The organism is Saccharothrix sp. CCNWYY140, from assembly GCF_037401995.1.
Lineage (GTDB): Bacteria > Actinomycetota > Actinomycetes > Mycobacteriales > Pseudonocardiaceae > Actinosynnema.
Window position 1 is genome coordinate 1 of the sequence record NZ_JBBEGC010000027.1, and the last position, 57,671, is coordinate 57,671.

Sequence of the window (57,671 nt, forward strand, 5' to 3'; positions counted from 1 at the left end):
GTAGCCCTTCGGGCAGGCCATACGGGGATGACACAAGCAAGAAGCCCAGGTAGAGGTGTGCCGTGCGGCAGCTTCGTGAAAAGCACGCCGTGCGGCAGCTTCGTGAAAAGCCGCCGTGCGGCGGCTTCGTGAGCCGCCGCACGGCGTGTGGCATTGTGTTTGCCTTGGTCAGGAGTTCATGGCCTCCCGGAGGGAACGGGGGCGCATGTCGGTCCACACCGAGTCCACGTGGGCCGAGCACTCGTCCAAGGTGCCGGTCTTCCCGTCGGCCACCCATCCCGCCGGGACGGGCTGGTGGGCGGGCCACAGGGAGTACTGGCCCTCGTCGTTGACCAGCACCTGGTAAGCGATGTCAGACCTCACGAGACAACCTCCTGATCAGCGTAGCGCCGCAAGGTGGGGCTCACCGTCACGAACGCGGTCACCAAAGCGATCCCGGCGGCACACACGACGACCGCGTGTGTGGGCGCCAGGAATTCCGTCAACACGCCGCCGAGCACGGGGCCTAGTACGCCCGCCAGCCCTACGGCCACTGCCAAGACCCCGCTGAGCCGGCCGCGCAGCTCGTCGGGGGTCAGCAGGAGTTGGTGGGTCGAGATCGTCGTGTTCGCCGTGGGTGCCAGGACCATCATCAGGGCGAACAACCCACCCAGCGCGTACCCGTCGGCAACCAGCAGGGAAACCGGTGTCAGCGCGGTCACCGCCCAGAAGACGCCGGCGATGGACACGTACGGTCCCAGGACGCGGTGCAGCTTGGGTGCCAGCAGCGAGCCGATCACGCCGCCTACGCCCAGCATCGCGGCCATCACGCCGATCACCGCGGGCGATACGCCACGGTGTTGGGCGAGCACGATCATGACCAAGTAGAAGGCACCGAAGAACAAGTTGAGCACCACCGCGCACATCGCCGTCACGCGGATCTCGCGCCTTTGCCACACCCATCGGAGGCCGGCCCGGATGTCAGCGAGGAAGTTGGTCTCGCTGACTGTCGGGGTGCGTGGAGGCACGCGCAGGAACAGCAAGGTCACGAAGGCCACGCAGTGGGTCAGCAGGTCCACCAGGAACGGCAGCCACCGGGTCACCGCGAACAGCGCGCCGCCCAACGCCGTCCCGGCCATCTGACCGAGGGACGTCCGGGCGGAGTTCATGGACACCGCGGTGGCCAGCTGCTCGTCGGGCACTAGCCGGGGCAGGCACGCGTCCTCCGCGGGCTCGAACAACGCCCGGCACACGCCCATCACGGCGGCGACGGCGGCCATGTGGGCCACCGAGGCCACGCCGTTGACCAAGGCCAGCACCAGCGAACCCAGCGCCACGGCCTGGGCGGCCTCGCAGGCCAGCATGATCCGCCGCCGGTCCCAACGGTCGACCAGCGCGCCCGCGGGCAGGCCGGCCAGCAGTTGGGCCGCCGCGTCCACGGCGAGCACCAGGCCGGACGCGGCGGGGGACCCGGTGACCGCCAGCACCAGCAGCGGGAAGGCGATCAGCGACGCCGAGAAGCCGACCTCGGCGAACGCCTGCCCGCTCCACAGCAGCGTGTAGTTCCGGTTGCGCGCCAGCGAGGTCGTCATCGGCAGTCCTCGGCGATCGCTCGGAGCGCCTCGGCGAAGTCCGCCGCCACGGCCCGGATCTCGGACTCCGGGTGCACCTCCGGGTGGAAGTACCAGGAGAAACCCAGCCGCCCGTCGCCGGCCTCGCCGACGACATCCACCAGGTGGTGCGCGGGGTCGGAGGGGTCGTGCTCGTGGCCGATGGAGGGCAGCACCGCCCGGTACAGGCCGCTCGACTCGTCCGACCCGGCGTCGAACTGGCCGAGGTAGTTGAACGCCACCGCGGGCGTCCCCGTCTCCGGCACCCGGCCGTGCTGGCGCAGCGCCCCGCACCCGATGCCACCGCCCGGCACGGCCCGCAGTTGCCGCCGCACCGCCTTGACCCGCGCCCGCCAGTCACCCTCGGGCACGTCCAGCACCACCGGGAACACGGTGGTGAACCACCCGACCGTGCGGGACAGGTCCACGCCGTCGAACAAGTCCTCACGGCCGTGCCCCTCCAGGTCCACGGCCACCCGCGACTCACCGGTCCACCGCCCCAGAGCGAACGCCAGCGCGGCCAGCAGCACGTCGTTGACCCGGGTCCGGTAGGCCACCGGCGCACCGCGCAGCAACGCCTCCGTGTCCTCGGGCGACAGCTCGACGGTGACGACGTCGACGGGGCCGCGGGGCTGTTCCGACGTCGGCAGGGGAGTGCTCCAGTGGTCGATCTCGGTGTCGAACCCGCCCTCGGCCACGTGGGCCGACAGCCGCCGCGCCCATTCCTGGAACGATGTCGTCTTGGCGCCCAGGTCACCGCCCGAGTAGGCGGTCTCCAGGTCGTCCAGCAGGATCCGCCACGACACTCCGTCGACCACCAGGTGGTGGGCCACCAGCAGCAACTCCGGCTCGTCGCCGGCGAACAGCACCGCCTTCAGCAACGGCCCGGTGTCCAGGGAGAAGCTCGCGTGCACGGTGTCCGCGTACGCCTCCCGATCGTCCACATCGGACACCACGGTGAGCACGTCCACGTCAGACATGGGCGCGTTCTCCTGCCGCCACTGGCCGTCGTGGTGGTACCGCATCCGCAGGGCGTCGTGGTGGGCCAGCAACGCTCCCAGCGCCGACCGCAGCCGCTCGACGTCCACCGCCGGGTCCAGCCGCACGAGGTGGGACTGGTTGAAGTGGTGCGGGCTGCGCCGACCCGAGTGCAGGAACCAGTGCTGCACGGGCGTGAGCGGCACGTCGCCGACCACCGCCTCCTGCGCACCGGCCGCCGCCTCGACCGTCACGACGGGCGCGAGCGCGGCGATGGCCTGGTGGGCGAACAGGTCCCGCGTGGTGAACCGCAGCCCGGCCTGCCGGGAGCGCGCCACCACCTGCATGCTCAGGATCGAGTCGCCGCCCAGCGCGAAGAAGTTGTCCGCCGTGCCCACCCGCGGCACGCCCAGGACGTCCGCCCACACCGCCACCAGCGCCTCCTCCACCGGGCCGGACGGCGGCACGTACTCCGCCGTGGCCAGGGTGGAGAAGTCCGGCTCGGGCAGCCGCGCCCGGTCCACCTTCCCGTTGGGGCTCACCGGCAGCTCGGCCACGGGCACGAACACCGAAGGCACCAGGTACTCCGGCAGCGTCTCGCCCAGGAACTCCCGCAGTTCCTCGACCGCGCCGACGACGTAGGCCACCAGCCGCTTGTGCCCGGCCCCGTCGGCCCGCGCCACCACCACGGCCTCCCGCACGTCCGGGTGCCGCAGCAACGCCGTCTCGACCTCGCCCAGCTCCACCCGGAACCCGCGGATCTTGACCTGCTCGTCCGCGCGCCCGACGAACTCCAGTTCGCCGCGCCGGTTCCAGCGCACGACGTCCCCGGTCCGGTACATCCGCGACCCGGGCGGGCCGAACGGGTCGGCCACGAACCGCGAGGCGGTCAGGCCGGGCCGGTCCAGGTAGCCGCGGGCCAGGCCGACGCCGGACACGTACAGCTCGCCCGGGACCCCGATCGGCACCGGCTGTCCCTCGGCGTCGAGCACGTGGACCCGCGTGCCGGGCAGCGGCCGACCGATCGGCGGCAGCCCGCCCGGCTCCAGCGGTCCGCTCCAACTGGTGACGACGGTGGACTCGGTGGGGCCGTAGGCGTTGACCATTCGCCGGCCCGGCGCCCATCGCGCGACCAGGTCGGCCGAGCACGCGTCGCCGCCGACCACCAGCGACCGGAACGTCGGCAGCGGCCGGTCCGGCACGGTCGCCAGCGCGACCGGCGGGATCAGGGCGTGGGTCACGCCGAACTCGTCGATGACGTCCGCGAGCTGGTCGCCCAGCAGCGGACCCGGCGGCGGCACGACCAGCGCCGCACCCGCCGGGAGCGCCATGCACAGCTCCAGCACGGAGGCGTCGAAGCTGGGCGAGGAGAACTCCAGCACCCGGTCGCCGGGCCGCACGTCCAGGTGCGCGATCTCGGCCGCCGAGAACGTCGAGATGCCCGCGTGCGTCACCACGACACCCTTGGGCCGCCCGGTCGAGCCGGAGGTGTAGATCACGTACGCCGGGTGCTCCGGCCGCACCTCCACCCCGGGGTCGTGGTCGGGGTGGCCGGACACGTCGACCGGACCGTCCAGCACCAGCAGCGGCCGGGCGTCGGAGAGCATGAACGCGATCCGCTCGGCCGGGTACTCCGGGTCCACCGGCAGGAACGCCGCGCCCGCCTTGAGCACCGCCAGCTCCGCCACGACCAGCTCCGCCGACCGGGGCAGCCGCACGGCGACGACGGACTCCGGCCCCGCCCCGGCCGCGATGAGGTGGTGCGCCAGCCGGTTGGCCGCCGCGTTCAGCTCGGCGTAGGTCAGGTCCGTCGCACCGGTCAGGGCCAGGGCGTCGGGCGTGCGGGCGACCTGCGCCTCGACCAGGCCGGCGAACGGCACGAACGGGCTCGCCGGGCTGCCGTCGCCGAACTCCGCGAGGCTCCGGCGCTCGTCGCCGGGCAGCGGAAGCGTCCACAGTGGACGATCGTCGGTGAGGTCGTCGAGCAGGGTCACCAGGTGCCCGGCGAGCCGCTCGACGGTGGAGGGGTCGAACAGGTCGGTGTTGTACTCGACCGACCCGCTCAGCGCGCCGCCGTCCTCCTCGGTGAACTCCACCGTCACGTCGAACCCGGTCGAGGTCACCGGCCGGCCCACGTCGGTGGCCTCCAGGCCGGCGAACCCGGTGGGGCGCGGCGCGTTCTGCAACGCCACCACCGCCTGGAAGATCGGCGTGCGGCTGGTGTCGCGGTCGGGCTGCACGGCGTCGACGACCCGCTCGAACGGCACGTCCTGGTGGGCGAACGCGGCCAGCACGGTCTCCCGCACCCGGCCCAGCAGGTCGGGGAAGGCCTCCCGGGGCTCGACGTGCGCCCGCAGGGCGAGGGTGTTGACGAAGAACCCGGCCACCCGCTCCAGTTCCGGCCGCTCCCGCCCGGCCGCGACCGTGCCCAGCGCGAAGTCCTGCTGGCCCGACCAGCGGTGGAACAGCACCTGGCAGGCTGCCACCAGCGCCATGAACAGGGTGCAGTCGTGCCGGCGGGCGATCGCCCGGAGCCGGTCGGCGATCTCGCGCGGCACCGCGAACTCCACCTGCGCGCCCGCCGTGGTCTGCACCGGCGGCCGGGGCCGGTCGGTGGGCAGCTCCAGCGCGGGCACACCGCGCAGCTGCTCGCGCCAGTGGTCCAGCTGGGCGTCCAGCGGCTGCTCGCGCTGCCAGGCCGCGAAGTCCACGTACCGCACCGGCAGGTCCGGCAGCTGTTCGCCCTGGTAGAGCGCGGCCAGGTCGGACACCAGCACCCCGCCGGACCACCCGTCGGTGATGATGTGGTGCAGGGTCAGGGCGAGAACGTGCTCGTCGGGCGCGACCCGGACCAGCGCCGGCCGGAACAGCGGGCCTGCGCCCAGATCGAACGGCTCCACCTCGGGCAGTTCGTCCAGCAGCGGCAGCTCGACCGCGTGCGGCGGGTGAACCACCTGCACCGGCAGGCCGTCCACCGCCGGGAACGTCGTGCGCAGCGACTCGTGCCGCGCCACCAGGGCGGTCAGCGCGCGCCGCAGGCGTTCGACGTCCAGCTCACCGCGCAGCCGCACGGCCAGCGGTGTCACGTACTCGGTGCCGCCGGGGGAGAACTGGTCGAGGAACCACAGCCGCTGCTGGGCGAACGACAGCGGGAAGCCACCGACCCGCTCGGCACCGGCCCGCTCGGCACCGGCCGGCGTGGAGTCGGCCGGCGTGGAGTCAGGCAGCGGGATCGCGGTGGCCCGGGGGATGGGCGTGAGGGCGTCACCGGACAGCGCCGCCGCGAGGCCGGCCACCGTGGCGTGGTCGAACAGGGCGCGCGGCGAGACGTCGAACCGCTCGCGCAGCCGCGCCGCCACCCGGATGCTGCTGATGGAGTCGCCGCCCAGCGCGAAGAAGTCGTCCTCCGCGCCGACCCGCGCCAGGCCCAGCACGTCCGCCCAGATGCCCGCGACCAGCCGTTCGGTGTCGGTGCGCGGCTTGACGTAGTCGTCGGCGACGGTCGCGTCCCGATCCGGCGCGGGCAGCGCGGCCCGGTCCAGCTTGCCGTTGTTGTTCAGCGGCAACCGGTCCAGCGCCACGTACGCCGCCGGCACCATGTGATCGGGCAGCGACCGGGCGGCGTGCTCGCGCAGCGCGGCGGCCGGGATCGGCTCGTCGGCGACCAGGTAGGCCACCAGCCGGTCCTCCCGCGCCACCACGGCGACCTGCCGCACCCCTGGGTACCCGGCGAGCACCGCCTCGACCTCGCCGGGCTCGACCCGGAACCCGCGCACCTTGACCTGCTGGTCGGCGCGACCCAGGTAGTCCAGCTTGCCGTCCACCCAGCGGGCCAGATCACCGGACCGGTACATGCGCGAGCCGGGCTCGCCGAACGGGTTGGCCACGAACCTCGACGCGGTCAGGCCGGGTCGGTCGAGGTAGCCGCGGGCCAGGCCCGGTCCGGCGACGTACATCTCGCCGACCACCCCGGGCGGCACGGGCTGGAGGTCCTCGTCCAGCACGTAGACGCGCAGGTCGGGGATCGGGACGCCGACCGTGCCGTCCGCCTCCGTGTAGGTGACGTGGACCGTGGTCTCGGTGATGCCGTACATGTTGATCAGCTCGCCGGTGCCCTGCCAGTCCGAGACCTTGCGCAGGTCCAGGGCCTCGCCGCCGAAGATGACGTACCGGGCGTCGGGCTGCTCGGGGATGAGCTGGTAGAACGCCGACGGCGTCTGGTTGAGCACCGTCACGCCTTCTTGCTCGATCAGCCGGGCGAAGTCGCGCGGCGACCGGGAGGTCTCGTGGGGCACGACGACGAGACGGCCGCCGTGCAGGAGCGGTCCCCAGAGTTCCCAGACGGAGAAGTCGAAGGCGTAGCTGTGGAACAGGGTCCAGACGTCGGTGTGGTCGAACCGGAACCAGTGGTCGGTGGCGGTGAACAGTCGGATCACGTTGCCGTGCGGGATGATCACGCCCTTGGGCTTGCCGGTCGAGCCGGACGTGTAGATCACGTACGCCGGGTTCTCCGGCCGTAGCGCGGTCTTCGGCGCCCGGGTCGGGTAGGAGGACAGGTCCGGCACCCGGTCGAGCACGGCCACCGGGCGTGCGTCCTCGACCATGCCCGCGATGCGCTCGGCCGGGTAGGCGGGGTCGATCGGCACGTAGGCCGCGCCCGCCTTGAGCACGCCGAGCACGGCGACGACCAGCTCCAGCGACCGGGGCAGCAGCAGCGCCACGAACTGCTCCGGTCCCGCGCCCTCGGCGATCAGGTGGTGCGCCAACCGGTTCGCGCGTTCGTCCAGCTCGCGGTAGGTCAGGGACGACCCGTCGAACGTCACCGCCACGGCGTCGGGCGTGCGTGCGGCCTGCGCGGCGAACACCTCCGGGATGGTCGTGGTGGGCGCGCTGTGCTCCGTGCCGTTCCACGCCACCAGGACCTGGTGCCGCTCGTCCTCCGACAGCCACGGCAGCTCGCCGATCCGGCGGGCCGGGTCGGCGCCCAGCGCGTCGAGCAGCCGGGACAGCCGGGCGCCCAGGACCTCGACGGTGGCCGCGTCGAACAGGCGCGGGTCGTAGGTCAGCTCGACGTGCAGCGACGAGTCCGCGTGTGCCCGCACGGTCAGCGGGAACGTCGTCGTGTCCAGCCCGTCCACCTCGCCGACCGCCGGCGCGTCACCGGACGGGGCCTGCACGGGGTAGTTCTCGAACGCCAGCAGGCTGTCGAACAGCCGCCCGCCGGCCAGCGCCTGCACCTGCGCCAGCGACACGAAGTCGTGCCGCCGCGACTCGATCTGCGCGTCCTGGAGGCGCCGCAGCCACGGCACGGTCTCCTCCAGCGGGTCCACGGACACGCGGGTCGGCACGGTGTTGATGAACATGCCGACCATGTCCTCCACGCCCGGCAGCTCCGCCGGCCGCCCGGACACGGTGGTGCCGAACACCACGTCCCGCTCACCCGAGGTCCGGGCCAGCAGCAGCGCCCACGCGCCCTGGACCAGCGTGTTCACCGTGAGGCCGTGCGCGCGGGCGACCGCGTCGAGCCGGTCGACCGGCAGGCCCAGCACCACCTGGGCGGAGGACTCGGCGCGGTGCGCGTCGGCGGGCGCGCGATCGTAGGGCAGGGGGGTGGGGGCGGTGCGGCCCGCGACGACGGCCCGCCAGTGCTCCTCGGCCGCCGCGTGGTCCTGCTCGCCCAGCCACTCCAGGTAGTCGCGGAACGGCCGCCGCGCGGTCGGCGCGTCACCGACGTACTCGGCGAGCACCTCGCCGAACACCTGGGACGTGCTCCACCCGTCCAGCAGCAGGTGGTGCGAGGTCCACAGCACGTCGACCTCGGTGTCGGACACCCGCCCGATCACCAGCCGCATCAGCGGGGCACGGGTGAGGTCGAGGCCGGCTTCGGCGTCCCGGGCCACCAGCTCGTCGGTCACCGGCGCGAACTCCACCGGCACGACGACATCGCGGTGCACGACCTGCACCGGCTCATCCACGCCCTCCCACACCACGCTGGTCCGCAGCACGGGGGTGCGGTCCACGACCCGTTGCCAGGCCTCGGCGAGCCTCCGGGGGGAGTCCACACCGGACAGTCGGACGCGGAGCTGGTTGAAGTAGGCCGAGCCGTCGTCCACCAGGCTGTGGAACAACATGCCGGTCTGCAACGGCGTCAGCGGGTAGACGTCCTCGACGTCCGGGGTCACGACCCGGTCCACCTGCTCCTGGGTCAGTCGGGCGAGCGGGAAGTCCGAGGGCGTCCGGCCCCAGGCGTCCGCGCAGTGCGCCACGATCTCGCGCAGGGCGTCCAGCATCCGGTCGGCCAGCGCGCGGACGCCTCCCTCGGTGTCGACCTCCGTCGAGTACTCCCAGTCCAGCACCAGTTCGCCGCCGGTCACGGCTGCGGTGATGTCCAGGAGGTGGGGGCGGGCCACGTCGTCGGGCACCTCGCGGCCGTGCTCGACGTCGACGGTGTCCTCGTCGAACCGGCCCAGGTAGTTGAAGGAGACCCGGGGCAGCGGGCCGCTGAGCTTGCCCGCGTACTTCAGGGCCTCGTAGCTCAACCCCTTGTGCGGCACGGCCCGCAGCTGCTCCTTGACAGCCTTGAGCGCGTCGCCCCAGTCGGCGGGCAGGTCCAGCGCCACCGGGAACTGGGCGGTGAACCAGCCGACCGTGCGGGAGAGGTCGGCGTCGGGGAACAGCTCCTCGCGACCGTGGCCCTCCAGCGCCACCAGCACCCGGCCCGCGAACGCCGCCGCCAACGCGGTCAGCAGCACGTCGTTGACCTGCGTCCGGTACGCCTCGGGCACCTGGTGCAGCAGGGCGTCGGTCTCGTCGCGGCCCAGGCGCACGACGACGTTCCGCGCGCTGCCGGCGGCAGTGGGCACGGGTTCCTCGGTCGGCATGGCCTGCCAGTACGGGACGGCGTCGTCCAGGGCGCCCGCGCGGACGTGGGCGTCGAGGCGGTGGGCCCAGTCGGTGAACGGCAGGCTCTGCGGCTCCAGCCGGCCGCCGTCGTAGGCGGTGCGGAGGTCGTCGAGGATCACCCGCCAGGAGACGGCGTCCACCACGAGGTGGTGCGCGGTAAGGAACAGCCGGCCGTCCGGGAACAGCACGGCCCGGAACAGCGGACCCCTCCGCAGGTCGAGGCTCTGGCGGGCGTTCATCGCCTCGGCCTCGTAGTCCACAGTGGACGCGAGGTGCAGGACGTCGTGCGGGTCGCCGACCTCCTGCCGCCATTCGCCGTCCACCTCGACGAACCGGGTCCGCAGGGCGGGGTGGTGCGCCACCACGGCGTTCAGGGCGTCGCGCAGGCGGGGCACGACCACGTCGTCGCCCCACTCGGTGAGCATCGACATCGTGAAGTGCGCCAACGGCCCGTGCTCGGCGAAGAACCAGCGCTGGATGGGCGTGAGCGGGGCGGGACCGGTGAACGTTTCGACCTCGCGGGCGGTGTCGGTCGTGGTGACCGCCAAGGCCAGGTCGGCGACCGTTTGCCGCAGGAACACGTCCTTGGACGTCAACCGCAGCCCGGTCTGCCGCGCTCGCGACACCACCTGCATGCTCAGGATGGAGTCGCCGCCCAGCCCGAAGAAGTTGTCCCGCGCGCCGACCCGCTCGACCCCGAGGACCTCGGCCCAGATCCGGGCCAGCTCAGCCTCGACCGGGGTGCGCGGCTCGACGTACCCGGCGTCGGTGAACGTGGGCGCGGGCAGGGCGCGGCGGTCCACCTTGCCGCTCGCGGTCAGCGGGATCTCGTCCAGGGTGACGAACGCCGAGGGCACCATGTGCTCGGGCAGCCGCTGCTTGAGCCACGGGCCGAGGTCGGTCGCCGTGCCCACGACGTACCCGACCAGCCGCTGGTGGCCTTGGTGCTCGCGAGCGACGACCACGGCCTGCCGCACGTCCGGGTGGGCCAGCAACGCGGTCTCCACCTCGCCGGGCTCGATGCGGTAGCCCCGCACCTTGACCTGGTCGTCCGTGCGGCCCAGGTATTCCAGCTGGTCACCGATCCAGCGGACGCGGTCGCCGGTCCGGTACATGCGGGAGCCGGGCTCGCCGAACGGGTCGGCCAGGAACCGCGAAGCGGTCAGGCCGGGTCGGTCGAGGTAGCCGCGCGCGACCTGCGGGCCGGCGATGAACAGCTCGCCGGGGACGCCCTCGGGTTGGGGGTTGAGGTTTTCGTCCAATACATGGGCGGTGAGGTTGTGCAGGGGGCGCCCGATGACCGGCCGGTCGCCGGTGACCTCGGTCGAGACGGCGTCGACCGTGGTCTCCGTGGGTCCGTAGAAGTTGTAGGCACGGGTGTCGGCCGCCGCCAGCTCCCGCCACAGGGCTGTGCCGAGGGCTTCGCCGCCCAGCATGAGCACGCGCGGCCGGTGCTCGCCGTCGAGCAGGCCGGCGGGCAGGAGTTGCTGGACGTAGGACGGGGTCAGGTCGAGGAAGTCGATCCGGTGCTCGCGCACGTAGGACACCAGCGCCGCCGGCTCCAGCCGGACGTCGTCGGTGAGCACGTGCAGTTCGTGGCCGTCGGCCAGCAGCACCAGGCCTTCCAGCGAGGTGTCGAAGGAGAACACCGCGGACAGGGCGGCCTTGAGGGACTCGGCGGCGAAGTCGTTGCGGTGGTTGAAGAGCAGGTTGACCAGCTGCCGGTGCTCCACCACGACACCCTTGGGCGTGCCGGTGGACCCGGAGGTGTAGATGACGTAGGCCGCGTGGTCGGGCCGCAGCCGCACGTCCGGGCGGGTGTCCGGGCAGGCCGCCAGGTCGGGCCAGGTGTCCAGGACCACTACCGGTTTGGCGTCGCGCACCAGCAGGTCCACGCGCTCGGCGGGCAGGCCGCGGTCGATGGGCAGGTACACCGCGCCCGCCTTGTGCACGGCCAGGATCGCCGTGATCACGTCGGCCGACCGGGGCAGCGCCACGGCGACGGTCCGCTCCGGCCCGGCTCCGCGCCCGATCAGGTGGTGGGCCAGCCGGTTCGCGCGGGCGTCCAGCTCGGCGTAGGTCAGCCGGACGTCTCCGCAGACCACGGCGAGCCGGTCGGGGGTCTTCGTGGCCTGCGCCTCGAACAGCGCCGGGAAGGTGGTGTCCGGGACGTCCAGCGGCCGGCCGTGCGGGGAGGGCGCGTCGCCCAGGGCGATCGCGTCCAGCGGGCGGTCCGGGTCGGCGGCGACGGCGGCCAACAGCGCGACCAGGTGCCGGCACAGGCGCTCGACCGTGGCGGGGTCGAACAGGTCGGTGCTGTACTCCACCGCGCCCAGCAGGTCGCCGCCGGTCTCGCCGAACTCGAAGGTCAGGTCGCAGGTGGCCGCCACGGACGGCACGGTCAGCTCCTCGACCTCCAGGCCGGGCAGCTCGGGCAGGTCGGTCCCGGCGTTCTGCACCAGCACCATCACGTCGAACAGGGTGTTGCGGCTCGGGTCGCGCTCCGGGCGCACCGCCTCGACCACCCGCTCGAACGGGACGTCCTGGTGGGCGAACCCGTCCGCCACGGTCGCGCGGACGCGGGAGAGCAGCTCGGCGAAGCTCCAGCTCGTGTCCACAGTGGACCGCAGGACGACCGTGTTGACGAACAGGCCCACTACGTCGTCCAGCTCGGCCCGGCCGCGACCGGACACGGCGGTGCCCACGGCGATGTCGTCCTGGCCGGTGTAGCGGGCCAGCAACGCCTTGCAGGCCGCCAGGAGCGTGGTGAACAGGGTGTCGCCGTGCCTTTGTGCCAGCTTGCGGATGGCGGTGCCGACCTCGGCCGGGACGGTGAACGCGTGCGCCGCGCCCCGGCCGGTGCGGACCGCCGGGCGGGGCCGGTCGGTGGGCAGTTCCAGCGGTGGCACGCCCTTGAGGACGTCCGCCCAGTGGTCGGCGGGCGGGTCGGCGTGCCAGGCCGCGTAGTCCACGTACTGGACCGGCAGCGGGGGCAGGTCGTCGTCCGCGTAGAGGGCGGCGAGGTCGCGGGCCAGCACGCCGGTGGACCAGGCGTCGGTCACGATGTGGTGCAGGGTCAGGACGAACACGTGGTCGTCGTCGGCCACCCGGACCAGCCGCGCCCGGACCAGCGGGCCTTCCCGCAGGTCGAACGGGGTCTCGACCTCCTCGCGCAGCACGTCCTCCCAGTTCCCGTGCTCGACGGCGAGGGGCAGGTCGAACGGCTCGCGGACGACCTGGACCCCGTCGTCGAACGTGGTGCGCAGCGACTCGTGGCGGCGGACCAGGCCGTTGAGCGCGCGGCGCAGGGCGTCGAGGTCGAGCGGGCCGCGCAACCGGAGGGGCGTCGGGGTGACGTACTCCGTGCCGCCGGGTTCGAAGCGGTCCAGGAACCAGAGCCGCCGCTGGGCGGGGGACTGGGGGTGGACGCCACCACGCGGGATCACCGGGATGGCGTCCACCGCACTCATCCCGGCGATCGCGGTCGCGAGGCCGGACACCGTGGGGTGCTGGAAGACGGCACGGGGGGACAGCTGCACGCCGAACGCCTCCCGCAGCCGCGAGGTGACGCCGATGCTGAGGATCGAGTCACCGCCGAGCGCGAAGAAGTTGTCGTCCGCGCCGACCCGGTCGAGCTTGAGCACGTCCGCCCAGATCGCGGCGATCGTGCGTTCGGCAGGCGTGCGCGGCTCGGCGAACCCGCCCGTGAACTCCGGCGCGGGCAGGGCCTTGTGGTCGAGCTTCCCGCTGGGGGACAGGGGGAAGGCGTCGAGGGTGACGATCGCCGAAGGGACCATGTAGTCCGGCAGGGTCTTGGCGAGGTGGGCGCGCGGTTCGACGTCGGGCGTGCCGGTGACGTACCCGACGAGCTTGTCGTCCTTGACCACCACCTTCGCGTCCCGCACCCCCGGCACGGCCCGCAACGCCGCCGCGACTTCACCCGGCTCGATCCGGAAGCCGCGCAGCTTCACCTGGTCGTCGGCGCGGCCGAGGTAGTCGAGGGTGCCGTTGTCGAGCCAGCGGACCCGGTCACCCGTCCGGTACATCCGGCCGGGTTGCTCGCCGAAGGGGTCGGGCAGGAACCGCTGGGCGGTCAGGCCGGGTTTGTCGAGGTAGCCGCGCCCGACCTGGGCGCCGCCGACGAACAGCTCGCCCGGCACGCCGGGTGGTACGGGGCGCAGGTCGTCGTCGAGCACGTAGGCCTTGGCGTTGTGGAGCGGACGGCCGATGAGGGGCCGGTCGCCGGTGATCTCGGTGGAGGACGCGTCGACCGCGGTTTCCGTGGGGCCGTAGAAGTTGAAACCGCGAACGGGCGAGTCGGCGATCCTGCGCCAGAGCGCGGCGTCGACGGCTTCGCCGCCCAGCATGAGCTGGTGGAGGCCGGAGTCGAGGAGGCCGGCGGCGACCAGGCGGTGGGCGTAGGAGGGGGTGAGGTCCACCGTGCCGATGCGGTGCTCGCGGACGTAGGAGACCAGGCGGTCGGGGTCCAGGCGCAGTTCGTCGTCGATCACGTGCAGCTCGTGGCCGGCGGCGAGGAAGAGGAGGCCTTCCCAGGAGGTGTCGAAGGAGAAGGTCGCGGTGAGGGCGAAGCTCGTGCGCTCGTCGCTCATCAGCACACGCCGGTTGGCCTCGAAGAGGTTGGCCAACTGCCGGTGCTCCACAACCACGCCCTTCGGCTTGCCGGTGGAGCCGGAGGTGTAGATGATGTAGGCCGCCTGCTCGGGCCGGACCTCCACGTCCGGCGGCAAGTCCCAGCTCGGCGGCACGTTCGGTTCCGGCGCGACGTCCGGGTCCGGCTCGGCGGCCAGGCTCGACGACCCGTCGGACAGTTTCACCCGATCAGGCGACATGCAGGATCCGCGACCAACTCCCGACTCGCGCGTCCCGTAAGTGAGGAACGCGGGGGGCAGGCAGTCGAGCACGACCTTGGGCCGGGCGTCGGCGAGCAACAGCTCGATCCGGTCCTCGGGCAGGGTGGGGTCGATCGGCAGGTAGACGGCCCCGGCCTTGAGAACACCCAACAGCGCGACAACCACCTCGGCGGACCGCGCCATCCGCACCGCGACCACGTCCTCCGCGCCGACCCCCGCGGCGAGGAGATGGTGCGCGACCCGATTGGCGGCGACATCCAACTCGGCAAACGTCAACACCACCCCACCGCCGCCACCCCGCGGCTGGACGGTCACGCCGGTGGGGTCGGACGTGCCGAGGTCGCCGGTCGCGCTGGCGGGGTGGGTCGCGTCGGCCGCGCGGGTGGTAGCGGGACGTGCTGCGGGGGCGCTGGCGGCTGGCGTGGCGCGGTCGGTGGGGGTGGGGTGGAAGATCAGGGCGGTTTCGTTGGGGGTGGCTTTTGCTTGGGCGGCGAAGATGGTCGGGTAGAGGGTGCCTTGGGTGGGGAGGGTGGTGGCGTTCCAGTCGGTTAGGACCCGCTGCTCGTCTTCCGGGGTCAGCCAGGGCAGCTCGCCGAGGCGCGTGTCCGGCTGGGTGACCAAGGCCGTGACCAGGTCGCGCAGCCAAGCGGCCAGGCGGGTGGCAGTGGAGGGGGTGAAGAGGGTGGGGTCGTAGGCCAGGTCCAGGGTCAGGTGGGTTGAGCCGTGGGCGGTGAGGGTTAGGGGGAGGGTGGTGTTGTCGGTGGTGTCGACCTCGGCCACCCGGGGGCCGGTGCCCGACTGGTCGAAGGGGTAGTTCTCGAAGACGACCACGGTGTCGAACAGGCGGGTGCCTAGCCAGGACTGGATGTCCGCCAACGACGTGTGGTCGTAGCGGCGGGACTCGCCCTGGGCCGACTGGAGGTCGCGCAACCAAGCAGCGGCCGGTGACGTCGTGTCTACGGCTACCTTCGTCGGGACGGTGTTGATGAGCATGCCGACCATGTCCTCGACGCCCGGCAGCTCGGCAGGGCGCCCGGAGACGGTGTTGCCGAACACCACGTCCCGCTCGCCGGATACCCGTGACAGCAGCAGCGCCCACGCGCCCTGCACGACGGTGTTCACGGTCAAGCCCAAGTGTTGCGGAGCGTCACCGACGTCCACCGCAACCCGCACGTGGGCCGTGGACTCCGCGCGGTGTGCCTCAGTTGGTGGGCGGTCGTAGGGGAGGGGAGTGGGACCGTCCACATCGGATAGAGCTTGCCGCCAGTACGGCTCGGTGTCGGGCTGGTCGGACAGCCAACCCAGGTAGTCGCGGAACGGGCGGCGGCTCGGCACCTGTGCGGTGGAACCGGTGGTGATGGCGCGGTAGTGCTCCAGGACCTCCGCGAACACCTGACCGGTGCTCCACCCGTCCAACACGACGTGGTGCGAACTCCACACGACCTCGACCCGGTCCCCGTCCAACGGCGTGACCGCCACCCGCAGCAGCGGCGCCGCGTCGAGCGTGATCTCGCCCGACGAAGGCAGCTCCACCGACCGGTGCACCACCTGCACGGGCTCGTCGAGCCCCTCCCACACGATCGACGTGCGCAAGACCGGCGTCCGGTCCACCACCCGCTGCCACGCCTCCCGCAGCGCCGCGGCATCCGTCACGCCATCGAGCACCAACCGCACGCGGTCCACGTACGCGCCGGGCTCCACGAGGCTGTGGAAGACCATGCCCGCCTGCAAAGGCGTCAGCCGGTAGATGTCCTCGACATCCGGCCCCGCGATGCGGTCCACCTGCTCCTGCGTCAAGTGCGCCAACGGGAAGTCGGACGGCGTCCGGCCCCAGGAGTCCTTGCAGTGCGCCACGATCTCCCGCAGCGCCTCCACCACCCGCGCGGCCAACCCGCGCACGGTCTCCTCGGAATGCACGTTCGCCGAGTAGTCCCAGCGCAGCTCCAACGACCCGTTCTCGACCAGCCCGGTCACGTCCAGCAGGTGCGTCCGGGTCAGCGACGGGTCCACCTCGTCGTCGGCCAACTCCCGCCGCGCCCGGAACAGCTCGCCACCGCCGACGTCGAACCGGCCGTGGTAGTTGAACGAGACCTCCGGCAGCCCACTCAGCCCCAGGGCCTCGTAGCTCAACCCCCGGTGCGGCACCGCCCGCAGGGCCTCCTTGACGGTCTTGAGCGTCCGGCCCCAGTCCTCGGAGGTCTCCAACACCACCGGGAACTGCGTGGTGAACCAGCCGACCGTGCGCGCGATGTCGGCGTCGAACAGCTCCTCGCGCCCGTGCCCCTCCAAGGCGACGCTCACCGTCGACCGCCCGGTCCACTCCGCCAACGCCCGCCCGAGCGCGCTCAACAGCACGTCGTTGACCTGCGTCCGGTACACGGGCGGCACATCGTGCAGCAAGGCGTCCGTGGTCTCCCGGTCCAGCCGCACCGACACCGACCGCGTCGAGGAGACGGTGTTGGCCCCCGGCAGGTCCACCGGCAGCGCCTCCGACGCGGGCAGCGACCGCCAGTACTCCCGGGCGTCCTCCAACGCGCCCTGCCGCACGTGCTCGTCCAACCGGTGCGCCCAGTCGGTGAACGACGTGCCCACCGGGTCGAGCGCCTCGCCCCGGTACGCCTTCTCCAGGTCCTCCAACAAGATCCGCCACGACACGCCGTCGACCACCAGGTGGTGCACGACGAGCAGCAGCGAGGGCTGGTCACCGGGGAAGAACACGGCCCGCAGCAACGGACCGCGCGAAAGGTCCAGCGACCGCCGTGCCTCGAACGCCTCCGCCGAGACGCCCGAGACGTCCGACGCGTCCGAACCGATCGTGAACACGTCAACCTCGGTCGGCGCGACCTCCTGCACCCACCCCGCGTCCGCACGGCGGAACCGCAGCCGCAGAGCGTCGTGGTGAGCCACCACCGCACGCACAGCGGCACCCATTGCCTCCGGGTCCACCGCCGGGTCCAGCTCCACCAGCAGCGACATGGTGAAGTGCTCCAACGGCCCGTGCTCGGCGAAGAACCACCGCTGGATCGGCGTCAGCGGCGCGGGACCGGTGAAGACCCGCTCCGGCACGACCTCCTCCGCGTCGGCGGCGACGAGCGCCAGCTCGGCGATCGTCTGGTGCCGGAACACGTCCCGCGAGGTCAGCCGCAGCCCGGCCTGCCGGGCCAGCGACACCACGCGGATGGACAGGATCGAGTCTCCGCCCAAGGTGAAGAAGTTGTCGTGCACACCGACCCGCGCCGCGCCCAGCACGTCCGCCCAGATCCGGGCCAGCTCCGCCTCCGCCGCCGTGCGCGGCTCGACCAGCTCGCCACCGGCGCGCACCTCGGGCGCGGGCAGGGCGGCCTTGTCCAGCTTGCCGTTGGGCGTCAACGGGATGCGGTCCAGCTCCACGAACGCCGCCGGGATCTGGTAGTCGGGCAGCAGCCGCTTGAGGTGGTCGCGCAGGTCGGTCGGCGCCTCGGCCACCACGTAGGCGACCAGGCGGGTGCGCCCCTGGTCGGCGCGCGCCACCACGGCGGCCTCCCGGACGTCCGGGTGCGACAGCAGCGCCGCCTCCACCTCGCCGGGCTCGATGCGGTAGCCCCGCACCTTCACCTGGTCGTCCGCGCGGCCCAGGTATTCCAGCTGGTCACCGACCCACCGCACCCGGTCGCCGGTCCGGTACATGCGGGAGCCGGGCTCGCCGAAGGGATCGGCCAGGAACCGCGAAGCGGTCAAGCCGGGCCGGTCGAGGTAGCCGCGCGCGACCTGGGGTCCGGCGATGAACAGCTCGCCGGGCACTCCGACCGGCTGCGGCTGGAGGTTCGCGTCCAGCACGTAGGCGGTGATGTTGTGCAGGGGACGGCCGATGAGGGGCCGGTCGCCGACCACGGGCGCGGACACGGCGTCGACCGTGGTCTCGGTCGGCCCGTAGAAGTTGTAAGCCTGCACGGGGGCTGCTGCCAGTTCCCGCCACAGCGCCGCACCCAGCGCCTCGCCGCCGAGGGTGAGGATCTTCGGGGTGTGGTGGTCGGTGTCCAGGAGGCCGGCGTCGAGGAGTTGCCGCGCGAACGGCGGGCCGGCGTCGACCAGGTCCAGGCGGTGCTCGCGGACGTACTGGACGAACTCGGCGGGTTCGAGGCGGACCTCGTCGGTGATGACGTGCACCTCGTGGCCGTCGGCCAGCAGCACCAGGCCTTCCCACGACGTGTCGAACGAGAACACCGCCGACAGCGCGACCTTCAGGTGCTCGGCGGCGAAGCCGTTGCGGTGGCTGTGCAGCAGGTGCACGAGGTTCCGGTGTTCCACCACGACACCCTTGGGCGTGCCCGTGGAGCCGGAGGTGTAGATGACGTAAGCGGCCTGATCCGGCCGTACCCGCACGTCCGGCGGGGTGTCGGGCATCCCGGCGGTGTCGGGGAGGCCGTCGAGCACCCGCACGGCACCCGAGTCCGTGACCAGGTGCGCCTTGCGGTGCTCGGGCAGCGTCGGGTCTACCGGCAGGTACACCGCGCCGACCTTGAGCACGGCCAGCACCGCGACCACAGCGTCCACCCCGCGTGGCAGCGACAGCGCGACCACCTGCTCCGACCGCACGCCATCGGCCAGCAGCCGGTGCGCCAGGCGGTTCGCGCGGGCGTCCAGCTCCGCGTAGGTCAGCCGGTCCGGGCCGGACACCAGCGCGGTCGCGTCGGGAGTGCGCGCCACCTGCGCCTCGAACAGCGCCGGGAACGTCGTCGACGGGACCGGAACCGCCGGCCCGTGCGGCGACGGCTCGTCCCCGAGCAGCAGCGGCACCTCGGCCAGCGGCCGGTCCGGCTCGGCGACCACCCGGGCCAGCAGGATCAGCAGGTGGCGGCACAGCCGCGCGACCGTCTCGGCGTCGAACAGGTCGGTGCTGTACTCGACCAGGCCGTGCACGCCCTCGCCGGTCTCGGTGAAGTCCACGCTCAGGTCGAAGTTCGCGTGCCGCCGGGTCATCGGGTGCTCGGTGACCTCCAGCCCGGGGAGTGCGGGCAGCGCGGCACCGGCGTTCTGCATCACCACCATCACGTCGAACAGCGGCGTGCGGCTCGGGTCGCGCGGGACGCCCAGCGCCTCCACGACCTTGTCGAAGGGGGCGTCGTCGTGCGCGAACGCGTCCAGCACCCCGGTCCGGGTCTCCGCCAACAGCGAGGCGAACGACCGCGAGCTGTCCACAGTGGACCGCAGCACGACCGTGCCGACGAAGAACCCCACCAGGCGCTGGAGTTCCGGCCGGTTGCGGCCGGTGGTCACGGTCCCGACCGCGATGTCGTCCTGACCGGTGTAGCGGGCCAGCAACGCCTGGCACGCCGTCAGCAGCACGGTGAACAGGGTCGTCTCGTGCGCGCGGGCCAGTTCCGCCAACCGCGCCGACAGCAGCGGCGGCACGGTGAACTCGTGCGTCGCACCCGCCGACGTGCGCTCCGCCGGACGCGGCCGGTCGGTCGGCAGCTCCAGCGGTTCCACCCCGGCCAGCCGCTCGCGCCAATACCCCAGGTCCAGCGGCCGGTTCCGCTGCCACACCGCGTAATCGGCGTACCGCAGGGCAACGGGCGGCAACGGCTCGCCCCGGTACAGCGCGCCCAGCTCCTCGGCCAGCACGCCCAGCGACCAGCCGTCCACGACGATGTGGTGCGAGGTCAGCAGCAGCACGTGGTCACCGGCGTGCCGGTACAGCACAGCCCGGAACAGCGGCCCGGTGGCCAGGTCGAACGGCCGTTCCACCTCGGCCCGCAGCACAGCGTCGAGGTCGTCGGCGTCGAGCACCGGCACGTCCAGGACCACGTCCCGCACGACCTGCGCCGGCTCGCCGTCGACCTCGGTGAACGTCGTGCGCAGCGACTCGTGCCGCCGCACCAGCTCCCGCAGCGCGGCGGTCAGCCGGGGCACGTCCAACGCACCGCGCAACCGCAGCGCCAACGCGGTGTTGTACTCGGTCGGCTGCATCTGGTGTAGAAACCACAGCCGCTGCTGACCCGCCGACAGCGGGAACGGGCCGTCACCCGGCGCGGCCGGGATCACGTCGGCGGACACCGTTCGGCCGGCGAGCCGTTGGCGCAGCTTGTCGCGAAGGTGGGCGGGCAGCGCGGAGATGCGGTCTTCCCTTGAGGTGGTCATGGCTCACGCTTCCCGGTCGGCGAGGGCTTCGAGGTCGGCCAGCACGAGTTCCTCGACCCGATCGGCGAGGCTGGAGACGGTGCGGGCGGTCAGCACGTCGCGTGGTGACAGGTCGACGTCGAAGGTCGCTTTGGTCTTGGACGTGATGCGCAGGCTGCGGATCGAGTCGCCGCCCAGCGCGAAGAAGCTGTCCTCCACACCGACCCGGTCGACGCCGAGCACCTCCGCCCAGATGTCGGCGATGGCCTGCTCGGTCTCCGTGCGCGGGGCCACGTACTCGCCGGAGGTGACCGCGTCGCGCTCTGGCGCGGGGAGCGCGGCGCGGTCGAGCTTGCCGTTGGCGTTGAGCGGCAGCCGGTCCAGTGCCACGTAAGCCGCGGGGACCATGTAGTCGGGCAGCGTGGCCGAGGCGTGCTCGCGCAGCTCCGCCACGGCCACGTGCCCGTCGGGCACGTAGTAGGCGACCAGGCGCTCGTCGACCGCGAGCACGACGACCTGCGCGACCGCGGGGTGCGCCCCGAGGACGGCCTCGATCTCGCCCAGCTCGACGCGGAACCCGCGGATCTTCACCTGGTGGTCCGCGCGGCCCAGGCAGTGCAGCGTCCCGTCGCGCCAGACGCCCAGGTCGCCGCTGCGGTACATGCGCGAGCCCGGCGCTCCGAACGGGTTCGCCACGAACCGCGACGCGGTCAGCCCCGGCCGGTCGAGGTAGCCCCGGGCCAGGCCGGGGCCCGCCACGTACATCTCGCCGACCACCCCGGGCGGCACCGGTTCCAGGTCCTCGTCGAGCACGTAGACCCGCAGGTCGGGCATCGGGACGCCGATCGAGCCGTCGGCCACGGTGTAGGTGACGTGCACGGTGGTCTCGGTGATGCCGTACATGTTGATCATGGTCCCGGCGCCGCGCCAGTCCTTGGTCTTGTCCAGGTCCAGCGGCTCGCCCGCGAAGATCACCCGGCGCACGTCCGGCTGCTCGGGGATGAGCTGGTAGAACGCCGACGGCGTCTGGTTGAGCACCGTGACGCCCTCCTCCCGGACCAGCCGGGCGAACTCGCGCGGCGAGCGGGAGGTCTCGTAGGACACGACGACGAGCCGCCCGCCGTGCAGCAGCGCGCCCCAGAGCTCCCAGACGGAGACGTCGAAGGCGTAGCTGTGGAACAGCGGCCAGACGTCGTTCTCGTCGAACCCGTACCAGTGCCGGGTGGCGTCGAACAGCCGGATGACGTTGCTGTGCGGGATGACCACGCCCTTGGGCTTGCCGGTCGAGCCGGACGTGTAGATCACGTAGGCCGCGTGCTCCGGGTGGTGCGCCACCTCGGGCGGGGTCGCCGGGTGGCCGGACAGGTCGGGCAGCCGGTCCAGCACGACCACCGGCTTGCCGTCGGCGATCGTGCCCGCGATGCGCTCGGCGGGGTAGGCCGGGTCGATCGGCAGGTACGCCGCGCCGGACTTCAGCACGCCGAGCACCGCCACGACCAGGTCCGCGGTCCGCTCGAACAGCAGGGCCACCAGGCGCTCCGGGCCCGCGCCCGCCGCGACGAGGTGGTGGGCCAGCCGGTTCGAGCGCTCGTCCAGCTCGCGGTAGGTGAGGTGCTCGCCCGCGAAGCTGACCGCGATCGCGTCGGGCGTCCGGGCGGCCTGCGCGGCGAACAGCTCCGGGATGGTCGCGGTGACCGGGTACTCGGCCGAACCGTTCCAGTCCACCAGCACCTCGCGGCGCTCCACGTCCGACAGCCACGGCACGCGCGCCACCGGCCGCTCGGGGTCCTCGGTCAGACCGACCAGCAGCGCCTCGAGCCGCTCACCCAGCCGCTCGACGGACGCGGCGTCGAACATCGCGGGCTCGTAGCCCAGCAGCACGCCCAGCCGCTCCGACGGGTACACGGTGGCGCTGAGCGGGAAGCTCGTGGTCTCCACGGCCTCGATCTCCCGCAGCCCCATGCCGTCGCCCAGTTCGACGGGGTAGTTCTCGAACACCACCGCGCTGTCGAACAGGTTCGCGCCCTCCGACACCCCGCTCCACGACCGCAGCCGGGTCAGCGGCACGTGCTCGAACCGCCGCGACTCCGCCTGCTGGTCCTGCAACTCCCGCAGCCACGCGACGATCGGCCGCGTGCCGTCCACCCGGACCCGCACCGGCAGGGTGTTGATGAAGATGCCCGTGATGGCGTCCGCGCCCGGCAGGTCCGCCGGCCGACCCGACACGGTCGCGCCGAAGCACACGTCCCGTTGCCCGGACGACCGGGCCAGCAGCAACGCCCATGCGGCCTGGACCAGCGTGTTCACCGTCAGGCCGTGGGTGCGGGCGAACTCGTAGAGCCGGGTCGAGTCCGCCGCCGACAGCTCCACCGAGTGCCGGGCCGAGGACGCCGCCGGTCCGCTGTGCGCCCGGTCGGCGGGCAGCGGCGTCGGGGTGTCGAAGGTGCCCAGCACGTCCCGCCAGTGCCGTTCGGCGGCCTGCTCGTCCTGGGCGGCCAGCCACGCCACGTAGTCCCGGAACGGCCGCCGCTCCGCGGGCTCGCCGAGCACGTCCGACAGCACCTGGAAGACGCTCCACCCGTCCAGCAGCACGTGGTGGAACGTCCACACCACCCGCGCGGTCTCCGGCGCCACCCGGATGATCGCCACCCGCATGAGCGGCGGCGTGGCCAGGTCGATGCCCTGCTCCCGGTCCTGCTCCAGGAACTCCCGCAACCGGTCGGGGTCGTCCCGCCCGCTCCAGTCCAGGAACGTGAACGGCACCTCGGCGTGCGCGTGCACCACCTGCAACGGCTCGGGCACGTCGTCCCACAGCACGCTGGACCGCAGCACGGGTGTCCGGTCCACGACCCGCTGCCAGGCGCGGGCGAAGGCCTCCGAGTCGGGCACCCCGTCGACCAGGAAGGTCGTCTGCTGGAAGTACACGCCTTGCTCGCCCAGGCCGTGGAAGACCATGCCGGCCTGCATGGGCGTGAGCGGGTAGGCGTCCTCGCCGGTGATCCGGTCCACCTGCTCCTGGGTCAGGCGCGCCAGCGGGAAGTCCGACGGCGTCCGCCCGCCCGCACCGGGTGCCGCGCAGTGCTCGATGATCGCCCGCAGCGCCGCCGCGAAGGCTTCGGCGAGCCGCGCCACGGTGGCTTCGTCGTGGTTGGTCTCGCTGTAGTGCCAGGACACCTCCAGCCGGCCGTCCTGCACGCGGCCCACCACGTCCAGGAGGTGCGGGCGCGGCATGTCGGGGTCGGCGGCCAGGTCGAGGTCCCGTTCGCCGGACCGGAAGCTGCCCAGGTAGTTCAGGCTCACGGCCGGGTCGCACGCGGGTCCGCCGGCCAGGCGGCGCAGCGCACCGCAGCCGATGCCCCGGCGCGGCACGGCCCGCAGCTGCTCCTTGACCGCCTTCAGGGCCGCGCCCCACTCGCGCGGCACGTCCAGCGCCACCGGGTAGACCGTGGTGAACCAGCCGACCGTGCGGGACAGGTCCACGTCGTCGAACAGTTCCTCGCGGCCGTGGCCCTCCAGGTCCACCACCACGTGGTCGTCGCCGGTCCAGTCGGCCAGCACCCGGCCCAACGCGGTCAGCAGCACGTCGTTGACCTGCGTTCGGTATACCTCGGGCACGTCCCGCAGCAGGGCCGCGGTGTCCTTTTCGGACAGTCGGACGGTGACCTCCCGCGCGGTGGCGTAGGTGTTGGGGCCGTGGCGGTCGGTCGGGATGTCACCGCCGGAGACGGCCGACCAGTGCGGCAACTCGTCGTCGAACCCGCCTTCCAGCGTGTGCCGGGCCAGGCGGCGCGCCCAGTCGCGGAACGACGTCGTCTTGCGCCCCAGCCGCCGCCCGCGCAGCACGGTGACCAGGTCCTCGGCCAGGATGCGCCAGGACACCCCGTCCACGACCAGGTGGTGCGCGGTCAGCCGCACCGACCGGGGGCCGAGGAGGTCCGCGCGCAGCAACGGCTCCGGGCACCCGACGGACCGGTTCACCTGCCGGTCGGCCTCGAACCGCATGCGCAGGGCGTCGTGGTGGGAGACCAGCGCGGCGACGGCGTCGTCCAGCGCGGCGCGGGAGACCTCGAAGTCCAGGTCCACCACCAGGGACTGCTCGAACAGCGTGGCCCCGGTGTCCAGGAACCACCGCTGGATCGGGGTCAGCGGGGCGTCGCCGGTCACGGGACCCTGGTCGGCGTCCGGCGGCAGGTCGCGGGTGACGTGCGGGGCCAGCGCGGCGACCGTCTGGTGGGCGAAGATGTCCCGCGAGGTCAGCACCAGCCCGGCCGCGCGGGCCTTGGTGACCACCTGGATGCCCAGGATGGAGTCGCCGCCCAGCGCGAAGAAGTTGTCCCGCACGCCGACCTTCGCCGCGCCCAGCACCTCGGCGAACACGTCCGCCAGCACCGCCTCCGTGGGCGTGCGCGGCGCCACGTAGCCGCCGGGCTCCTCCGGCGGGGCGGGCAGGTCGGCGCGGTCGAGGCGGTGCAGGCCGACGAACGTCGAGGGGATGGCGTGCGCGGGCAGCACTTGGCCCGCGAACCCCTTGAGCGCGGCCGGGTCGACCGGCGGGGTCACGTAGGCGACCAGGCGGCCGTCGACCGGGACGACCACGGCGTCGGTGACCTCGTGGTGGCGCTTGAGGGTCGCCTCGACCTCGGCGAGGTCCACGCGCAGGCCGCGCACGCGGATCGTGTCGTCGGGCGGGAAGTCCAGCTCCACCAACGACTTCAGCGGCCGGTCGGGGTGCTCGACCACGTCGTGCAGGAGGGTGTCGAGGTCGTCGGCCAGCGCGGTGATCGTGGCGGCGTCGAACAGGTCGGCGTTGTACTCGACGGTCAGGGTGAGCGAGTCGTCCTGCGGCCAGAACTCCACCACCAGGTCGAACCGGGCGTGGGGGCGCGGCAGGTCGTGCTCGGTCGCCGCCAGGTCGCCGAAGGTCCTGCGCCGCAGTAGGGGCTGGTGCAGCGCGACGACCGCTTGGACCAGGGGGGTGCGGCTCGGGTCCGGGTCGAGGTCCAAGGCGTCGACAAGGCGGTCGAACGGCACGTCCTCGTGCTCGAACGCGTCCAGGACGGTGTCGCGGACCTGGTCGAGGAAGGCGGTGAACGGCAGGTCCGGGTCCACCCACGAGCGCAGCACGAGCGTGCGCACGAAGAACCCGACCGCCCGCTCCAGGTCGGCGTGGTCACGACCGGAGGTCACGGTGCCGACCGCCACGTCCCGCTGCCGCGCCCGCGCCGACAGCAGCACCTGCACGGCCGCGGCGAGCGTGGTGAAGAGGGTGGCGTCGTGCGCCCGGCCAACGGCGGTCAGCCGGTCCACCAGGTCGCGGGGGAGGGCCTTGCGCAGCACCGCGCCGGTCGTCGTGCGCAGCGCGGGCCGGGGGCGGTCGGTGGGCAGGTCGAGGGCCTCCACGTCGGCCAGCCGCTCCACCCAGTAGGACACGTCCTGGTGGGGGCGGTCCGCGTCCCACACCGCGAAGTCCGGGTACTGGGCGGTCGGCGCGGCCGGTTCGACGCCGGCGTAGAGGTCAGCCAGGTCGTCCAGCAGCACGCCCACCGACCAGCCGTCGGTCACGATGTGGTGCTGCACCAGCACGAGCACGTGGTCCTGCGGCCCCAGCGGCTTGAGCACCGCGCGGGTCAGCGGACCCCGGCGCAGGTCGAAGGGCGCGCACAGCTCACGCTCGTCCCCGACGACCAGCGGGATCGTGCCGTGCTCGGCCACCACCTGCACGGGCTCGCCGTCCACCACGTCGAACGTCGTGCGCAGGGCGTCGTGCCGCTGCGCCAACGCGTCCAGCGCCCGTTCCAGGCGGTCGACGTCCAGCGGACCGGTCAGCCGCAGGCCGACGCCGGTGTTCTGCTCGGCCGTGCCGTCGAGGGAGAACAGGCGGCGCTGGGCGGGCGACAGCGGCAGCGGGCGGTTGCGCGGCACGCGCGGGATCGGGGTGTGCGTGGGCAGGGCCGCCGCCAGCGCGGAGACCGTGCGGTGCTCGAACATCGCCCGCACCGGCAGCCCGCCCAGCCGGGCCAGCGCCCGCACGGCCAGGATCGAGTCACCGCCGAGGGCGAAGAAGTCGTCGTGCGCGCCGACCCGCGGCACGCCCAGGACGTCCGACCACACCTGCGCCACCTGCCGCTCGGCGTCCGTGCGCGGCGCGGTGAAGTCCTCCTCGGGGGTTCCGCCCACCACCGGCGCGGGTAAGGCGGACCGGTCGAGCTTCCCGTTGGGGGACAACGGGAACGCTTCCAGCGCCACGAACGCCGAAGGCACCATGTAGTCGGGCAGCGTGGCCGCCACGTACTCCCGCAACCCCTCGACCGCGCCCACGACGTAGGCCACCAGCCGCTTGGGCTCGTCCCGCGCCACCACCACGGCCTGCCGCACCGCCGGGTGCTTGCGCAGCAACGCCTCCACCTCGCCCGGCTCGACCCGGAACCCGCGGATCTTCACCTGGTGGTCGGCCCGCCCCACGAACTCCAGCTCGCCGTCGTCCTTCACCCGGACCACGTCCCCGGTCCGGTACATCCGCGACCCCGGCGCCCCGAACGGGTCGGCCACGAACCGGGCCGCGGTCAGCCCCGGCCGGCGCAGGTACCCGCGCGCCAGGCCCACGCCCGTCACGTACAGCTCGCCCTCGTCGGCCGGGCGCAGCTCCTCGTCCAGCACCCGCACGCTCGTGCCCGGGATCGGCCGCCCGATCGGCGGCGCGCCACCCCCCGGCTCCAGCGGCCCGCTCCAGCTGGTCACGACGGTCGATTCGGTCGGCCCGTAGGCGTTGACCATCCGCCGCCCCTGCGCCCACCGCTCCACCAGGTCGGGCGAGCACGCGTCACCGCCGACGATCAGGCAGCGGAACGTCGGCAGCGGCCGGTCCGGCACGGTCGCCAGCGCCACCGGCGGGATCAGCGCGTGGGTCACGCCGAACTCGTCCACCACGTCCGCGAGCTGCTCGCCCAGCAGCGGACCGGGCGGCGGCACCACCAGCGCCGCCCCGGCGGGCAGCGCCATGCACAGCTCCAGCACGGAGGCGTCGAAGCTCGGCGACGAGAACTGGAGGACCCGGTCGCCCGGCCGCACGTCGAAGTGCGCGATCTCGGCCGCCGAGAACGCGGGCAGCCCCCGGTGCGTCACCACGACGCCCTTGGGTCGGCCGGTCGAGCCGGAGGTGTAGATGACGTAGGCCGGCGAGTCGGGGTGGATCGCCACGCCGGGGTCGGTGTCGGGCTGCCCCTCGGTGTCCAGGGGGCCGTCGAGCACCAGCAGCGGTTCGGCGTCGGCGAGCATGAACGCGATGCGTTCGGCCGGGTAGTCCGGGTCCACCGGCAGGTAGGCCGCGCCGGTCTTGAGCACGGCCAGCCGGGCGACGACGTTGTCCACCGACCGCGGCAGGGCGATGGCCACGACCCGCTCCGGCCCCGCTCCCTTGGCCAGCAGCAGGTGCGCCAGGCGGTTGGCGCGGGCGTCGAGGTCCCGGTAGGAGATCTCGCCCTCGGGGGAGACCACGGCGGGCGCGTCGGGGGTGCGGTGCACCTGCTCGGCCACGAGATCAGGCAGGTTTCTGACAGGCGTCATCGCGAGCGGAACCTTTCTGGGGGATTGAGCGAGAACGGGCGCGGCCATACCCGCTTCAGCAAAGCTTCAAACGTGTTTTTTCAAACCATTTCGGGGACCTGTCGGCGGGCCAGCCGGCCACCGATCTGGATCCACTCGATCGCGCCGCCCTGCGGGTCCCGCAGGAAACGTCCGGTCTGGCTGGTGTCACCCGTGTCGGAATCCCGCATCGCGAACACCAGGCCGTCGAACAAGGACAGGTCCGCGAACGGTTCGCCGTCCACCGTGAGCTCCAACACCTCGCGGTCGGCCGGTCGCACCTTGTATTCGGTGTCGCCGTTGCGGAACCGGCCGGCGCAGTCCGGCGGGGGTGGGATGCGGTGGCGCAGCGCGCGGAATCCGTCGTAATCGCCGACCGGCAGACCGGCCTCGGCCAATTCCGGCACGAGGTCCCGCCACAGCGCGAAGCCGCTGCTGCCGTTGGTGGTCAGGGCGACCACGGTGCCGTCGTCGGGGTTGATCCGCAGGTGGCACGACGTGCCGTCGGCGGTGCCGTCGTGACCGACCCAGGTGGTGCCGTCGCGCTCGTACAGCGCGAGCCCGAGGCCCCAGCCGTCGGCCATCCCGAAGGGCTCGGCGTGCCGCACGGGGGCGCGCATGAGGTCCAGGTCGTCGGGGTCGACGAGGGTGGGCGGGGCGCCCGCGAGCATCCGCCCGAAGGTCACCAGGTCGGTGGCGCTGGCGGCCAGCGCGCCCGCCGGCGCGTCCACCAGGGCCAGCGACTGGTGCACCGGGACGACGCGTCCCGAGGTCGCGTTGACGGCGTGCCCGGACACCGCGGCGCGGTCGGTCTCGGGGCCGACGGTGAACCGCGGGCGCAGGCCCAGCGGGCGCAGCAGCACCGCGTCCACCGCCTCCCACCAGGACATCCCGGTCGCCTGCTCGATCAGGTGGCCGACCAGGACGTAGCCGATGTTGGAGTAGGAGAAGCCCGCGCCGGGGCGGTGCAGCGGCACCAGGGTGCGGCACGCCTCGAGGGCGTGGCGGCGCAGGGAGGTGCCGTGGACGTCGTCGGGGTCGGACGGCAGGCCGCCGGTGTGGCTGAGCAGGTGGCGCAGCGTGAGGGGGAGTCCCACGTCGGGCAGCGGCGCGTCCAGGTCGAGGTCTCCGTCGGAGACCAGCGCCATCGCGACGGTCGCGGTGAACGTCTTGGTGATCGACCCGATGGGGACGGCCGCGTCGGGCGGCAGCCCCACGCCGGTGGTCCACAGGCCGTCACCGGGGCGGTGCACGGCCAGCTGCGCGCCGGGCACCAGGTGCTCGCCGACGAGCCGCACTAATCGACGGGCGATCTGTTCCGTGTTCATCGAGGGGGTTCCTTTGTGCGAATGGACCATTTGGTCGCCGCCCTACGTTGACGTCCGTTCCGGTCGCCACGCGACCGCCGAACGGAGCATCTGCCGGATTGAGATTCCCCTGTTTCTGCGGAAGTAACCGGCCGTTTCCGTCGGCGTCCGGGCTTTTCACTCGAACGGCCTGGTTTGGACCGGCCGGTTCCGTAAATCCGGGACGATATGCGAGGTCCATTCGCACTCGGGCGGAATCCCGCCCGTGAGGTGTCCAGAGGATGGACTCACGAAGTATATTTCACGGTACTGCACCGTGTTACCGAAGAAATGCGGCTCCAGGCGTAACCGACAACCCCCGGTCGTCGTTTGCGGTTACCCGTCGGTTCGGTTGCGGCGGTAGTGACGGGCCGCGCGCACCCGGTTGCCGCATCCCGGCGAGCACCATTCCCGGCGGGGGTGGTCCTTCACGAAGTAGAGGACGCAGCCCGGGGCGTAGCAGGCCCGCAGGAGCCCGCGGTCCGGTCCGGTGAACAGGTCCACGGCCTCGGCGGCGGTCGCGGCGAGCACCCGCGTCGCGGCCGGGGCGTCCGCGGTGGTGCGGCGGCGCAGTTCGCCGGCTTCGACGTCGAGCTGCGGCCACGCGACGGCCTGTCGGACGGCGGCGTTCACGGCGGCCACGGCCCGGTCCCGGTCACGGTCGGCGGCGATGGCCCGCGTGTCGTCGGTGAGCAGGGCCGCCAGGTCGCGCAGGCCTTGGCGGAGGGTGCGGAACGCGGCCAGGTCCTCGGCGGTGGCGGGTTCGCCGGTCAGCCAGGCGGACAGGTCCTCGACGGTGGTCAGGTCGTCGTGCACGCCGGAGCGGTCCGCCCGGATCGTGTTCATCAACCGGACCGGGCGGGGTTCGTCGGGCGTGACCACGGTCTCACGGTAACACGGGCTTGCATCCGTTAGCTCCGCGTTCTAACGTTTGAAGCGTTGATCAAACATTAGAAAGGTCTCGGCTGTGAACCTGGCACCCCCGTTCGACGAGGACACCGCCCGCCGCAAGGTCCGTGCCGCCCAGGACGCTTGGAACACCCGCGACCCCCTGCGCGTGGCCGCCGCGTACACACCGGACTCGGTGTGGCGCAACCGCGACGAGTTCGTCACCGGGCGCGACGAGATCATCGCCTTCCTGACCCGCAAGTGGCAGCGCGAGCACGAGTACGTGTTGCGCAAGTCCTTGTGGGCGTTCGCGGACGACCGGATCGCCGTGCGCTTCCAGTACGAGTGGCACGACGACGAGGGCCAGTGGTGGCGGTCCTACGGCAACGAGAACTGGGAGTTCGCCCCGGACGGACTCATGCGGCGGCGTGAGGCGAGCATCAACGACGTCCGCATCACGGCCGCCGAACGCCGCATCGACCCGACGACCGAGCACGAGATCCCGCTCGCGTAGGCGGACAACCCCGGGCCGCCGCCGCACGTCCTCCAGTTCATGATCGACCGCCACCTGCCCTGGAACGGCTGCTACAACGCCCGCGACCTCGGCGGCCTCCCCGCGGGCGACCGCGTCACCCGGCGAGGCGCGGTCGTCCGCTCCGACGCGCCCGACCGACTGGGCGCCGAGGGGTGGGCCGGGCTAGTCGTGCTGGATCCGCTGGTGCAGGGACTCCATGCGGGCGTCCAGTTCGGCCGCGATCGCCGCCGAGCTGGTCAACTCCTCCACGAACCCCACCGGCACCTTGTCGTCGTACTTGTAGAACAGCTTGTGCTCCAGCGTCGCCCAGAAGTCCATCGCGATCGTGCGCAGCTGCACCTCCACCTTCACGTGCTCCACCCGGTCGGACAGGAACACCGGGATGCGCACGATCAGGTGCAGGCTGCGGTAGCCGTTGGCCTTGGGCGCGGCGATGTAGTCCTTGGTCTTGAGGATCTCCACGTCGTTCTGCCGGGCCAGCATGTCCCGCACGCGGTAGACGTCGGAGACGAAGGGGCACACCACCCGCACCCCCGCCACGTCGTCGAGGTGCTCGGCGGCCAGCGCCAGGTCCGGGGGCAGGCCCTTGCGGCGCAGCTTGTCCAGGATGGCGTCGGGGCGCTTGACGCGCTGGGTGATGTGCTCGATCGGGTCGTGCCGGTGGACGAGGTCGAACTCCTCGCTGAGGATGCGGAGCTTGGTCATCAGCTCCTCGACCGCGAACTTGTACACCACCAGGGACCGCCGCAGCAGGTCGTCGGCGACGCCCGTCTCCATGATCCCCAGGGTACCGATCGGCTACGATGCCCGGCGTGAACACCCACTGGCACGTCGTTCTGCCGCCGCCGGCCGCCTGACGGGCGCACCCGCGGCACTTCTTTCGCAACGCTCGGCTTGTCCGCCGTGCGCCCGTTCGCGCCCTTTTTCTCTCTTCCGCGAACGGAGAACACGTGTCATCCACTGTGCTTCGAGCACGCTTCACCCACGGACCGCTGCCCATCCTGGGCGCGTGCTTCCTGTGGGGCACCACCGGAACCGTCAGCTCCCTGGCGCCCGCGTCCGCACCGGCCTCGGCGGTCGGCGCGGCGGGCCTGGTGGTCGGCGGGTTGTTGTTGTTCCTCACCGCGCGGGGCACCCGTGAGGTGATCGCGTCGGCCGACCGGCGGCTGCTGCTGGTCGGGGCGGCCACGGTCGCCGGGTACGCGCTGGCGTTCTACCCGGCCGTCGCGCGGACCGGGGTGGCGGTGGCCACGACCGTGGCCCTGGCCACCGCGCCGATCGTGCTGGGGCTGCGGGCGCGGCCCGTGGTGACTGTTGTCGCCGTGGCCGGGTGTGCCGCGCTGGTGCTGGGCGGCGGGGAGACGCGGGTCGACCTGGTCGGTGTCGGGTTGGCGGTGATCGCTGGACTGTCTTATGCCGTCTATTCGGTGGTGTGCGCGCACCTCATCGGGCTCGGGCACCCGTCCCGGGCCGTGGTGGGGACGGTGTTCGGCGGGGCCTCGGTGCTGACGGTGCCGGTGCTGCTGCTGTTGGGGGTCGGGTGGCTGGGCGCCGGGACCGGGGTCGCCGTGGTGGTGCACCTGTCGGTGTTCACCACGTTCCTGGCGTACCTGCTGTTCGGGCTCGGGTTGCGGCAGACCTCCGCCGCGGCGGCCACCACGTTGACGCTGGCTGAGCCGGCGGTGGCGGCGGTGTTGGGGGTGGTCGTGCTGGGGGAGCGGCTGCCGGTCGTGTCGTGGTGCGGCATGGCTGTGCTCGCGGTGGCCTTGGCGGCACTGGCCCGGTGAGATCGGTGCCGGCTCGGTCGGCGCTTGGGCAGTGAGGTCGGCGGCGGCTCGGTGAGGCCGGCGCCGGCCCGGTGAGGTGAGCGGCGCGGCCGGGTGGGTTGTGCCCGGCCGCGTGGCCTCCGGCCCCCGTCTCGATCATCGCACGGGGGACTGACAGTGCAGGCGTGGAAGGCCGGCGAAGAGTTCAGGCGGCTGGCAGCTCGAGCCCTCGGGCGGCTGGCAGCTCGAGACCTCAGGTGGCCGGCAGCTCGAGGTCTCAGGCCGCCGGCCGTGGAGGAGTCAGTCCTGGCGGCGGTCCATTGCGCCGCCGAGGCCGAACAGGATGCGTTGGATGACCTCGGGGTCGACCTCGGGTTCGTCGCCCAGGGCCTCGGCGGCCGGGGAGCGGCGGGGTTCGCGGCGGGGGAGGGGGACGGCCGAGGCGTTCATGCCCGAGGGCAGGGACAGTTCGCACCACGCCAGTCGGCCGCCGGCCGTGAGGTCGACCAGGCCCGCTCGGGCGCCGGCCAGTTCCGGGGGCAGGGCGACGCGGTTGCCCTCCACCTCGACGACCAGGCAGTTGCCGCTCAGCCGCAGCCGCACCAGCAGGAAGCCGGGTGCGCGCTGGTCGGCCACCTCGACGGCCGCGGCCACCAGGCGGCGGGCGGTCTGGGAGGCCTCGTCCTGCATGGCGCGCAGCTTCCACTCGCCGAGCGAGAAGCGCACGAACATGTCCGCGACGTTGACCGCGGTGGGCAGTGCGACGAGTCGAATGTCGTCGACCTGTTCGGTCCGGGCGTTCACACCGATCCTCCTCGCCGGGCGTCCAGCCGCATGTTGCGCCAGATGGTGCCATGAATACAGCCCGTGTCACCCACGTGGTCTAGACACCGTGAGCGGAACGTGTCCATTAATACGGGCGGAGCGGGCCGGTGGTTCACGGTTCGTGCCTGGAAGGTCTCAGACCGTACCCGGATGACCGTCGAGGTGGAATATCGGGGTATCAGCCGTCTCAGTGATACCGCCACTGTGAGTGCATGCGAAAGGGGCCCGTCCGGGTCACCGGTCGAGCCCCTTCGAGGGTGCTGCTCAGGCCTGGAGGACGGCCTCGATCTCGAGCAGGATGGTGATCTTGTCGCCGACGGCCGCGCCCGCCGCGCCACCGGAGATGCCGAACTCCTTGCGGCTGATCTCGGTGCTGGCGGAGAAGCCCGCGACCTTCGCGCCCTCGAAGCCGTCGCCGAAGCCGTTGAGCTCCAGCTCCAGCTCGACGGCCTTGGTCACGCCGTGCAGGGACAGCTCGCCGTCCACGAGGAAGCCCTCGCCGTTCGCGCGCACGCCGGTGGAGGTGAAGGTCAGCTCCGGGAACTTCTCGACGTCCAGGAAGTCCTCGTTCTTGACGTGGGCGTCACGGGCCTCGTTCTTGGTGTTGATCGAGGCGGCGTCGATCTTGGCCGTGACGGTCGACTCCAGCGGGTTCTCCGCGGTCACGATCTGGCCCTCGAACGTGTCGAAGTGGCCGCGGACCTTGGAGATGCCGAGGTGGCGGACCACGAAGGAGACGTCGGAGTGCACCGGGTCGATCGCCCACGTGCCAGCGATGTAGCCGGGGATCTGCACGGTCTGCGTGGTCATGGGAAGTCCTTCTCACTCGGTCTGGTTGAACTCTCAACTGAACATAGCGCATCCTGGTTGAGAGTTCAACCAGGCCCGTATGATGGGAGCATGAGCGAAGTGCGGTGGCTTGACGCCGATGAACAGCGGGTTTGGCGCGGCTTCATGACCGCCGTGACCAAGTTCACCGAACACCTCGACCGGCAGTTGCAGCGCGACTCCGGGATGCCGGTGGCCTACTACGAGATCCTCGTCGCACTGTCCGAGGCGCCCGAGCGGTCCCTGCGGATGAGCGAGCTGGCGCTGGTGTGCCACTCGTCCCGCAGCCGGCTCTCGCACGCGGTCGCCCGGCTGGAGAAGGAGGGGTGGGTGCAGCGGCAGGCGTGCCCGTCGGACCGGCGCGGTTCCATCGCCGTGCTGACCGACCGCGGCTTCGCGGTGCTGGACGCGGCGGCGCCCGGTCACGTCACGGCGGTGCGCGAGCACCTGTTCGACGTGCTGACCCCGGAGCAGCTGCGGTCCCTGGCGGAGATCAGCCAGGCGATCGAGCAGGGTCTCCAGACCGAGTGCGCCAAGGTCCGCGCGGAGATGGTCGAGTTCTGAAAGCCCGGTCCGATGTGGACGCATCCGGCCGAAGGTCTTGTGGGCCGGTCGGAGCAGGGCCGAAGAGTCTTCTCCGAAGTGTCATAGGAGGGCGTTAGCATCCGCGCGTGGGGTTAACGCTGGGAACGATCACGCGCCGTGTCGTCGGCTTCGGCAGGCGGCAGTCCGCCAGTGCCACGGCGGCCTCGCTGGGCGTGCTGCTGCTGGTCGGCGCGGCGCTGGGCAACGGGATCGCCCGCACCGCCGTCGACGTCTCCGACGGGCTGACCTGGCTGGGTGACGACGAGCGCGGCGAGGTCGTGCAGGTCAACCCCAGCTCCGGCAAGCCGCAGACCCGGTTGCAGGTCAGCGGCGGCGACGCGCAGCTGGAGATCGCGCAGTCCGACGACAAGCTGATCGTCCTGGACCGCCGCACCGGCCAGATCACCGTCATCGACCTCGCCACCCTGCTGGCCAGTGGCCGCCGCCAGGCGCCGGTCGGGCAGTCGCCGAAGGTGCTGATCGTCGACGACCGGATCTACGTGGTCGACCGCGACGCGGGCACCGTGCACAACGTCGACCCGGTGACCCTCGCCGACGTCGGGCAGCCGTGGCGGGTGGGCCGGCCGCTGGCCGACGTCGTCTCCGACGACCGGGGTGTGGTGTGGGCCGTCGACCACGGCGGCAACCTGCACGCGCTGGAGTGGGCCGAGGACGTCGAGAAGTTCCGCGAGCTGTCCAACCGGCCCGTGCCCGGCGCCGGTCCGCGCACCGCCCTGGTGCCCCACGAGCGCGGCGTGACCCTGCTGGGCCTGGAGGGCGGCGTGGTCGTCCGCGACGGCACCGCCCGCGACCTCACCGCCAACACCGACTCGCTGACCGGCGAGGTGCTGGCCGCCCAGACCAGCCCGCCCGGCCTCGTGCCCGCCTCGGTGCCCGACGCCGCCGCGGTCGTCCTGGTCACCGACGACGACGTGCGCCGCGTGGACATGAACCAGTACGGCTGCCCGCGCCCCGGCCGCCCCGCGGTGTTCCGCGACCGCGTCTACGTGCCGTGCCACGGCTCGGGCAAGGTCGTCGTGCTCGACCGCGACGGCAAGCGCGGCAGCCAGGACGTGCCCGCGCCCGGCAACGACCCGGAGCTGGTGTTCGACGACGGCAAGCTGTTCATCAACACCCCGGGCGCGGCCAACGGCGTCATCGTGGACACCGACGGCCGCACCCGCGACGTGGTGATCCGCAGCCCCGAGCTCCCCGTGACCGACCCGGACCGCTCGCCCATCCCGAGCGTGCCCAGCCCGCCGCCGCCCAGGCCCGACCCGCCCACGCGCGACGACCGGCGCGGCGGCGGCCAGAACCCGACGACCACCACCGAACCGCCGGTCGTCACGACCACCCCGAGCGCCGGGCTCAGCGGCGTCGCGCCGGGCCGGCCGCCGGGCGTGACGGTCAACCAGGTCTCCAACGACGGCAGCACAGTCGTGGTCCGCGTGAGCTGGGGCGCCGCACCCGACAACGGCGAGGCGGTGTCCGGGTACTCGGTGACCGCGTCCGGCGGGTTCTCCGGCGGTTCCAAGACCGCCCAGGTCGCCGGCACCTCGACCGAGTTGTCCCTGTCCTGCGCCGGCGGCACGTTCTGCGCCAGCGGGCGGCTCGACGTGTCCGTGGTGGCCTACAACCGCCTGGGCGCGGGCGAGGCCGCCACCGCGAACTTCGCCGTGCGCCCGCCCGCGGTGGCGCCGACGACGACCACCACCACCCAGCCGCCGCCGCAACCCCAGCCGACGACCACGACGACCCAGCCGCCCGCGCCGCAGCCGACCACCACGACGACGACCACACCGCCACCGCCCAGCCTGCCCACGGCCGGCGCGGTCGTGATCTCCGGGGTGGGCTTGACCGGCGACGTGTTCAGCCGGGTCGTCAACACCTCGCCGCCCGCGGACTGGGCCAACCACACCGGCACCTGCGAGGTCGTGAACACGACCTACAGCTACTCGGTGGCGATCCCGTGCAGCGGCGGGTCGGTCGAGATCTACGTGGACTACGGCTCGAACCGGCTCGTGGTGCGCGCGTACGCCGGTGGGCAGTCGGTGGACTCCTACCACCGCACCGTCACCGTGCGCGACCCGGAGACGGAACCGTGCAGCGGCGGTCGGACCTGCTTGCCGCGCCGCGCGCCTTCGGCCGCACCGATGGCCGGCGGCGGCATCGCGCTGCTGGCGGCGGCGTGGCTGCTGGGTCTGCGGAACAGCCGACGCCCCGACGACGAGGACTGAGCGACGAGCATGGGGAGCAAGTGACGACAACGGCGGTGCCGGCGGTCGGCGAGGACGAGATCGCGGCGTTCCGCGTGCTGCACGCGCGACTCGGCGACGCGGTGGAGGCCGCGGTCCGGGGCAAGCGGGACGTGGTGGACCTGGTCCTGGTGTCGATGTTCGCGGGCGGCCACGTGCTGCTGGAGGACGTGCCCGGCACCGGCAAGACCACGCTGGCCCGCGCGGTCGCGGGCGCGCTGGGCGGGGTGTCGCGGCGCGTGCAGTTCACGCCCGACCTGCTGCCCTCCGACGTCACCGGCACGTCGGTCTACGACCCGCAGACCGGGCAGGTGAAGTTCCGCCCCGGACCGGTGTTCGCCAACATCGTGCTGGCCGACGAGATCAACCGCGCCGCCGCCAAGACCCAGTCCGCGCTGCTGGAGGTCATGGAGGAGCGCACGGTCACCGTGGACGGCGTGGCGCACGCGGTGCCCGCGCCGTTCCTGGTCGTGGCCACGCAGAACCCCATCGACCTCGACGGCACCTACCGCTTGCCCGAGGCGCAGTTGGACCGGTTCATGCTGCGCACCTCCATCGGCTACCCGTCGCCGGAGCACGAGCTGGACGTGCTGCGGCCGGGCAGTGGCGCGGGGTTCGTCGGCGCGGTGCCGACGGTGTCCAACCCGCACGTGGTGGCCGAGTACGGCCGCCGGTTGCAGACCTTGCACGTGGCCGACCCGATCCTGCGCTACGTCGGCGAGTTGGGCGCGGCGACGCGGGCCGACGACCGGTTGCGGCTGGGCGCGAGCACCCGCGGCCTCAAGGCGTTGGTGCGGTGCGTGCAGGTCTACGCGGCCTCGCGCGGACGGCACTTCGCCGTGCCTGGTGACGTGCAGGCGCTGGTCGTGCCCGTGCTCGCGCACCGCCTGGTGCTGACGCGGGAGGCGCAGCTGGCCGGGGTCACGACGGAGCAGGTGCTCCAGGACGTCGTCGCGGGTGTGGCGGTGCCCAGACCGTCGTCGCGATGAGGGGCGTGCGGCTCACCGGGCGCGGGCTTGGCGCTGTCGTGCTGGGTGTGCTGTTGCTGGTGTTGGGGCTGTGGTGGCGGTATCCCGGCGTGGTCGGCATGGGTGTGGCCCTGGTGGCGTTGGCCGTGGCGGGGGTTCTGAGCGTGTTGTCGCGGGCTCGGGTCGAGCCGCGCCGGACCGTGCGGCCCCGGACGGTGCAGCGGCTGGGCGCGTGCGCGGGCGTGGTCGAGCTGACCGGCACCAGCAAGCGGTTCCCGGTGCTGTTCGACGCCTCCGACCAGGTCGCCGGGGACGTCGTGCCGGTGGACATCCCGCTGCTGCGGCCGGGGCAGACCGTGAAGGTCGAGTACCCGATCCCCACCCACACCCGCGGCCTGCTGCCGGTGGGGCCGTTGACGTTGAACCGGCGCGGCCTGGCCGGGCTCGCGGTGGCCCGGACCGTCCTCGGCGGCGTGGTGGAGGTGCGGGTCGTGCCGCGCGTGCTGCCGGTGCGCGGCCTGCCCGGCGGGGTGCGGCGCGGGCACGTCGGCGCGGACGAGCGGGTCGAGCGCGGCGGCACGGACCTGGTGGGGCTGCGCGAGTACGTGCCCGGCGACGACCTGCGCCGCCTGCACTGGGCCACCTCCGCCCGCACCGGCACGCTCATGGTCCGCGAGGACGCCGACCCGGCTCGACCGCACCTGGCGGTGCTGCTGGACGACCACGCCGCCGGCTACCCCGACGCCGCGCGGTTCGAGGACGCCGTCGAGGTCGCCGCCTCCCTGGTGACGGTCGCCGTCGCGGAGGGGCATCCCGTGCGGCTGCTGACCTCGTCGGGCGCGGTGGACGTCGAGGTCGCCGCCGGTGACGCCGACGCGTCCGCGGCGCTGGCCGTGCTGGCGGAGCTGACCACGGGTCCGGCGGGGTCGTCCTCGGTGCCGGTGCGGGACCTGGACGTGGTGGCCGTGGTGTGCGGGGAAGCTTCGGACCTGGCGGTGTTGACGCTGGAAGCGTCGCGGGCGTCGGTGGGTGTGGTGCTGGCGGTCGACGCGAACGCCGGGATCTCGTCGTCCGGCGGAGTCCTGGTGCTGCGCGCGCCGGACGCGGAGTCGTTGCTGTCGGCGTGGGGCACGGCGGTGGCGCGGTGATCGCCCGGGTGAGCTGGGCGGCGCTGCTGCTCGTGGTGGCGGCGATCCACCTCGGGTCGGGCTGGCAGGGTTGGGTGCCCGCGCTGGTGTTCTCCGGCGCGGTGGCGGCGGGGTTCGCGTGCGTGCCGCTGGTGCGGTGGCGGCGGGTGCCGACCGGTTTGACGTTGCTGTGCCTGGTGGTGTTCGCGCTGATCGGCGGGTACTGGGTGGCCCGCGACACCGCCGAGACCACCGACCCGACCACCGTGCTGCTCGACCTCGTGCCGCGCCTGCTGACCGCCGCACGGCCCGCGCCGGCGACGCCGGAGCTGTTGGTGCCCGGAGTGCTGCTGGTGTTCGGGGTCGCGCTCGCGGTGGCCGTGTCGGTGACCGGCCGGTCGCTGCTGGGGCCTGCTTGTGGTGTTGCCGTGCTCTACACCTGCACCGCGTTGCTGACCGCCGGCAAGGCCGACCGGTACGGGTTGGTCGCGCTGGTGCTGGTGGCGTTGTTGGTGGCGGGATGGCTGCTGGTCGACCGGCTGGAGTCACGGGGGCGGGTGCTGACCGCACTGCCGCTCGTGCCGGTCGCGGTGGTCGCCTTGCTGGCGTTCGCGGTGCCGTCGACCGGCGCGTTCGAGCCGCGCGAGCTGGTCGAGCCGCCGGTGACCGGCCTCGGCGTGTCCAACCCGTTGCCGCAGTTGGCTTCCTGGGCCAACCTCGGGCCGGTCGAGCTGTTCCGCGTGCGGGGTCCGGAGCGGGCGATCCGCCTGGCCGCGCTGTCGGACTACTCGGGCGCGGCGTGGCGGGCGGCGTCGCTGTACGGGCCGATCGGGGCGGTGGCGGCGCCGGACCTGCCGCCCGGCGCGCGCACGACCGAGGCCGAGCTGGAGGTGACCGTCGGCGAGCTGACCGGCAGCTGGGTGCCCACGATCGGGCGGCCGACCGCGGTCACCCTGGACGGGGCGATGGTCGACCCGAACTCCGGGTCCTTGGTGCTGCTGGACGAGCTGTCGCCCGGGTTGCGCTACCGGGTGCGCGGGGTCGTGGACGTGCCCGAGGACGGGGACCTGGTGAAGGCCGGTGTGCCGTCGGGCGATCGGGCGCGGCGGTACCTGGCGCTGCCGGGGTTGCCGTTCTCGCTGGCCGAGTACGCGCGGCAGATCGTGCAGAACGCGCGGACGCCGTTCGAGAAGGCCGTGGCCATCGAGCAGGTGGTCAAGACCGGGCGCGTGCCCGACGCGGGTGCGCCCGTGGGGTCTTCCTACGCGCGGTTGGAGCGGTTCCTGTTCGGGAACGCGGGCGAGCCGGGTGCCGCGGCCGGGACGGCGGAGCAGTTCGCGTCGGCGTTCGCCGTGCTGGGGCGTGCGGTGGGGTTGCCGACGCGGGTGGTCGTCGGGTTCCAGCCGGTGGAGGGCGCCGAGGAGCGGGTGGTGCGGGGGAGCGACGCCACCGCGTGGCCCGAGGTGTACTTCGAGGGCTGGGGCTGGGTGCCCTTCGACCCGTTGGCGGGGACGTCGTCGGGCGGGTCGAGCGCGGCGGCGAAGCGCGAGGTGCTGGACCGGTTGGCGTCCATCACCGCGACTCCCACGACGACCGCGCTGTCCGCACCGCCGCCGTTCGTGCCTTCGGCCGCCCAGCCGCAGCGGGAGGCGGTGGCGGTCGGGTCCCAGCGGTGGATCGGCTGGGTGGTGTTGGGCGGTGTTCCGGTGTTGGTGGTGTTGATGCTGGTCGGCGCGCGGGTGGGGCGTCGGGTGCGGCTGAAGCGGGCCGGGGCCGGTGGGGCTTGGGACCACGTGCTGGACGCGTTGGTGCTGGCGGGTGATCCGCCGCCGCGTGATCGGACGGCTCCGGCGATCGCTCGTACCTTGTCGCCGCCGGCGATCCGGTTGGCGGAGTTGGCGGATCATTCGGCCTTCGCGCCGAGGGCTGGGCATCACGGTCGGTCGGGGGAGGCTTGGCGGTTGGCCAAGGCCGTCACGTCCGGTGTGCGGCGCAGGAGTTCGTGGCTGCGCAAGGTGTTGTGGCCGGTGGACCCGCGTCCGCTCTGGCGGCGTTAGCCGTTGCGGACCGCGCAGTCCTGGTCGGACGCGCCGCGTTGGCTGGTCGAGTCCTCCAGGCCGATCGCCACCACCTTGAAGCAGTACTGATCGGCCTTCGGGTCCAAGCCCTCGACCGTGTACTGGGTGTTGCCCGCCGCGATGTTGCCCACCCCGCGCGGAGTCCCGCCGGTGACGTCGAAGACGACGAACTGGGCCTTGCCGCCGCTGGGGTCGGTCCAGTGCACCGTGATGCTGGAACCCTTGTCCTCCAACCGTTTCAGCGTCGGGATGAACCTCGGGTCGGCGGACGGCTCTGCTGCGGGCGGCGTTGTGGTGGTGGTCGTAGTGGTGGTTGGTTGGGTGGTGGCCGCTTGGTCGGAGGATCGGCCCTGGGTGCTCAGGTAGATGCCGCCGCCCACGCCGAGGACGAGGACCGCTGCACCGGCGAGCAGGCGTGGTGCGAGTCGGCGGCGCTCGGGGACCGGGCGGTCCGGCGGGAGGGTCACCAGCGGGGGCGCGGGTGGCGGGACCGGGGGCCGGTGGGTGGAGTGGCGGACGGTCAGGTCGGCCAGGTCCTCGGTCCACGTGCGGACCGGCGGCTCGGCCGGGGCCGGTTCGGGGGTCGGTTCCGGGGTTTCGGGGGTCGTGGGGCTCGGGCCGAAGTCCGGGATCATCGTCGGACCCTCGGGGTAGTGCCTCGGCACGTCCCGGCGCACGGCGGCCGTGTGGTCGGGGTCCACTGTGGACTGCGGCGTCCAGGTCGGGATCGCGGCCAGCGCGGCACGCAGCGACGCGGCGTCCGGGAAGCGGTCCTCGCGCGATTTGTTCAGGCAGCGCAGGATGATCGCGATCAGCTCGGCCGGCACGTCCCGGCGCAGCAGCGACCTCGGCGGCGACGACTGGACCCGGCCCAGGTAGGCCAGCATGGTGTCCTGCTCGGGCGTCGCCGACGCGAACGGCGGCTGGCCGTCGAGCAGGGTGAACAGCGTCGAACCCAGCGACCACAGGTCGTCCGCGACGGCCGGCGGGTGCCCTTCGACCATCTGCGGCGCGGCGTGGCGGTAGCTCACCATCTGCAACGACGCCGTGTGACCGGCGTCCGCGCCGCGCGCGATCCCGAAGTCGGCCAGCACGTAGGAGGTCGGCAGCACCAGGATGTTCTGCGGCTTGACGTCCCGGTGCAGGATCCCCTGCCCGTGCGCGAACGCCAACGCGTCCGCCACCGCGATCCCTGCCGCGATCACCTCGGTCACGGGCAGCGGCCCGTGCTCGGCAAGGCGGTCGTGCAGCGAGCCGAGGTCGTAGTACTCCATCACGATGCACGGCCGACCCGCGATGGCACCGGTGTCCAGCACGGTCACGATGTGCGGGTGCTGCCGCCCCAGCCGAACGGTGATCTCCAACTCCCGCCGGAACCGCGCGACCGTGGCCGGATCGGTGACGTCGAGGACTTTGACCGCCACGTCCCGCCCCAGCCCGTCCTGACGCGCCCGGTACACCGTGCCTTCGCCACCGTGGGCCACCAGCCGGAAGTCGCTGTAACCCGGCAGGCTCACCGCCGGCGTCGTCGCCTCCGTCGGCTCCGGTGCCCACGCTCTCAGGTCGTCCGACTGATCCACTCTCGGATCTTATCCGGCTTTTCTGGGCGCTTCGCTTCTTCTGACGCGCTTCGCGCTCTCAAGCTCTTGCGCTGCGCGCTCTCAAGATCAAAAGCGGCGCTCGCCGCGCGGCAGGCCCCCGGAGGGGAAGGGCGTCGGTCTTCCTCCGCACGGCCTGCCGGAGGCAACCACGCTTTGCCAGGGCCGCCAAGAAAATCTTGCTCGTTCCTCGCAACATTTTGTTGACGGCCCTGGCAAAGCGTGGTTGGGCTGCGCCCAGGCCGTACGGAGGAAGACCGAGGCCCTTCCCGTGGGCGCTGCGCTTGGCGAACCGCAACCCGCGCTCCGCGCGAACCGCAACCGCGCTCCGCGCGGTCCACGAGCCCGCGCTCCGCGCGGAGATCGCGCCGAAGGCGCTGCTCTTGCGCCGAAGGCGCGTGCCGGGCTGCATGGCCCACGGGAAGGGCCTCGTGTTCTCCCGTACGGCCTGGGCGCAGCCCAACCACAGGTTTCCGGGGTTTTCAACAAAAATTGCGAGGAACGAGCCATTTTTCTTGAAAACCCCGGAAACCTGTGGTTGCCTCCGGCAGGTCGTGCGGGAGGACACGACGCCCTTCCCTCCCCGGGGGCCTGCCGCGCGGCGAGCGCCGCTTTTGATCTTGAGAGCGCGCAGCGCAAGAGCTTGAGAGCGCGCAGCGCGTCAGAAGAAGCGAAGTGCATGTCGATTGTCCGAAATGGACAGTTGTGACAAAGCAAGCTTCCGAGCGGGGACCAAGACGCTGAGCTGGCAGAGTACGTTATGGGGATCTGTTGGTTGCTTTTTAGGACCACAAGCCGGTAGGTTCATGGGGACGATCGTTCCGGCGTGCGCCTCCTCGCCGGGGACCCCCAGACCCGAGGCGGGAGGCACGCAGGCGGTGTCGGCCGGCCGACACCGCTCAGGAGCCGCGTGGATGGGCTGGTCCCGGCTCATCCGCGCGGTTCCCGACTTATCATGCGCGGATGCTCCGACGCACGTACGACGGCCAGGACTGCTCGATCGCCCGCACGCTGGAGGTGGTGGGCGAGCGGTGGACGTTGTTGATCGTGCGTGACGCGGTGCACGGGGTGACTCGGTTCGACGGGTTCCTGGCCTCGCTGCCCATCGCGCGCAACGTGCTCAGCGACCGGCTTGGCGGCCTGGTGCGGCACGGGGTGATGGAGCGCGTTCCCTACCAGGAACGGCCGCCGCGTCATGAGTACCGGCTCACCGCAAAGGGGCGGGAATTGGTCCCGGTGCTTCTCTCGCTGATGGAGTGGGGCGACCGGCACCTGTGTGAGGATTCCGGTCCGGTGGTGCCTGAGCACGTGGGGTGCGGGGGCGTTGTGGACGTGCATCTGACGTGTCGGGAGTGCTCGAACGGGGTCGAGCCCGCCGAGGTGGTGCCGAGGGTGAAGTGACGCCGGGCCGGGTGGTGGCTGGGGGACGGTGCCACCGCCCGGCCCGGCGGGAGGTGCCGGGCGGCGGCAATGGGGGTGCCCCCGCCCGGCGGTCCGATCAGGCGCCGCAGGCCGCTCCGCCGAGCGTGACGCCCGAAGGTGCGCCCGAAGGGCCGTTCGCGGTGAAGCCCAGGGCGACCGAGCCGCCCGCCGGGAGCGACGGGTTGTAGGTCGGGGCGGTGACGGTGACCGTCGTGCCGCTCTGGGTGAACGTGCCGTTCCAGCCGCTGGCGATGGTCACGCCGGCGGGCAGGGTGAAGGCCACCTTCCACGGGTTGACCGCCGACGTGCCGGTGTTGGTCACCGTGAGCGCGCCCTGGAAGCCGCCCTGCCACGCGTTGTCCTGCTTCCACGCGGCCTTGCAGGTGCCGGGCGGCGGCGTGTCGGAGGACGTCGTGGTCGTGGTGGTGGTGCCGCCGGTCGGCGGGATGAGGTACGGCTGGAGGATCGACTGCTTGGCCTGGTTGACCGTGGTCCAGTCGTCGCCGACGATGCCGCCCGTGTCACCGGAGTTCGGGTTCCACGACCAGTAGGTGAAGGACATGCCGTTGACCCCGGTGCCCGTGTAGGCCATCAGGTTCTCCAGCCAGATCTTGTCCTTCGGGTCGGCCAGGGTGCTGCCGAACTCGCCCATCATGATCGGGGCGGTGTTGCTCTTGTAGAGGTAACCCCAGTACTTGTCCCAGATCGCGGGCATGTTCGCCGGGTACTCCGGCGCGTCGAACCACTTCTGCCGGTAGACCGAGGTCGCGTACTCGTGCGGCGAGTAGACCAGCCGGTTGGCGACGTTGAGGCGCACCGGGTACTGGCCCGCCTTGGACAGGTTGCCGCCCCACCACCCGCAGTCCTCGTCGTTGGACGGGTCGCCGTCCCAGACGTTCGACAGGCCACCGCTCGGGCAGCTCACGCCCTCGACGAAGATCAGCCAGTCGGGCTGCACGGACAGGATCGCGTTGCCCGCGCGCTCGGCGGCCAGCCGCCAGTCGCGGGCGGTGTCGCCGCAGCCCCAGCAGGCGCCGGTCGCGGCGGGGTTGGTGCCCTCGGCGTGCGGCTCGTTGTGCAGGTCCGCGCCGATCACCGTGGTGTTGCCGGCGTACCGGCGGGCCAGCATCTTCCAGTCCTCGATCCAGGTGGACTCGGGCACGCCGGCGGTGTACCAGAGCGCGCTCTGGCCGGCGCTGGTCGGCCGGTGCCGGTCGAGGATGATCCGCATGCCCTTCTGGCCTGCGTAGTCGATCACCTTGTCCAGGATCTGGAGCGGCGAGAGGCCGACCAGGTCGGGGTTGACGAAGTCGTTGACGCCGGAGGCCTTGGCGTCGGGCTTGAGCGCGTCGTTGGAGAACGGGACGCGGAGGGTGTTGTAGCCGAGCTGGGCCATCTGGTCGAGCTGCTGCTTCCACGTCCGGTTGGACCACAGGCCGTGGAAGGTCTTGTTGTCGGTCTCCATGCCGAACCAGTTGATGCCGGTGAGGCGCACCGTGGCACCCGTGCTGTCCACGATCTTGTTGCCGTTGGTGCGCAGGTACCCGCCGGCCGGGGCCGCCGTGCCCTGCCCCGCTCCCACGGACGCCACCACGCCGGCGGCGGCCACCGCCACCGCCAACAGGGCGCCCAAGACCGTTCTCCGCTGCCGCATACCGCTCTCCTTTGAGCTACTAGTCTTCTGGGAGCGCTCCCAGACGGAGCGTAGTGCCGCCGGACCGGGTGTCAAGGAGGTCTTCTCGCCCGGCTGCGGTGGCTAGCGGACGCCCCTCGGGCGGAACTGGATGCTGATGCGCGGGCCGACGGCCTTGGCGGTCTTCGGGATCGCGTGTTCCCAAGTGCGCTGGCAGGACCCGCCCATGACGATCAGGTCGCCGTGGCCCAGGGCGTGTCGAAGCGTCTCGCCGCCGCCGCGCGGGCGCAGGAGCAGGGCTCGGGGTGTGCCCACGGAGACGATGGCGACCATCGTGTCCTCGTGGCTGCCGCGACCGATGGTGTCGCCATGCCAGGCGACGCTGTCACGGCCGTCCCGGTAGTAGCAGAGGCCCGCGGTGCGGAACGGTTCCTTCAGTTCACCGGCGTACCAGGCGCTGAGCGCGTCGCGGGCTTCGGTCAGCACGGGGTGGGGGAGGGCGGCGTTCTCCTCGTAGAAGCACAGCAGCCTCGGGACGTCCACGACCCGCTCGTACATCTGCCTGCGTTCGGCGCGCCACGGCACGTCGGCGACCAGGCGCCGGAAGAGTTCGTCGGCGCCGGTCAGCCAGCCGGGCAGGACGTCGACCCACGCGCCGTGGGCCAGTTCGGTGCGGCGGACGCCGGTCAACGGGCGCAGGCCGAGGGGCTCCGCGCCGGTGTCGAACAGGGAGACCTGCATGCGCGGAGCTTAATACCGGTCGAACGGGTGTTCGAGCCGAGCCTTGACTTTATTCCCTCAATTACTTCAGTGTGGAATAAAAGATCAGGCGTCCGGCTCGGGTTTGCGCCTGCGGCCACCGCTGCGGGCGGGTTGCTGGGCGGCCTCGGCCTGGGCCGGCTCGGACGTGGCCGGACGGGCGGCGTCCTGGGTGGTCGGGTGGTCGGCGAGCAGGATGGCGGCCAGCTCGTCGTAGATCGGTGTGCTGCTCATGCGCGGTCCTTTACCCCTTTCAGGCGCAAGCTACACGCGCTTGCTCAAGGAGTTACGGCCAGGGTGGGGAAAAGGATCAATCCGCTTCGGACGGCGGCGCGACGACGTGGGTGTTTCCCTGGTCGCCATGCGATACGACGACTTGACCGCGTTGTTCGTCAACTGCACTTTGAAGCGGTCCCCGGAGCTCAGCCACACCGGAGCCCTGGTCGCCCGCAGCGCGGCGATCATGGAGAAGCAGGGTGTCCGCGTCGACCACCTCCGAGCCGTGGACCACGACATCGCGACCGGCGTGTGGCCGGACATGACCGAGCACGGATGGCCCAGCGACGAGTGGCCGGAGCTCTACCGGCGGGTGCTCGCGGCGGACATCCTGGTGCTCGCCGGACCGATCTGGCTGGGCGACAACAGCTCGGTGACCAAACGGGTGATCGAGCGGCTGTACGCGTGTTCGAGCATGCTCAACGACCTGGGCCAGTACGCCTACTACGGCCGGGTCGGCGGGTGCCTGATCACCGGCAACGAGGACGGCGTGAAGCACTGCGCGCAGAACGTCCTCTACAGCCTCCAGCACCTGGGCTACACGATCCCGCCGCAGGCCGACGCGGGCTGGATCGGCGAGGCCGGGCCGGGACCCTCCTACGCCGACCCCGGCTCCGGCGGGCCGGAGAACGACTTCACCAACCGCAACACCACCTTCATGACCTGGAACCTGCTGCACCTGGCCCGGATGCTCAAGGACGCCGGCGGCATCCCGGCCCACGGCAACCAGCGGTCGGAGTGGGACGCGGGGTGCCGGTTCGACTTCGAGAACCCGGAGCACCGCTGAGGGGGCCGTCCGCGCCGGACGGCCCCCTCGGACCGCCTCACGCCGGGGCCAGCCACACCACCCCGCTCGCGGGCAGGTCCAGCACGGCCGACGCGGGCTGCTCGTCGCACGCCTGCGTCGTGGCCAGCACCGACCCGTTGACCACACCGTCGCCGCCGTAGGCCGCGGCGTCGGTGTTCAGGACTTCCCGCCACACCCCGGCGCGGGGCAGCCCGAGCCGCAGGCCGCGCAGCGCCACGCCCGAGAAGTTCGCCACGCACACCACGACCGAGCCGTCCGCCCCGATCCGCTGGTGGGCGACCACGTTGAGGGCGGGGTCGGAGCGCAGCCAGGCGAACCCGGTGGGCGAGTGGTCGAGGGTGTGCAGGGCCGGCAAAGCGCGGTAGGCCGCGTTGAGGTCGGCCACCAGGTGTTGGATGCCCCCGTGCAGCGGGTGGTCGCGGGGCAGCCACCAGGGCAGTGACCCGTCGGCGTTCCACTCCGTCGGTTGCCCGAACTCACCTCCCATGAACAGCAGTTTCTTGCCGGGGTGTCCCCACTGGTGGGCCAGCAGCGCCCGGACGCCGGCGGCCTTGCGGCGGTCGTCGCCGGGCATGCGCTGCCACAGGGAGCCCTTGCCGTGCACGACCTCGTCGTGGGAGAGCGGCAGGACGTACCGCTCGCTCCACGCGTAGTCGATGGTGTGGGTGAGGCCGCCGTGGACGCCGACCCGGTGCACGGGGTCGTGCTGGAAGTACCGGAGGGTGTCGTGCATCCAGCCCATGTTCCACTTGAAGCCGAACCCGAGGCCGTCCGGCGCGGTGACGCCGGGCCAGGCGGTGGACTCCTCGGCGTAGACCACCGCGCCGGGCACGCGCGAGCGGACCAGGGCGTTCAGTTCGCGCAGGAACCGCACGGACTCCAGGTTCTCCCGGCCGCCGAACTCGTTGGGCAGCCACTCGGTGCGGGAGTAGTCCAGGTAGAGCATGGAGGCGACGGCGTCCACGCGCAGCCCGTCCAGGTGGTGCTCCTCCAGCCAGTACAGCGCCGAGGCCAGCAGGAAGTTGCGCACCTGGTCCCGACCGAGGTCGAAGATCAGGGTGCCCCAGTCGGGGTGTTCGCCGCGTCGGGGATCGGGGTGCTCGTAGAGCGGGGTGCCGTCGAAGCGGGCCAGCGCCCAGGCGTCGCGGGGGAAGTGGGCGGGGACCCAGTCCAGGATGACGCCGATGCCCAGGGAGTGCAGGTGGTCGACGAGGTACCGGAAGTCGTCGGGGGTGCCGAACCTCGCGGTGGGGGCGAAGTACGACGTGGTCTGGTAGCCCCACGAGCCGCCGTAGGGGTGTTCGGTGGCGGGCAGGAGTTCCACGTGGGTGAAGCCCATGTCCTGCACGTAGTCGCCCAGTTCGACGGCGAGGTCCTGGTAGGACAGGCCGGCGCGCCACGACCCGAGGTGGACCTCGTAGATGCTGATCGGCGCCGAGGTCGGGTCGGCGGTCGCGCGGCGGGCGAGCCAGCCGGAGTCCTGCCAGCGGTAGCGGGTCTCCGTGACGACGGAGGCGTTGGCCGGCGGGACTTCGGTGGCGAAGGCGAGCGGGTCGGCGTGTTCGTGCCAGGTGCCGTTCGCGTCCAGGACGCGGAACTTGTAGCGGCAGCCCGGTCGCACGCCGGGCACGAACACCTCCCACACGCCGCCGCCCAGGTTGCGCAGGGGTGTGGCGCGGCCGACCCACTCGTCGAAGTCGCCCGCGACCCGGACGCCCCGCGCGCCGGGCGCCCACACGGCGAAGGCCACGCCGCCGCCGCGGGGGTGCGCGCCGAGCACCTCCCACAGGCGGGGGTGCTCGCCGCGCGCGATCAGGGACACGTCCTGTTCGGACAGTGTCGGCGGGTACCGGAAGGGGTCGTCGCGGATGACGCCGTCGACGTCGAACCGGTGGTCGTGGACGGGGCCGGGGACGATGCCGGCGAACAGGCCGTACCCGATGTGGTCCAGGGGGTGGCGGGTGCCGTCGACCAGGACGTGCACGGTGGTGGCGCCGGGTTGCAGGGTGTGCACGACGGTGTCGGGGCCGGCGGGGTGCGCGCCGAGGACCGAGTGGGGGTCGGGGTGGTCGCCGACCAGGAGCCGGTCGGTGTCCTCCAGGGTGGTCATGCGGTCTCACCGCCCAGGATGCGGGTGATCGCGCCGAGCGGGATGCCGATCCAGTCGGGGCGGTGGTCGCGTTCGTAGGCGACCTCGTAGACGGCCTTGTCCAGTTCCAGCGCGTGCAGCAGCACGGGCTGGTCGCGGGGGTCGTCGAGGACGGCGGCGTAGCCGGCGCAGAACGCCTCGCGCAGCGCCGACGCCCACTTCGGGTCGGGGTCGCCGTGGTGGGCGGCGTAGTCGAAGGACCGCAGCATGGTGGCGACGTCCTGGAGGGCGTGGCGGGGCGCGTTGCGTTCCTCCAGGGGGCGGCCGGGTTCGCCTTCGAAGTCGATGAGCGTCCAGCGGCCGTTGGTGTGCAGGGCCTGGCCCAGGTGCAGGTCGCCGTGCACGCGTTGCAGGACGAACGGTCCGCGCAGGGTGCGCAGCCGGTCGTAGGCGGCCCGGATGGCGGGTTCGTGCGGCGCCAGTTCGGGGACGCCCAGGGCGGTCAGCCGCTGGTGCAGGCGGTCGGCGGTGTCGTGCAGGTCGCTGACCGCGGGGTTGCGCGCGCCGAACGCGCGGGCCAGGGCGGCGTGCACGCGGGCGACGCTGCGGCCCAGTTCGGCGGCCTGCGGGACGAAGGCGTCGCGGTCGCCGGTGGTGGCCAGGGTCCAGCCGTCGTGGCACTCGGGCAGGTACTCCTGGAGCACGCCCAGCACGGCGGCCCGGCCGTCGAGGTGGGCGGTGACCACGCCCTGGAGGCGGGCCACGTGCTGCGCGCCGACGTCGTGCAGGGCGCGGTGCAGGTCGACGTCGGGGTGGGGGCCGGCCTGGACGCGGCGGAACAGCTTGAGGATGTGCCGGTCGCCGAAGACCAGGGAGGTGTTGCTCTGCTCGACGGCGACCACGCGGGCGGGCAGGCCGTGCACGACGTGGGTGCCGGGCTCGGGTTCGAACGCCGGCCCGGGGCCGCCCGCCCGGTCGCGCAGCGCGCCGAGCAGGTGGGACATCAGTTCGCCGTCGTGGGTGGCCGCGTACACCGCGCCTTCGGGGGTGTCGCAGATCCACACGTCGGTCAGGTGCTCGGGCAGGGTGGCGCGTCGGCCCAGCAGGAGCTGGTAGCGCTCCCCGTCGACCTCGACGAGCAGGTGCAGCAGGGTGGGGTCGCCGTGGACGAGGGTGGTGGCCCGCTCGACGCGGACGTCGCCGACCTCGGTGCCCGCGTACCAGCGCTGGCCGACCAGCCACCGGGCCAGGGCCGTGCCGAGGGTGTCGACCGCGGTGTTCATGACGCCTCCAGGCGGAACCAGTAGAAGCCGTGGCCGGGCAGGGTGAGCTGGTAGCGCTCGGCGGTGACGCGGGGGAAGCGCGCGCCGCCGGTCAGCTCGACCGGGACCAGGCCGTCGAGGCCGCGCAGCTTGATCTCGACCGGCTGCGGGTGGGAGGAGAAGTTGAAGACGCACAGCAGGGTGGTGTCGCCGTGTTCGCGCAGGTAGGCGAAGGCGGCGGTGTTGTCGACGTCGACCTCGCGGAACGCGCCGAGCCCGAAGGCCTCCTCCTGGCGGCGCACGGCGAGCAGGTCGCGGGTCCAGTGCAGCAGGGAGGCGCTGTGCGAGCGCTGGGCTTCGACGTTGACCGCCTGGTAGCCGTAGACGGCGTCGCTGACCACGGGCAGGCACAGCTTGCCGGGGTCGGCGGTGGAGAACCCGGCGTTGCGGTCGGGGGTCCACTGCATGGGGGTGCGGACGCCGTCGCGGTCCTTGAGCCAGATGTTGTCGCCCATGCCGATCTCGTCCCCGTAGTAGAGGACGGGAGAGCCGGGTAAGGACAGCAGGAGCGCGGTGAGCAGTTGGTGCTGGCCGCGGTCGTTGTCCAGCAGGGGGGCCAGGCGGCGGCGGATGCCGACGTTGGCCTTCATGCGCGGGTCGGGGGCGTACTCGGCGTACATGTAGTCGCGTTCGTCGTCGCTGACCATCTCCAGGGTCAGCTCGTCGTGGTTGCGCAGGAAGATGCCCCACTGCGCGTTCGCCGGGATGTCGGGCGTGCGGGCGAGGATCTCCGACACCGGCAGCGCGGATTCCTTGCGCAGGGCCATGAACAGCCGCGGCATGAGCGGGAAGTGGAAGGCCATGTGGCACTCGTCGCCGCCGACCTCGGGGTCGCCGAAGTAGTGGGCCACGTCGGCCGGCCACTGGTTGGCCTCGGCGAGCAGGACCCGGCCGGGGTACTCGTCGTCGACGACCTTGCGCACCAGCTTGAGGAACTCGTGGGTCTCGGGCAGGTTCTCGCAGTTGGTGCCGTCGCGTTCGAACAGGTAGGGCACGGCGTCCAGGCGGAACCCGTCGATGCCGAGGTCCAGCCAGAACCGCAGCACGTCCAGCATCGCCTGCTGCACGGCCGGGTTGTCGTAGTTGAGGTCGGGCTGGTGGGAGAAGAAGCGGTGCCAGTAGAACTGGCCGCGCTCGGCGTCCCAGGTCCAGTTGGACTTCTCGGTGTCGATGAAGATGATCCGGGTGTCGTCGTAGCGCTGGTCGGTGTCGCTCCACACGTAGAAGTCGCCGAACGGCCCGTTCGGGTCGCGCCGCGATTCCTGGAACCACGGGTGCTCGGAGGAGGTGTGGTTCATGACCAGGTCGGTGATGACCTTCATGCCGCGGCGGTGCGCGGAGTCCAGCAGGCTCACGAAGTCGTGCAGGTCGCCGAATTCCGGGCGCACGGCGCGGAAGTCGCTGATGTCGTAGCCGCCGTCGTTCATCGGGGAGGCGTAGAAGGGCGGCAGCCACAGGCAGTCCACGCCCAGCCACTCCAGGTAGTCCAGTTTGGACTCCAGGCCGGCGAGGTCGCCGATGCCGTCACCGTTGGCGTCGGCGAACGCGCTGACCAGCACCTCGTAGAACACAGACCGCTTGAACCAGTCCGACATGGTCAGGCTCCTTCCGAGGGACGACGTGCGGGGCGGCCGACGTCGACGATGTGGGCCACGGCGGTGGCGGGGTCCAGCCGGACGTAGTTCTCGGCGCCCCAGCGCCAGGTCTGGCCGGTGACCTCGTCGTGGGCGGGGAAGCGGTCGGCCAGGCCGAGGGCTTCCAGGTCCAGCCGCAGGGTTCCTTCCTGCGGGCTGTGGGGGTCGAGCGTGACCACGCACACGACGGTGTCGCCGGTGGCGGGGTCGGTCTTCGAGTAGGCGATCAAGGCGTCGTTGTCGACCTCGTGGAAGGTCAGTTCACGCAGTCGCCGCAGCGCCGGGTGGGCGCGGCGGATGGCGTTGAGCTTGGCCAGCCACGGTTCCAGCGAGCGGCCTTCGGCGCGGGCGCGCTCGAAGTCGCGGGGGCGCAGTTCGTACTTCTCCGAGTCCAGGAACTCCTCGCCCTTGAGGGGGTCGTGCTCGTTCAGTTCGAAACCCGAGTAGACGCCCCAGGTCGGGGCGAGGGTGGCCGCCAGGGCCGCGCGGAGGGCGGACATCGCGGGCAGACCGAGTTGAAGGCTCGTCGGCAGGATGTCCGGGGTGGTGACGAACAGGTTGGGCCGCGCCTCGTGGGCGTGGGCGGCGATCTCGCGGCCGAAGTCGGTCAGCTCGGCCTTGGTGTCGCGCCAGGTGAAGTAGGTGTAGGACTGGTCGAAACCCAGGCGCGCCAACCCGTACAGGCGGGCGGGCCGGGTGAACGCCTCGGCCAGGAACAGCACGTCCGGGTGGCGGCGCTTGACCTCCCAGATCAGCCAGTGCCAGAAGTCCGGCGGCTTGGTGTGCGGGTTGTCGACCCGGAAGATCCGCACCCCGTAGTCGATCCAGTGGGTGACCACGCGCAGGATCTCCGCGCGCAGGCCCTCGGGGTCGTTGTCGAAGTTGAGCGGGTAGATGTCCTGGTACTTCTTCGGCGGGTTCTCGGCGTAGGCGATGCTGCCGTCGGGGCGGGTGGTGAACCACTCGGGGTGCTCGGCGACCCACGGGTGGTCGGGCGCGCACTGCAACGCCAGGTCCAGCGCCACTTCCAGCCCGAGGTCGTGGGCGCGTTCGACGAAGGCCTTGAAGTCCACCAGGGTGCCCAGGTCGGGGTGCACGGCGTCGTGGCCGCCGTCCTTCGACCCGATCGCCCACGGTGAGCCGACGTCGCCGGGCTCGGCGGTCAGGGTGTTGTTGCGGCCCTTGCGGTTGACCTCGCCGATGGGGTGGATGGGCGGCAGGTACACCACGTCGAACCCCATGCGCGCGATGCGGTCCAGGGACTCGGCGGCGGTGGCCAGCGTGCCGTGCACGGGGTTGCCCTCGGCGTCCCACCCGCCCGTGGAGCGCGGGAAGAACTCGTACCACGACCCGAACAGGGCGCGGTCGCGGTCCACCCACAGCTGGTGGGTCTCGCCCTTGGTGACCAGCTCGCGCAACGGCCGTTCCCACAACGCTTTCGCGATGGCCCGGTCGAGCGCGGGCGCCACGCGGCGGCCCGGCGGCAGGGACTCGTCGGCCAGCACGGTCGCCGCCTCCAGCAGCGCGTCCCGCTCCTCGCGGGGCCGCTTGAGCAGCGCCGCCCGGCGCAGCAACCGCACGCCGGTGGCCAGGTCGTTGGCCAGCTCGTCGGGACCCTGGCCCGCCTCCAGCTTGGCGCGCACCGCGTGCTCCCAGGTGGACCACGGGTCGGACCAGGCGTCCACCCGGAACGTCCACGGGCCGGGCGCGTCGGGCGCGATGGCGGCGGACCAGCGGTCCGCGCCCGCGTCGACCAGGGCCAGGCGGGTGTGCCGGGGTCCCCGGTCGCCGGGGCCGCGCCACACGACGGTCGCGCCCGCCGCGTCGTGCCCCTCCCGCCAGATCGCCGCCGTCACCGGGACGTGTTCGCCGACGACCGCTTTCGCGGGATAGCGCCCCGCGGCGACCACCGGCGTGACATCTTCGACATAGATTCGGCCGGACATTGCTGCCGTCCTTTCCGATGGGATCGAACAAAAGGATGCCGCACACCTGACATGGCGTTTTCCCGCGCTCGATCGGTTCGGAAAGTCCGCGACCAGCGAGTTTGTCCCCAACCACCCCGAGATGACGAAGTATCGGTCGAAGGTGCTGGTAGGGGTTTCGCGTTAACTCCGGGCCCCACTGCACGGAGTGAGGCGGCAGGGGTGGTCGTTCCTTGTTGCGGGGCGCTGTGGCGGCGAAGCTTCTCCTCGGCAGGACAATTCACCACCCCTGCCGACCACCAGCCACGGAGAAACGATGACGAAGAAGATTCTGATCGTCCTCTCGGAATACGGCTACTGGGGCGAGGAACTGCTCGGCCCGGTGGCCACGTTCGACGAGCAGGGCTACCAGTCGGTCTTCGCGACGCCCACCGGCGCGCGGGCCCGCGCCCTGCCGCCCAGCCTCGACCCCGGTTACATCGACCCGCCCCTGGGCCGGTCGGTGACCACGCCGGAGGTCGCGGTGGCGGCCAAGGAGCTGGACGAGTCGTCCCGCCTGGACAACCCGATCAGCCTCGCCGAGTGGATCCCGGACCGGCCGTACTTCAGCGAGCCGGACTACCTGCGCAAGATCGAGGCCTACAACCGCGAACTGTCCAACCTGGACGAGGACATCAAGCAGTTCGACGCGCTGGTCATCGTCGGCGGCTCCGGTCCGATCGTGGACCTGGCCAACAACGAGCGCCTGCACGAGCTGATCCTGGCGTTCCTGCGCGCGGACAAGCCCATCGTCGGCGAGTGCTACGGCGTCGCCCCCCTGGCCTTCGCGCGCGACTGGGAAGACCGCAAGTCCATCATCTGGGGCAAGCACGTCACCGGTCACTGCAAGGAGTACGACTACAAGGACGGCACCGGCTTCATCGGCGTGGACTTCAACATGGGCCCGCCGCCGTACCCGCTGGAGTACATCCTGCGCGACGCCACCGGCCCCGACGGCCAGTACCACGGCAACGTCGGCAAGGAGGTCTCGGTGATCGTGGACTACCCGTTCATCACCGCGCGCTCCACGCCGGACTCGTTCCCGGCCGGCGAGAAGCTCGTCGAGGTCCTCGAGTCGGGCCTGCGCCGCTTCGGCTTCTAAAGAGCCGAGCCGGAAGGGTTCGCGCGGGGGTGAGGTCCCCGGCCGGGGGTGGGTTCCCCGGCCGGGGCGAGGTTCGACATCCGGGCGAGCGTCGCCGGCGTGGCGGAACCCGAGTCGGGTGGGGTGCCGGATTCCAGGGAGGGCACCGGTCTCCCCGCCCGCCACCCCCGCCAAGCCACCCCTCGCACGAGCCCCACCGCAACGCGCCTTCGGCGGATGCACCCGCCGGCGGACCAACCGGACCGCTGACACCACGAATCGGAAGGAAACACGGCCATGACCGCAAGGCCGGGCAAGGTCGCCATCTTCGAGCAGTTCGCCGCCGATGGCTTCACCCGGATGTTCGGCAACCCGGGGACGGTGGAGGAGGGCTTCCTCGACATCCTGGAGGGGGTGCCGGGCTTCGAGTACGTGCTGGCGTTGCAGGAGACCGTCGCGATCGCGATGGCCGACGGCTACGCCCGCGCCACCGCCGGCCCCGCGCTGGTCCAGTTGCACACCGGGGTCGGCCTGGGCAACGGCATCGGCATGCTGTACCAGGCCATGCGCGGTCACTCGCCGCTGGTCGTCATCGCGGGCGAAGCCGGCGTGGCCTACGACGCGATGGACTCCCAGATGGCCACCGACCTGGTCGCGATGGCCAAGCCGGTGACCAAGTGGGCCACCCGCGTCACCCACCCGTCGTCCCTGCTGCGCACCCTGCGCCGCGCGGTGAAGACCGCGATGACCGCCCCGCGCGGGCCGGTGTTCGTGGCGCTGCCGATGGACGTGCTGGACGCGGAGAACACCGAGCCCGCCGTCCCGTCCACGATCCCCAGCCAGGCCGTCGTGCCCGTCGCCGCCGAGCTGGACCGGGCGGTCGAGGCGCTCAGCGGGGCCTACCACCCGATGATCCTGCTGGGTGACGGCGTGGCCGTCTCCGGCGCGCAGGAGGAGCTGACCCGGGTCGCCGAACTGCTCGACGCGCCCGTGTGGGGCGTGGACAGCTCCGAGCTGAACATGGACAACACCCACCCGCTGTGGCAGGGCCAGCTCGGGCACATGTTCGGCACCCGCAGCGCGGGGATCGTCGCCGACGCGGACGCGGTGCTGATCGTGGGCACCTACGTCTTCCCCGAGGTGTTCCCCTCGCTGCACAACCCGTTCCGGCCCGACGCCCGGATCGTGCACATCGACCTGGACACCTACGAGATCGCCAAGAACCACCCGGTGGACGTGGCCCTGGCCGCCGACCCCAAGCACGCCCTGGCGGGCCTGGTCGAACGGCTCACCGCCGCCGGCCGCCGGCCCACCGCCCGCTCCTCGGCCGTGTGGCGCCGTCCCCGGCCCGAGCAGAACGCGCCGATGATGGAGCTGTTCGCCTCGGAGCTCGCCGAGCAGGGCGGCAGCGACCTGGTCGTCTTCGACGAGGCCCTCACCGCCTCGCCCGCGCTGACCAAGTACCTGCCCCCGCGTGTGGTGGGCAACTACTTCTCCACCCGCGGCGGGTCGCTGGGCATCGGCATCCCCGGCGCGATCGGCGCGAAGATGGCCCGCCCGGACGCCGAGGTCATCGGGTTCACCGGCGACGGCGGCAGCATGTACACCATCCAGGCGCTGTGGACCGCCGCCCGCGAGGGCATCAACGCCAAGTTCGTCATCTGCAACAACCACCGCTACGAGCTGCTGGACCTCAACATCGAGCAGTACTGGTCCGAGCGCGGCATCGACCGCCACGAGTACCCCTCGGGCTTCGACCTGGGCCGCCCGGAGATCGGGTTCGTCGAGCTGGCGCGGGCGATGGGCGTGGACGCGATGCGGGTGGAGAAGCCCAGCCAGGTCGCGGGCGCGGTGCGGCGGATG

Annotated in this window: 27 protein-coding genes and 2 pseudogenes (1 of these 29 running past the window's edge); 12 read left to right on the plus strand and 17 right to left on the minus strand. The window is 72.3% G+C overall.

The genetic code is table 11. The features are described 5' to 3' along the window. Positions 1-168: 168 nt before the first annotated feature. The 6 genes and pseudogenes from WBN91_RS15320 to WBN91_RS15345 form a co-directional block, all read right to left on the minus strand. A complete protein-coding gene (locus WBN91_RS15320; RefSeq protein ID WP_121219101.1) occupies positions 169-363 on the minus strand; it encodes an MbtH family protein in 195 nt (64 codons plus the stop codon). Continuing rightward, complete coding sequence (locus WBN91_RS15325; protein WP_337726732.1) at positions 360-1,571, minus strand: MFS transporter; 1,212 nt, start codon at positions 1,569-1,571, stop codon at positions 360-362. The genes WBN91_RS15320 and WBN91_RS15325 overlap by 4 nt, the downstream gene beginning before the upstream one ends. Then, positions 1,568-20,461 carry a non-ribosomal peptide synthase/polyketide synthase gene (locus WBN91_RS15330; protein ID WP_337726731.1) on the minus strand — a complete coding sequence of 6,298 codons (18,894 nt, stop codon included), beginning with the start codon at positions 20,459-20,461 and terminating at the stop codon, positions 1,568-1,570. The genes WBN91_RS15325 and WBN91_RS15330 overlap by 4 nt, the downstream gene beginning before the upstream one ends. 3 nt (positions 20,462-20,464) lie before the next feature. Then, a pseudogene (locus WBN91_RS15335) lies at positions 20,465-27,997 on the minus strand (amino acid adenylation domain-containing protein); the annotation flags it as partial. Between the two features lie 86 nt (positions 27,998-28,083). Next, positions 28,084-29,349, minus strand: a complete 1,266-nt coding sequence (locus WBN91_RS15340; protein WP_337726729.1) for a serine hydrolase domain-containing protein — start codon at positions 29,347-29,349, stop codon at positions 28,084-28,086. A 354-nt stretch (positions 29,350-29,703) separates the two neighbouring features. After that, on the minus strand, positions 29,704-30,249 hold the full coding sequence (locus WBN91_RS15345) for a CGNR zinc finger domain-containing protein (RefSeq protein WP_337726728.1): 546 nt from the start codon (positions 30,247-30,249) through the stop codon (positions 29,704-29,706). A gap of 91 nt (positions 30,250-30,340) precedes the next feature. Here WBN91_RS15345 and WBN91_RS15350 point away from each other — a divergent pair, with 91 nt between their 5' ends. After that, positions 30,341-30,769, plus strand: coding sequence for a nuclear transport factor 2 family protein (locus tag WBN91_RS15350; RefSeq protein WP_443217734.1), 429 nt, complete (start codon positions 30,341-30,343; stop codon positions 30,767-30,769). 39 nt (positions 30,770-30,808) lie between these two features. Beyond that, positions 30,809-30,898, plus strand: a pseudogene (locus WBN91_RS15355) (hypothetical protein); the annotation flags it as partial. A 54-nt stretch (positions 30,899-30,952) separates the two neighbouring features. Here WBN91_RS15355 and WBN91_RS15360 read toward each other — a convergent pair. Further along, positions 30,953-31,567, minus strand: coding sequence for a GTP pyrophosphokinase (locus WBN91_RS15360; protein WP_337726726.1), 615 nt, complete (start codon positions 31,565-31,567; stop codon positions 30,953-30,955). A 173-nt stretch (positions 31,568-31,740) separates the two neighbouring features. On the opposite strand from WBN91_RS15360, the gene WBN91_RS15365 reads away from it, so the two are divergent. Further along, positions 31,741-32,577 (plus strand): EamA family transporter, encoded by an 837-nt coding sequence (locus WBN91_RS15365; RefSeq protein WP_337726725.1) that lies wholly within the window; start codon positions 31,741-31,743, stop codon positions 32,575-32,577. 279 nt (positions 32,578-32,856) lie between these two features. On the opposite strand, the gene WBN91_RS15370 is transcribed toward WBN91_RS15365, so the two are convergent. Further along, entirely contained in the window at positions 32,857-33,360 is a 504-nt protein-coding gene (locus WBN91_RS15370) for an ATP-binding protein (RefSeq protein WP_337726724.1), read from the minus strand. A 285-nt stretch (positions 33,361-33,645) separates the two neighbouring features. Then, positions 33,646-34,191, minus strand: coding sequence for a YceI family protein (locus WBN91_RS15375; RefSeq protein WP_337726723.1), 546 nt, complete (start codon positions 34,189-34,191; stop codon positions 33,646-33,648). Positions 34,192-34,281: 90 nt separating this feature from the next. Between WBN91_RS15375 and WBN91_RS15380 the strand changes: the two genes are divergently transcribed. The 5 genes from WBN91_RS15380 (at position 34,282) to WBN91_RS15400 (ending at position 41,201) form a co-directional block, all read left to right on the plus strand. Then, entirely contained in the window at positions 34,282-34,773 is a 492-nt protein-coding gene (locus WBN91_RS15380) for a MarR family winged helix-turn-helix transcriptional regulator (protein WP_337726722.1), read from the plus strand. Positions 34,774-34,880: 107 nt separating this feature from the next. Further along, a complete protein-coding gene (locus WBN91_RS15385) occupies positions 34,881-37,031 on the plus strand; it encodes a hypothetical protein (RefSeq protein WP_337726721.1) in 2,151 nt (716 codons plus the stop codon). Between the two features lie 20 nt (positions 37,032-37,051). Next, on the plus strand, positions 37,052-38,038 hold the full coding sequence (locus WBN91_RS15390; protein WP_337726720.1) for an AAA family ATPase: 987 nt from the start codon (positions 37,052-37,054) through the stop codon (positions 38,036-38,038). Beyond that, positions 38,035-39,165, plus strand: coding sequence for a DUF58 domain-containing protein (locus WBN91_RS15395; RefSeq protein WP_337726719.1), 1,131 nt, complete (start codon positions 38,035-38,037; stop codon positions 39,163-39,165). The genes WBN91_RS15390 and WBN91_RS15395 overlap by 4 nt, the downstream gene beginning before the upstream one ends. Further along, the gene (locus WBN91_RS15400) at positions 39,162-41,201 is read left to right on the plus strand and encodes a DUF3488 and transglutaminase-like domain-containing protein (protein WP_337726718.1); all 2,040 of its coding nucleotides are present in this window, start codon (positions 39,162-39,164) and stop codon (positions 41,199-41,201) included. Before WBN91_RS15395 ends, WBN91_RS15400 begins: the two co-directional genes overlap by 4 nt. Here the strand turns inward: WBN91_RS15400 and WBN91_RS15405 are convergent. Further along, positions 41,198-42,802, minus strand: coding sequence for a serine/threonine-protein kinase (locus tag WBN91_RS15405; RefSeq protein ID WP_337726717.1), 1,605 nt, complete (start codon positions 42,800-42,802; stop codon positions 41,198-41,200). The two genes, WBN91_RS15400 and WBN91_RS15405, sit on opposite strands and share 4 nt — an antisense overlap. Positions 42,803-43,783: 981 nt before the next feature. Here WBN91_RS15405 and WBN91_RS15410 point away from each other — a divergent pair. Continuing rightward, positions 43,784-44,221 (plus strand): winged helix-turn-helix transcriptional regulator, encoded by a 438-nt coding sequence (locus WBN91_RS15410; protein WP_337727436.1) that lies wholly within the window; start codon positions 43,784-43,786, stop codon positions 44,219-44,221. Between the two features lie 97 nt (positions 44,222-44,318). Here the strand turns inward: WBN91_RS15410 and WBN91_RS15415 are convergent, their stop codons facing one another. The 3 genes from WBN91_RS15415 to WBN91_RS15425 all read right to left on the minus strand — a co-directional run bounded on the left by WBN91_RS15415 (position 44,319) and on the right by WBN91_RS15425 (position 46,868). Continuing rightward, positions 44,319-45,896: a cellulase family glycosylhydrolase gene (locus WBN91_RS15415; RefSeq protein WP_337727435.1), complete on the minus strand. Its 1,578-nt coding sequence runs from the start codon at positions 45,894-45,896 to the stop codon at positions 44,319-44,321. A gap of 102 nt (positions 45,897-45,998) precedes the next feature. Continuing rightward, complete coding sequence (locus tag WBN91_RS15420; protein ID WP_337727434.1) at positions 45,999-46,616, minus strand: alpha-ketoglutarate-dependent dioxygenase AlkB; 618 nt, start codon at positions 46,614-46,616, stop codon at positions 45,999-46,001. Between the two features lie 84 nt (positions 46,617-46,700). Continuing rightward, positions 46,701-46,868: a hypothetical protein gene (locus WBN91_RS15425; RefSeq protein ID WP_337727433.1), complete on the minus strand. Its 168-nt coding sequence runs from the start codon at positions 46,866-46,868 to the stop codon at positions 46,701-46,703. Positions 46,869-46,995: 127 nt separating this feature from the next. On the opposite strand from WBN91_RS15425, the gene WBN91_RS15430 reads away from it, so the two are divergent. Continuing rightward, positions 46,996-47,697, plus strand: a complete 702-nt coding sequence (locus WBN91_RS15430) for a flavodoxin family protein (RefSeq protein ID WP_337727432.1) — start codon at positions 46,996-46,998, stop codon at positions 47,695-47,697. Between the two features lie 37 nt (positions 47,698-47,734). Here the strand turns inward: WBN91_RS15430 and glgB are convergent, their stop codons facing one another. From glgB to WBN91_RS15450, 4 genes are read right to left on the minus strand one after another with little or no spacing between them, the layout of a single operon-like run. After that, positions 47,735-49,828, minus strand: a complete 2,094-nt coding sequence (glgB, locus tag WBN91_RS15435; protein ID WP_337727431.1) for a 1,4-alpha-glucan branching protein GlgB — start codon at positions 49,826-49,828, stop codon at positions 47,735-47,737. Beyond that, on the minus strand, positions 49,825-51,090 hold the full coding sequence (locus WBN91_RS15440) for a maltokinase N-terminal cap-like domain-containing protein (RefSeq protein WP_337727430.1): 1,266 nt from the start codon (positions 51,088-51,090) through the stop codon (positions 49,825-49,827). The genes glgB and WBN91_RS15440 overlap by 4 nt, the downstream gene beginning before the upstream one ends. Then, on the minus strand, positions 51,087-52,724 hold the full coding sequence (gene treS / locus WBN91_RS15445) for a maltose alpha-D-glucosyltransferase (RefSeq protein ID WP_337727429.1): 1,638 nt from the start codon (positions 52,722-52,724) through the stop codon (positions 51,087-51,089). The genes WBN91_RS15440 and treS overlap by 4 nt, the downstream gene beginning before the upstream one ends. A gap of 2 nt (positions 52,725-52,726) precedes the next feature. Then, a complete protein-coding gene (locus WBN91_RS15450) occupies positions 52,727-54,709 on the minus strand; it encodes a maltotransferase domain-containing protein (protein ID WP_337727428.1) in 1,983 nt (660 codons plus the stop codon). A gap of 295 nt (positions 54,710-55,004) precedes the next feature. Here WBN91_RS15450 and WBN91_RS15455 point away from each other — a divergent pair, with 295 nt between their 5' ends. Together WBN91_RS15455 and WBN91_RS15460 are read left to right on the plus strand one after the other, a co-directional pair. Continuing rightward, positions 55,005-55,829: a type 1 glutamine amidotransferase domain-containing protein gene (locus WBN91_RS15455; protein ID WP_121219047.1), complete on the plus strand. Its 825-nt coding sequence runs from the start codon at positions 55,005-55,007 to the stop codon at positions 55,827-55,829. Between the two features lie 276 nt (positions 55,830-56,105). Next, positions 56,106-57,671, plus strand: the 5' portion of a protein-coding gene (locus tag WBN91_RS15460) for a thiamine pyrophosphate-binding protein (protein WP_337727427.1). 45 nt of this gene lie beyond the right edge of the window; only the first 1,566 of its 1,611 coding nucleotides appear in the window; its start codon is at positions 56,106-56,108; its stop codon lies off the right edge, out of view.

Coding starts and splice junctions, on each gene's coding strand:
- WBN91_RS15325 (WP_337726732.1), bottom strand. CDS start 1,571: ATGACGACCTCGCTGGCGCGCAACCGGAACTACACGCTGCTGTGGAGC.
- WBN91_RS15330 (WP_337726731.1), bottom strand. CDS start 20,461: ATGACCACCTCAAGGGAAGACCGCATCTCCGCGCTGCCCGCCCACCTT.
- WBN91_RS15340 (WP_337726729.1), bottom strand. CDS start 29,349: ATGAACACGGAACAGATCGCCCGTCGATTAGTGCGGCTCGTCGGCGAG.
- WBN91_RS15360 (WP_337726726.1), bottom strand. CDS start 31,567: ATGGAGACGGGCGTCGCCGACGACCTGCTGCGGCGGTCCCTGGTGGTG.
- WBN91_RS15375 (WP_337726723.1), bottom strand. CDS start 34,191: ATGACCACGCAGACCGTGCAGATCCCCGGCTACATCGCTGGCACGTGG.
- WBN91_RS15380 (WP_337726722.1), top strand. CDS start 34,282: ATGAGCGAAGTGCGGTGGCTTGACGCCGATGAACAGCGGGTTTGGCGC.
- WBN91_RS15395 (WP_337726719.1), top strand. CDS start 38,035: ATGAGGGGCGTGCGGCTCACCGGGCGCGGGCTTGGCGCTGTCGTGCTG.
- WBN91_RS15410 (WP_337727436.1), top strand. CDS start 43,784: ATGCTCCGACGCACGTACGACGGCCAGGACTGCTCGATCGCCCGCACG.
- WBN91_RS15415 (WP_337727435.1), bottom strand. CDS start 45,896: ATGCGGCAGCGGAGAACGGTCTTGGGCGCCCTGTTGGCGGTGGCGGTG.
- WBN91_RS15420 (WP_337727434.1), bottom strand. CDS start 46,616: ATGCAGGTCTCCCTGTTCGACACCGGCGCGGAGCCCCTCGGCCTGCGC.
- WBN91_RS15425 (WP_337727433.1), bottom strand. CDS start 46,868: ATGAGCAGCACACCGATCTACGACGAGCTGGCCGCCATCCTGCTCGCC.
- WBN91_RS15430 (WP_337727432.1), top strand. CDS start 46,996: ATGCGATACGACGACTTGACCGCGTTGTTCGTCAACTGCACTTTGAAG.
- glgB (WP_337727431.1), bottom strand. CDS start 49,828: ATGACCACCCTGGAGGACACCGACCGGCTCCTGGTCGGCGACCACCCC.
- WBN91_RS15440 (WP_337727430.1), bottom strand. CDS start 51,090: ATGAACACCGCGGTCGACACCCTCGGCACGGCCCTGGCCCGGTGGCTG.
- treS (WP_337727429.1), bottom strand. CDS start 52,724: ATGTCGGACTGGTTCAAGCGGTCTGTGTTCTACGAGGTGCTGGTCAGC.
- WBN91_RS15450 (WP_337727428.1), bottom strand. CDS start 54,709: ATGTCCGGCCGAATCTATGTCGAAGATGTCACGCCGGTGGTCGCCGCG.
- WBN91_RS15455 (WP_121219047.1), top strand. CDS start 55,005: ATGACGAAGAAGATTCTGATCGTCCTCTCGGAATACGGCTACTGGGGC.